The organism is Paraburkholderia agricolaris (assembly GCF_009455635.1).
In the GTDB taxonomy this organism is placed as follows: Bacteria; Pseudomonadota; Gammaproteobacteria; order Burkholderiales; family Burkholderiaceae; genus Paraburkholderia; species Paraburkholderia agricolaris.
Genome location: NZ_QPER01000001.1, coordinates 4,307,330 through 4,364,814 on the forward strand (window position 1 = coordinate 4,307,330; position 57,485 = coordinate 4,364,814).

The 57,485-nt window shown below is 60.8% G+C and carries 48 protein-coding genes, 2 tRNA genes and 3 rRNA genes (1 of these 53 cut by a window edge); 32 read left to right on the forward strand and 21 right to left on the reverse strand.

The genetic code is table 11. The features are described from left to right. Positions 1 to 3 precede the first annotated feature (3 nt). Both mraZ and coq7 read right to left on the reverse strand, forming a co-directional pair. Positions 4 to 432, reverse strand: coding sequence for a division/cell wall cluster transcriptional repressor MraZ (mraZ, locus tag GH665_RS18895; RefSeq protein ID WP_025647927.1), 429 nt, complete (start codon positions 430 to 432; stop codon positions 4 to 6). A gap of 528 nt (positions 433 to 960) precedes the next feature. After that, on the reverse strand, positions 961 to 1,593 hold the full coding sequence (gene coq7, locus GH665_RS18900) for a 2-polyprenyl-3-methyl-6-methoxy-1,4-benzoquinone monooxygenase (protein WP_153137461.1): 633 nt from the start codon (positions 1,591 to 1,593) through the stop codon (positions 961 to 963). A gap of 302 nt (positions 1,594 to 1,895) precedes the next feature. Between coq7 and GH665_RS18905 the strand changes: the two genes are divergently transcribed. Further along, entirely contained in the window at positions 1,896 to 3,098 is a 1,203-nt protein-coding gene (locus tag GH665_RS18905) for a porin (protein WP_153137463.1), read from the forward strand. A 242-nt stretch (positions 3,099 to 3,340) separates the two neighbouring features. Here GH665_RS18905 and GH665_RS18910 read toward each other — a convergent pair whose 3' ends face one another. After that, positions 3,341 to 5,014: a long-chain fatty acid--CoA ligase gene (locus GH665_RS18910; protein ID WP_153137464.1), complete on the reverse strand. Its 1,674-nt coding sequence runs from the start codon at positions 5,012 to 5,014 to the stop codon at positions 3,341 to 3,343. Between the two features lie 148 nt (positions 5,015 to 5,162). Further along, a complete protein-coding gene (locus tag GH665_RS18915) occupies positions 5,163 to 7,241 on the reverse strand; it encodes a molybdopterin-containing oxidoreductase family protein (RefSeq protein ID WP_153137467.1) in 2,079 nt (692 codons plus the stop codon). Between the two features lie 178 nt (positions 7,242 to 7,419). On the opposite strand from GH665_RS18915, the gene GH665_RS18920 reads away from it, so the two are divergent. After that, positions 7,420 to 8,616, forward strand: a complete 1,197-nt coding sequence (locus GH665_RS18920; protein WP_153137469.1) for a M20 aminoacylase family protein — start codon at positions 7,420 to 7,422, stop codon at positions 8,614 to 8,616. 262 nt (positions 8,617 to 8,878) lie between these two features. Here GH665_RS18920 and rrf read toward each other — a convergent pair. The 6 genes from rrf to GH665_RS18950 all read right to left on the reverse strand — a co-directional run bounded on the left by rrf (position 8,879) and on the right by GH665_RS18950 (position 15,588). Next, positions 8,879 to 8,991 (reverse strand): 5S ribosomal RNA (rrf, locus tag GH665_RS18925). Between the two features lie 217 nt (positions 8,992 to 9,208). Further along, positions 9,209 to 12,088, reverse strand: a 23S ribosomal RNA gene (locus GH665_RS18930). 400 nt (positions 12,089 to 12,488) lie between these two features. Next, a tRNA-Ala gene (locus GH665_RS18935) sits at positions 12,489 to 12,564 on the reverse strand. Positions 12,565 to 12,631: 67 nt separating this feature from the next. Next, a tRNA-Ile gene (locus GH665_RS18940) sits at positions 12,632 to 12,708 on the reverse strand. A gap of 76 nt (positions 12,709 to 12,784) precedes the next feature. Then, positions 12,785 to 14,315: ribosomal RNA gene (locus GH665_RS18945) — 16S ribosomal RNA — on the reverse strand. The 16S, 23S and 5S rRNA genes sit together here with 2 tRNA genes alongside, the layout of an rRNA operon. Before the next feature lie 496 nt (positions 14,316 to 14,811). Continuing rightward, positions 14,812 to 15,588 carry an enoyl-CoA hydratase gene (locus GH665_RS18950; protein WP_153137471.1) on the reverse strand — a complete coding sequence of 259 codons (777 nt, stop codon included), beginning with the start codon at positions 15,586 to 15,588 and terminating at the stop codon, positions 14,812 to 14,814. 133 nt (positions 15,589 to 15,721) lie between these two features. Here GH665_RS18950 and paaN point away from each other — a divergent pair, with 133 nt between their 5' ends. The 5 genes from paaN to paaK all read left to right on the forward strand — a co-directional run bounded on the left by paaN (position 15,722) and on the right by paaK (position 21,506). Then, positions 15,722 to 17,422 carry a phenylacetic acid degradation protein PaaN gene (gene paaN / locus GH665_RS18955; protein ID WP_153137473.1) on the forward strand — a complete coding sequence of 567 codons (1,701 nt, stop codon included), beginning with the start codon at positions 15,722 to 15,724 and terminating at the stop codon, positions 17,420 to 17,422. A gap of 126 nt (positions 17,423 to 17,548) precedes the next feature. Then, complete coding sequence (gene pcaF, locus GH665_RS18960; protein ID WP_153137475.1) at positions 17,549 to 18,751, forward strand: 3-oxoadipyl-CoA thiolase; 1,203 nt, start codon at positions 17,549 to 17,551, stop codon at positions 18,749 to 18,751. 45 nt (positions 18,752 to 18,796) lie between these two features. After that, positions 18,797 to 19,588, forward strand: a complete 792-nt coding sequence (gene paaG / locus GH665_RS18965; protein WP_153137477.1) for a 2-(1,2-epoxy-1,2-dihydrophenyl)acetyl-CoA isomerase PaaG — start codon at positions 18,797 to 18,799, stop codon at positions 19,586 to 19,588. Position 19,589: 1 nt separating this feature from the next. Further along, entirely contained in the window at positions 19,590 to 20,051 is a 462-nt protein-coding gene (gene paaI / locus GH665_RS18970) for a hydroxyphenylacetyl-CoA thioesterase PaaI (RefSeq protein ID WP_153137479.1), read from the forward strand. A 150-nt stretch (positions 20,052 to 20,201) separates the two neighbouring features. Then, on the forward strand, positions 20,202 to 21,506 hold the full coding sequence (gene paaK / locus GH665_RS18975) for a phenylacetate--CoA ligase PaaK (protein WP_153137481.1): 1,305 nt from the start codon (positions 20,202 to 20,204) through the stop codon (positions 21,504 to 21,506). A gap of 108 nt (positions 21,507 to 21,614) precedes the next feature. Here paaK and mltA read toward each other — a convergent pair whose 3' ends face one another. After that, entirely contained in the window at positions 21,615 to 22,739 is a 1,125-nt protein-coding gene (mltA, locus tag GH665_RS18980; protein WP_153137483.1) for a murein transglycosylase A, read from the reverse strand. 28 nt (positions 22,740 to 22,767) lie between these two features. Here mltA and GH665_RS38785 point away from each other — a divergent pair, with 28 nt between their 5' ends. Beyond that, a complete protein-coding gene (locus tag GH665_RS38785; RefSeq protein ID WP_028199700.1) occupies positions 22,768 to 22,929 on the forward strand; it encodes a hypothetical protein in 162 nt (53 codons plus the stop codon). A gap of 46 nt (positions 22,930 to 22,975) precedes the next feature. Here GH665_RS38785 and apaG read toward each other — a convergent pair whose 3' ends face one another. After that, entirely contained in the window at positions 22,976 to 23,350 is a 375-nt protein-coding gene (apaG, locus tag GH665_RS18985) for a Co2+/Mg2+ efflux protein ApaG (protein ID WP_028199699.1), read from the reverse strand. A gap of 277 nt (positions 23,351 to 23,627) precedes the next feature. On the opposite strand from apaG, the gene rpe reads away from it, so the two are divergent. The 8 genes from rpe (at position 23,628) to GH665_RS19025 (ending at position 30,932) form a co-directional block, all read left to right on the forward strand. After that, the gene (rpe, locus tag GH665_RS18990) at positions 23,628 to 24,311 is read left to right on the forward strand and encodes a ribulose-phosphate 3-epimerase (RefSeq protein ID WP_153137485.1); all 684 of its coding nucleotides are present in this window, start codon (positions 23,628 to 23,630) and stop codon (positions 24,309 to 24,311) included. 43 nt (positions 24,312 to 24,354) lie between these two features. After that, complete coding sequence (locus tag GH665_RS18995) at positions 24,355 to 25,071, forward strand: phosphoglycolate phosphatase (protein WP_153137487.1); 717 nt, start codon at positions 24,355 to 24,357, stop codon at positions 25,069 to 25,071. A gap of 371 nt (positions 25,072 to 25,442) precedes the next feature. Further along, complete coding sequence (trpE, locus tag GH665_RS19000; RefSeq protein ID WP_153137489.1) at positions 25,443 to 26,936, forward strand: anthranilate synthase component I; 1,494 nt, start codon at positions 25,443 to 25,445, stop codon at positions 26,934 to 26,936. Between the two features lie 13 nt (positions 26,937 to 26,949). After that, positions 26,950 to 27,537 (forward strand): aminodeoxychorismate/anthranilate synthase component II, encoded by a 588-nt coding sequence (locus tag GH665_RS19005; protein WP_153137490.1) that lies wholly within the window; start codon positions 26,950 to 26,952, stop codon positions 27,535 to 27,537. Positions 27,538 to 27,554: 17 nt separating this feature from the next. After that, entirely contained in the window at positions 27,555 to 28,586 is a 1,032-nt protein-coding gene (gene trpD / locus GH665_RS19010; protein ID WP_153137492.1) for an anthranilate phosphoribosyltransferase, read from the forward strand. A gap of 18 nt (positions 28,587 to 28,604) precedes the next feature. Beyond that, the gene (gene trpC / locus GH665_RS19015) at positions 28,605 to 29,390 is read left to right on the forward strand and encodes an indole-3-glycerol phosphate synthase TrpC (RefSeq protein ID WP_153137494.1); all 786 of its coding nucleotides are present in this window, start codon (positions 28,605 to 28,607) and stop codon (positions 29,388 to 29,390) included. A 39-nt stretch (positions 29,391 to 29,429) separates the two neighbouring features. Further along, on the forward strand, positions 29,430 to 30,056 hold the full coding sequence (locus tag GH665_RS19020) for a CYTH domain-containing protein (RefSeq protein WP_153137496.1): 627 nt from the start codon (positions 29,430 to 29,432) through the stop codon (positions 30,054 to 30,056). A 33-nt stretch (positions 30,057 to 30,089) separates the two neighbouring features. After that, on the forward strand, positions 30,090 to 30,932 hold the full coding sequence (locus tag GH665_RS19025) for a uracil-DNA glycosylase (protein ID WP_153137498.1): 843 nt from the start codon (positions 30,090 to 30,092) through the stop codon (positions 30,930 to 30,932). 107 nt (positions 30,933 to 31,039) lie between these two features. Here the strand turns inward: GH665_RS19025 and GH665_RS19030 are convergent, their stop codons facing one another. From GH665_RS19030 to GH665_RS19045, 4 genes are all read right to left on the reverse strand, one after another. After that, positions 31,040 to 31,636, reverse strand: coding sequence for an FMN-dependent NADH-azoreductase (locus tag GH665_RS19030; protein ID WP_153137500.1), 597 nt, complete (start codon positions 31,634 to 31,636; stop codon positions 31,040 to 31,042). Positions 31,637 to 31,790: 154 nt separating this feature from the next. Next, positions 31,791 to 33,581, reverse strand: a complete 1,791-nt coding sequence (locus GH665_RS19035; protein ID WP_153137503.1) for a M61 family metallopeptidase — start codon at positions 33,579 to 33,581, stop codon at positions 31,791 to 31,793. Positions 33,582 to 33,678: 97 nt separating this feature from the next. After that, the gene (locus tag GH665_RS19040) at positions 33,679 to 34,404 is read right to left on the reverse strand and encodes a DsbC family protein (protein WP_153137505.1); all 726 of its coding nucleotides are present in this window, start codon (positions 34,402 to 34,404) and stop codon (positions 33,679 to 33,681) included. A gap of 121 nt (positions 34,405 to 34,525) precedes the next feature. After that, entirely contained in the window at positions 34,526 to 35,698 is a 1,173-nt protein-coding gene (locus tag GH665_RS19045) for a UbiH/UbiF family hydroxylase (protein WP_153137507.1), read from the reverse strand. A 263-nt stretch (positions 35,699 to 35,961) separates the two neighbouring features. Here GH665_RS19045 and ychF point away from each other — a divergent pair, with 263 nt between their 5' ends. The 8 genes from ychF (at position 35,962) to GH665_RS19085 (ending at position 45,336) form a co-directional block, all read left to right on the forward strand. Then, positions 35,962 to 37,056, forward strand: a complete 1,095-nt coding sequence (ychF, locus tag GH665_RS19050) for a redox-regulated ATPase YchF (RefSeq protein WP_153137509.1) — start codon at positions 35,962 to 35,964, stop codon at positions 37,054 to 37,056. Between the two features lie 328 nt (positions 37,057 to 37,384). Beyond that, positions 37,385 to 38,710: a sn-glycerol-3-phosphate ABC transporter substrate-binding protein UgpB gene (gene ugpB / locus GH665_RS19055; RefSeq protein ID WP_153137512.1), complete on the forward strand. Its 1,326-nt coding sequence runs from the start codon at positions 37,385 to 37,387 to the stop codon at positions 38,708 to 38,710. A gap of 78 nt (positions 38,711 to 38,788) precedes the next feature. Beyond that, positions 38,789 to 39,673: a sn-glycerol-3-phosphate ABC transporter permease UgpA gene (ugpA, locus tag GH665_RS19060; RefSeq protein WP_153137514.1), complete on the forward strand. Its 885-nt coding sequence runs from the start codon at positions 38,789 to 38,791 to the stop codon at positions 39,671 to 39,673. Beyond that, positions 39,670 to 40,515 (forward strand): sn-glycerol-3-phosphate ABC transporter permease UgpE, encoded by an 846-nt coding sequence (gene ugpE / locus GH665_RS19065; RefSeq protein ID WP_153137516.1) that lies wholly within the window; start codon positions 39,670 to 39,672, stop codon positions 40,513 to 40,515. Before ugpA ends, ugpE begins: the two co-directional genes overlap by 4 nt. 72 nt (positions 40,516 to 40,587) lie before the next feature. Continuing rightward, on the forward strand, positions 40,588 to 41,676 hold the full coding sequence (locus GH665_RS19070; protein WP_153137518.1) for a sn-glycerol-3-phosphate import ATP-binding protein UgpC: 1,089 nt from the start codon (positions 40,588 to 40,590) through the stop codon (positions 41,674 to 41,676). A gap of 54 nt (positions 41,677 to 41,730) precedes the next feature. Continuing rightward, positions 41,731 to 42,030: a DUF3761 domain-containing protein gene (locus GH665_RS19075; protein WP_153137520.1), complete on the forward strand. Its 300-nt coding sequence runs from the start codon at positions 41,731 to 41,733 to the stop codon at positions 42,028 to 42,030. 243 nt (positions 42,031 to 42,273) lie between these two features. Continuing rightward, positions 42,274 to 43,938: an energy-dependent translational throttle protein EttA gene (ettA, locus tag GH665_RS19080; protein WP_093643520.1), complete on the forward strand. Its 1,665-nt coding sequence runs from the start codon at positions 42,274 to 42,276 to the stop codon at positions 43,936 to 43,938. Between the two features lie 276 nt (positions 43,939 to 44,214). Beyond that, positions 44,215 to 45,336 carry a DUF748 domain-containing protein gene (locus GH665_RS19085; RefSeq protein WP_153137521.1) on the forward strand — a complete coding sequence of 374 codons (1,122 nt, stop codon included), beginning with the start codon at positions 44,215 to 44,217 and terminating at the stop codon, positions 45,334 to 45,336. Positions 45,337 to 45,338: 2 nt separating this feature from the next. Here GH665_RS19085 and GH665_RS19090 read toward each other — a convergent pair whose 3' ends face one another. Genes GH665_RS19090 through GH665_RS19100 form a run of 3 tightly spaced genes read right to left on the reverse strand, consistent with a single transcriptional unit; the run spans position 45,339 to position 48,084 of the window. After that, complete coding sequence (locus GH665_RS19090) at positions 45,339 to 45,962, reverse strand: HAD family hydrolase (protein ID WP_153137523.1); 624 nt, start codon at positions 45,960 to 45,962, stop codon at positions 45,339 to 45,341. A 33-nt stretch (positions 45,963 to 45,995) separates the two neighbouring features. Then, a complete protein-coding gene (locus GH665_RS19095; protein WP_153137525.1) occupies positions 45,996 to 47,810 on the reverse strand; it encodes an aminopeptidase P family protein in 1,815 nt (604 codons plus the stop codon). A gap of 19 nt (positions 47,811 to 47,829) precedes the next feature. Next, positions 47,830 to 48,084, reverse strand: a complete 255-nt coding sequence (locus GH665_RS19100) for a hypothetical protein (RefSeq protein ID WP_028199677.1) — start codon at positions 48,082 to 48,084, stop codon at positions 47,830 to 47,832. Between the two features lie 205 nt (positions 48,085 to 48,289). Here GH665_RS19100 and GH665_RS19105 point away from each other — a divergent pair, with 205 nt between their 5' ends. From GH665_RS19105 to GH665_RS19135, 7 genes are all read left to right on the forward strand, one after another. Continuing rightward, positions 48,290 to 49,000 carry a response regulator transcription factor gene (locus tag GH665_RS19105; RefSeq protein ID WP_153137527.1) on the forward strand — a complete coding sequence of 237 codons (711 nt, stop codon included), beginning with the start codon at positions 48,290 to 48,292 and terminating at the stop codon, positions 48,998 to 49,000. 62 nt (positions 49,001 to 49,062) lie between these two features. Next, positions 49,063 to 50,349 (forward strand): glutamyl-tRNA reductase, encoded by a 1,287-nt coding sequence (gene hemA / locus GH665_RS19110; protein ID WP_153137529.1) that lies wholly within the window; start codon positions 49,063 to 49,065, stop codon positions 50,347 to 50,349. A gap of 122 nt (positions 50,350 to 50,471) precedes the next feature. Then, on the forward strand, positions 50,472 to 51,554 hold the full coding sequence (gene prfA, locus GH665_RS19115) for a peptide chain release factor 1 (RefSeq protein WP_153137531.1): 1,083 nt from the start codon (positions 50,472 to 50,474) through the stop codon (positions 51,552 to 51,554). Positions 51,555 to 51,559: 5 nt separating this feature from the next. After that, positions 51,560 to 52,402 carry a peptide chain release factor N(5)-glutamine methyltransferase gene (gene prmC, locus GH665_RS19120; protein WP_153137533.1) on the forward strand — a complete coding sequence of 281 codons (843 nt, stop codon included), beginning with the start codon at positions 51,560 to 51,562 and terminating at the stop codon, positions 52,400 to 52,402. 114 nt (positions 52,403 to 52,516) lie between these two features. Beyond that, on the forward strand, positions 52,517 to 52,828 hold the full coding sequence (grxD, locus tag GH665_RS19125; protein WP_012434475.1) for a Grx4 family monothiol glutaredoxin: 312 nt from the start codon (positions 52,517 to 52,519) through the stop codon (positions 52,826 to 52,828). Positions 52,829 to 52,877: 49 nt separating this feature from the next. Then, entirely contained in the window at positions 52,878 to 53,474 is a 597-nt protein-coding gene (locus GH665_RS19130; RefSeq protein WP_153137535.1) for a UbiX family flavin prenyltransferase, read from the forward strand. A gap of 113 nt (positions 53,475 to 53,587) precedes the next feature. Next, complete coding sequence (locus GH665_RS19135) at positions 53,588 to 54,373, forward strand: DODA-type extradiol aromatic ring-opening family dioxygenase (protein WP_153137537.1); 786 nt, start codon at positions 53,588 to 53,590, stop codon at positions 54,371 to 54,373. A 115-nt stretch (positions 54,374 to 54,488) separates the two neighbouring features. Here the strand turns inward: GH665_RS19135 and GH665_RS19140 are convergent, their stop codons facing one another. After that, positions 54,489 to 56,084 carry an APC family permease gene (locus tag GH665_RS19140; RefSeq protein ID WP_153137539.1) on the reverse strand — a complete coding sequence of 532 codons (1,596 nt, stop codon included), beginning with the start codon at positions 56,082 to 56,084 and terminating at the stop codon, positions 54,489 to 54,491. Positions 56,085 to 56,612: 528 nt separating this feature from the next. On the opposite strand from GH665_RS19140, the gene GH665_RS19145 reads away from it, so the two are divergent. Then, on the forward strand, positions 56,613 to 56,816 hold the full coding sequence (locus GH665_RS19145) for a cold-shock protein (protein ID WP_060858913.1): 204 nt from the start codon (positions 56,613 to 56,615) through the stop codon (positions 56,814 to 56,816). Positions 56,817 to 56,927: 111 nt separating this feature from the next. Here GH665_RS19145 and GH665_RS19150 read toward each other — a convergent pair whose 3' ends face one another. Further along, positions 56,928 to 57,485, reverse strand: the final stretch of a protein-coding gene (locus GH665_RS19150) for an Hsp70 family protein (RefSeq protein ID WP_153137541.1). 693 nt of this gene lie beyond the right edge of the window; 558 of the gene's 1,251 nt are visible here — the last part of the coding sequence; its start codon lies off the right edge, out of view; the stop codon is at positions 56,928 to 56,930.

Genomic DNA, 57,485 nt, shown 5'->3' on the forward strand with positions numbered 1-57,485 from the left:
CGATCAGAACGTGAAATTCTTTAACGCTTCGGGCATGCCCTCGGCGATCGCTGCCTGTTCCTTTGCTGCGTAAATTTGTGCGTCCCACAATTCAAAGTGACGACCCATGCCGAGCAGGTTCACTTCTTTTTCCAGCGAGCCGGCCGCGCGCAATTCCGGCGACACAAGCACGCGGCCCGCGCCGTCCATATCGACGTCCATGGCATTGCCGAGAAAAATGCGTTTCCACCAGGCTGCGTTCATGGGCAGCTTGTCGACCTTGTCGCGGAAGATCTCCCACTCCGGGCGCGGAAAGAGCAACAGGCAGCCGTCCGGGTGCTTGGTGATCGTCACCCGGCCCTCTGCCTGTGTTTGCAGCGCATCCCGATAGCGAGAGGGAATCGACATCCGCCCTTTCGCATCGAGCGTCAGCGCCGACGCCCCTTGGAACACTTCGCTCTCCCTTGTCGACCGGAGTTGGCGCTTTAGCGCTTACTCCGGTCCCATGCAGTTCGCTGCGGTCGACCGGAGTTGGCGCTTTAGCGCTTTACTCCGCCCCCATGCAACTTAGTTGCTCGCGGCGCTTTTCCGCCGGCTGCCCGATTCGTGAAAATCTACCCCAAACTGCCCGTGAGATCACACAAAAATACACTTTCTCACACTGCCTCCCACTTTAGAGGAACGCTAAACAGGGGTCAAGGGAGATACGCGCTTTTCGAGCGAATTTTGTTTGTTAGAACAAGGACTTAGCGCCACTCTTTCATGTCAGACATAAAACGGAAAACCGTTATAAATGAATGAGCTAGTGAAACTTGTGAAGGTGATACGTGAAAAGTGCGAGGGAAAGGCGCGGAATGTAAGAGATCGTGAAGCGGGATCGGGAGGTGTTTGCTGGCGTTCCGGGTAATTCGAGCGGACGGCGTGCGAGGCGCCGTCCCACTTTGAGACGATAGGTGAGCCGAGGGCTCGAACTTATCGAACTTATATGTAGTACGCGGTGCGTGTCATGACTTTCGACACCGCGCGCATCAGTGCACGAGCAGGGAACGGCAACTCGACACCGCCTGCGTCCATGGCGGACTTGCCATGCTCGGCTTCGTCCACACGCATCTGTTCGACGATCGCACGCGACTCGCGGTCGGCCGCGGGCAATTGATCCAGATGGCTATCCAGATGCTGTTCGACTTGGCGTTCGGTTTCGGCCATGAAACCGAGACTCACCCGATCACCCAGGCGACCTGCCGCGAGGCCGATTGCCAACGCGCCGGTGTACCAGAGCGGGTTCAGCAGGCTTGGACGCGAATCGAGTGCCTCGAGGCGTTTGGCGGTCCACGCCAGATGATCCTCTTCTTCTATGGCAGCGTGATTAAACACCGCCTGTAAGGACGGCGACCTGGTAGCGAGTTTCTGCGCCTGATAAAGCGCCTGGGCGCACACCTCGCCGACATGATTTACACGCATCAAGCCGGCCGAATGCGCGCGTTCCGCCGGGGAAAGCTCGACCAGCTCCGCCGTCGATTCTTGCGGAACTGGCAACGGACGACTCATCCGCGACACGCCAGTCATTGAGCGTAAACCCCGATCAAACTCGCTAATCAACTCGTCCAGAAACATTCAGCACTCCCTGATTCGACAACTGCCCCGCTGCGCTGACAGGTCCGCGCGACAAGGCTTTGCTGGGCAAACCCGGTTTCGCGAAGACCTTGAATTCAAACGATTCCGGGGGCCAATTTCTGATTTTAGACCATGTTGCGTAAACGAAACAGGAGCCGTCCTGGCCATCTCCTTTTTCTTTGTGCCATGTATGCCTTTTGTTACATTACGTGCAACTTCTCGCGAAGTTGGACAAGCAAGGCCTCAACGCTAGATAAATATTCGCCTTGTACAAAAGATTCGTAATCCTTGGAGATCATTCGATGAAAAAGTCGCTTCTCGCTCTCGCAGCACTGGGCGCATTCGCAGGCGTCGCACATGCTCAGAGCAGCGTGACCCTGTACGGCATCATTGACGAAGGCTTCAACGTCACCACCAATTCGGGTGGCAAGCACCTGTACAACCTGTCCAGCGGCGTTCTGCAAGGTTCGCGCTTCGGCCTGCGCGGCACGGAAGATCTGGGCGGCGGTCTGAAGGCAATCTTCGTGTTGGAAAACGGTTTTGACGTGAACAACGGCAAGCTGGGTCAAGGCGGCCTGATGTTCGGTCGTCAAGCTTACGTCGGCCTGTCGAGCCAATTCGGTACGGTCACGCTGGGTCGTCAATACGACTCCGTGGTTGACTACGTTGGTCCGCTGGAAGCAGGCGACCAGTGGGGCGGCTACATCGCTGCTCACCCGGGCGACATCGACAACTTCAACAACGCGTACCGCACCAACAACACGATCAAGTACACGAGCGCAAACTACAACGGTTTGACGTTCGGCGGCACGTATAGCCTCGGCGGTATCGCTGGTAACGTTACGGGCAATCAGATCTGGTCGTTCGGCGCTGGCTACAACAATGGTCCGTTGGTCTTGGGCGTTGGTTACTTGAACGCACGCACGCCGGCAGCATCGGGCGGCCTGTTCAACAACGGCGGCACGATTTCCCCGAACACGTTTGCTACGGCAACGGCACCTGCCAACTTCGCAGTGACGTCGCCGGTCTACGGCGCTTACTCGTCGGCTAACACGTACCAGGTGATCGGTGCGGGCGGTGCGTACACGTTCGGCGCAGCAACGATCGGCCTGACGTACTCGAACATCAAGTTCGGAAACCTGGGCACGACGTTCGCACAGCCGGCCGTCCGTGGTCAATCGGCTACGTTTAACAACGCGGAACTCAACTTCAAGTATCAGTTGACCCCGGCGTTGCTGGTTGGCGCAGCGTATGACTACACGCGCGGCGCGAGCATCCAGAATGCATCGACGGCTCAGTACCACCAAGGTGCAGTTGGCGTGGACTACTTCCTGTCCAAGCGTACCGACGTGTACGTGACGGGTGTGTATCAACATGCTCTGGGCCAAGTGCTGAATCAATCGGGCTCGGGTGTTGTCGACGCAACGGCTGGCATCAACGGCCTGTCGGGTTCGTCGAACCAGAACCAGTTCACGGCTCGCATCGGTATCCGTCACAAGTTCTAATAAGTCGTAATAAAGCAGTCTGCCTCAAAGGCGCCTTCGGGCGCCTTTTTTTATGGCCGCGCGTGCATCGCGGCATTTGCCGGCTGTGGGTTTTCTGCGAGGAGCGCGCGATGGCTCAGAAAGTGAAAGGCCCGGCAGACTTTCGTCTGCCGGGCCTTTCCGCCTTTCCTTTTCTTAGCCCCGACTTGTTGTCGAGGCGCAGATCTGTTTAGAGCGGCGTGAACTCCATCTACTTACCGCGCCTAAGCCCGGCCGTCGCGTAACTCGCGACGCAGGATCTTACCGACATTGCTCTTGGGCAATTCAGTCCTGAATTCGACGATCTTCGGCCGCTTGTAGCCGGTCAACTGCGTTTTGCAGTAAGCGAAAATGTCCGCATCTGTCAGGGCCTGGTCTTTCTTCACGATGAACAGCTTCACCGCTTCGCCCGAGTGCTGATCCGGCACGCCAACCGCGGCGACTTCGAATACGCCTGGCATTTTGGCGACAACATCTTCGATTTCATTCGGATAGACGTTGAAGCCGGAGACCAGAATCATGTCCTTCTTCCGGTCGACGATCTTGACGAAGCCATTTTCGTTCATCAAGCCGACATCGCCTGATTTGAAGAAGCCATCCGCCGTCATGACCTTGGCCGTTTCGTCCGGGCGGTTCCAGTAGCCCGCCATCACCTGCGGGCCACGGATGCAGATTTCGCCTGGCTGGCCAAGCGGTACCTCGTTGCCTTCGTCATCGCGAATCGAGATTTCCGTCGACGGCAACGGCAAACCGATCGTGCCGCTATATTCCGTGACGGTAACCGGATTGCAGGTGACGCACGGCGACGTCTCCGACAGACCATAGCCCTCAATGATCGGCGTATGCGTCAGCTCGAACCAGCGCTTGGCGACGGCTTCCTGGACCGCCATACCGCCGCCATTGGCCGCGATCAGCTTCGAAAAATCGAGCTTATGGAAGTCTGGGCTGTTGAGCATTGCGTTGTACAGCGTGTTGACGGCGGGAATCGTCGTGATCGGGTAGCCTTCCAGCGCCTTGATCATGCCCGGGATATCGCGTGGATTCGGGATCAGCACGCCGAGGCCGCCGGTGCGGATCGTCAGCAGTCCGCAGACGGTCAGCGCGAAGACGTGATAAAGCGGCAGCGCGACCACGGTGATGAACTGATCGATGTCCGTACGGTTAGCGCGAACCGGATCGAGCCAGATTTCCGACTGCAGCACGTTGGCAATCAGGTTCCGATGCAAGAGCGTCGCACCCTTGGCCACGCCGGTCGTGCCGCCCGTGTACTGGAGAAACGCGACGTCGTCCGGTCCTTGCTGGACCGGCTTGAAATCCTGACGGCCGCCCTCGGCGATCGCGGCGTTGAACTTGACATGACCGGGCAGGCTCCATGCCGGCACCATCTTCTTCACCCGACGCACGACGAAGTTCACCAGCGTGCCCTTCACGCCCATCAGATCGCCCATTGCAGCGACGACGACGTGCTTGATCGACGTATTGCGCACGATCGCCTGCAGCGTAACGGCGAAGTTTTCGAGCAGAATGATCGCTTCCGCGCCGCTGTCCTTGAGTTGATGCTCGAGCTCGCGTGGGGTGTAAAGCGGATTCACGTTCACCACCACGTAGCCCGCGCGCAAGATCGCCGCGATCGCGACAGGATATTGCAGCACGTTCGGCATCATGATCGCGACGCGCGCACCGCGGGCCAGGCCCTTCGACTGAAACCACGCGGCCAGCTTGAGCGAAAGCGCGTCGAGCTCGCCGTAGCTGATCTCCTTGCCCATGCACACGAACGCCGGTTTGGCGCGGTGCTCGCGGAACGCTTCTTCGAGCAGTTCGGCGACGGACGAATAGCGAGTCGGGTCAATCTCTGCGGGAACGCCGGGTGGATAAGATTTCAGCCAGATTTTGTCCATGCAGCGTCTCCTCCTTTATTTTCGAATGGTCGTGCTAAAAACGCATCGTAGCATGGGCATCCCTTTGCTATTCGCGAAAAGCGGCTGGGTTAGACTGCAGCCTCGAACCCGTTGCGGGTCGCTTCGGCCTGATTTTTGAGCATATTTTTCAGACACGTTCGACTTCGACGAGACAGTCGTAAAACGTTGCTGATCCGCCCAGATCGGTGAGCGCCTGGCTGGTGACCTGATTGGCGTTGCGGCCGTCGGGTGCGAGCTTCTTCCACCAGATCGACAGGCCGACCACGAGCCCTTCACGGGTCTTTCCGGTGACACGGGCGCGCGCCTGCATTGCGCCGCGATCGTTGAATATGCGCACTTGATCGCCGTCAGCGATGTTGCGTTGCTGCGCGTCGGCCGGGTGGATGTCGAGGTGCGGCTCGCCCTCCGTCGAACGCAGGCTTTCGATGTTCACGAAGGTGCTGTTCAGGAAATTGCGGGCAGGCGGCGAGATCATTGCCAGCGGATAACGGGCGGCAAGCGCGGGTGCACCGTCCGCGGATTCGTAAGGCGGCAGATAGTCGGGCAGCGGATCGAGCCCTTGCTGCGCGAGGCGTTCGCTGAAGAATTCGCATTTGCCCGACGGCGTGCGAAAACCGCCCTCGGCAAAGGGCGCGTCTGGCAGGTTCAGCGCCGCCCAGCCGGTTTCCTTTAGCGACTCCCAGCTGACGCCTTCGAGCGTTTTGTCTTTCCAGCGGAACGCCGACTCCGCAATAGCGTCGTCACTCTCGTAAAGCGCCGGCTCTTGCAGGCCCATGTGGCGCGCCAAGCCGCGAAAGATCTCCGTGTTCGGACGTGCATCGCCGACCGGCGCTATCGCGGGCAAGTTGACCATCACGTGCGTGTGCCCGTACGACTTGTGTACGTCGAGATGCTCGAGTTGTGTCGTCGCAGGGAGCAGGAGATCGGCATAGTCTGCGGTGTCGGTCTGAAAATGCTCAAGCACGATCGTGAACAGGTCCTCGCGACCAAAACCTGCGGCGACTTGCTCTGAGTCAGGCGCAACCGCGACCGGATTCGAGTTATAGACCACAATCGCTTCGACTTTCGGGCCGAATGTGGCGTCGCCCGGGTGCAGCAATGCGTCGCCGATTGCGTTCATGTTGATCACGCGCGATGCCTTGGCCGGCCAGCCCGGCATCAGGTCCGGACGCTGCAACGCATGCGAGTCCACCGGCGCCCATCCGCCCGAGGACAGCAGAACACCACCCGCCCGCTCCCGCCACGCACCGGTCAGCGACGGCAGACAGGCAATTGCACGCACGGCGTTGCCGCCGCCCCGCACCCGTTGCAGACCATAGTTCATCCTGATCGCGGCCTTTTTCGTGCCGCCGTAAAGGCGCGCAAGATCGACGATCACCTGCTCGTCGATCCCGCAAATTTGCGCGGCACGCGAGGGCGGATAGGTAAGCGCACGTGACTTGAGTTCGTCAAAGCCCAGCGTATGAGCAGCGATATAGGCGTGATCGAGCAGGTTTTCCGCGATCAACACGTTGATCATGCCAAGCGCTAAAGCACCGTCGGTTCCAGGTTTCAGCGCAACGTGTTGATGGCACTTTTCCGCCGTCAGTGAGCGGTACGGATCGATCGCGATCAGCCGTGCACCGTGGCGCTTGGCTTCCTGGGCGCGCGTCCAGAAGTGCAGGTTCGACGCGATGGGGTTCGATCCCCAGATCAGGATGACCTCGCTCTCGGCGAAAAACTCGGTGAGCATACCGAGGCTGGCACCGTAGGTGTATTTAAGCCCTGCCGCACCGGCTGCCGCACAAATCGTGCGGTCCAACTGGGATGCTCCGAGTTTGTGAAAGAACCGCTGCGCAATACTGTCGCCCTGAACCAGCCCCATCGTGCCGGCGTAGCTGTATGGCACGATGGCTTCTGGTGCTCGGGTCGCGATCTCTGACAAGCGGGTTGCGGCTAGTTCGAACGCCTCATCCCAACTGATCGGCTCAAAGCGGCCCTCGCCTTTGCGGCCGACTCGCTTCATCGGCGTCGTTAGCCGATGCGGATGATGCACCCGCTCGGCATAGCGGCTGACTTTGGTACACAGCGCGCCTTGAGTCGGAGGATGATCGGGATCGCCGACGACCTTTACCACCCGTCCGTCTTCGACGATCACCCGCATCGCACAGGTGTCAGGGCAATCGTGCGGGCACACCGCGCGGGCGAATTCAGTCGGAGCATTCATCAGTGATCCGTCCAGGAGAGCGGTAAGCGGTAAGGCGACCCCGGATTTTATTACGTCCACTGGCCGTTGGCCCGTGTAGTGCCGCCAAAAATGCCTTCGGCGTAGAATCAGGGATCAACGTGCCCGGGCGGTATAGCCCCGAGCGATTCCACGCAAAGCAAAGCACAAGCGCTCCATCATGAAACTTATCCCAGAAATCCAGGCCGCTCACGGCGAAATTCAGACCCTCCGACGAACCATTCATGCGCACCCCGAACTGCGCTACGAGGAAACTGCGACAGCGGAGCTGGTTGCCAGGGCACTTGAGTCCTGGGGCATCGAAACTCATCGCGGATTGGGTAAAACAGGCGTAGTCGGTATTCTGAAGCGTGGCAGCGGATCACGCTCGATCGGACTGCGCGCCGACATGGATGCGCTGCCGATTCAAGAACTCAATACCTTCGGTCATCGCTCGCAGAACGACGGCAAAATGCACGCATGCGGCCATGACGGACATACCGCGATGCTGCTTGGCGCGGCGCGGCATCTGGTCAAGCACGGCGATTTTGACGGCACGATCGTATTCATCTTTCAACCGGCAGAAGAAGGTGGCGCCGGCGCACAGGCAATGATCGATGACGGTCTGTTCACGAAATTTCCGGTCGATGCTGTTTTCGGGATACACAACTGGCCGGGCATGCCTGCAGGCCACTTCGGTGTGACCGAAGGCCCGATCATGGCATCCAGCAACGAGTTTCGCATTGAAATCAAGGGCGTGGGTTCGCATGCGGCACTGCCGCACAACGGTCACGACCCCGTTTTTACAGCGGTGCAGATCGCGAACGGATTGCAGAGCATCATCACGCGAAACAAGAAGCCGCTCGATACCGCGGTACTGTCGATCACCCAGATCCACACCGGCGACGCGCTCAATGTTGTCCCGAACGATGCGTGGATGGCGGGCACCGTGCGGACTTTTACCACCGAAACGCTCGATCTGATCGAAGCACGCATGCGCAAGATCGCAGAGAGCACGGCCGAGGCTTACGATTGCTCGGTCAATATCCAATTCCATCGCAACTATCCGCCGACCGTCAACAGTAGCGAAGAGACTCGCTTCGCTGCGGCGGTCATGAAGGAAATTGTCGGTTCGGAGAATGTTGACGACGCGGTCGAACCGACAATGGGTGCCGAGGATTTTTCGTTCATGCTGCTGGCGAAACCGGGCTGCTACGCGTTTCTCGGTAATGGAGACGGCGGCCATCGGGACTCAGGGCATGGTGCGGGACCTTGCATGCTGCATAACGCGAGCTATGACTTCAACGACGAGTTGTTGCCGATCGGCTCGACGTATTGGGTTCGGCTGGCACAACGATTCCTGGCACAGGAAAAGTAACGCTGTTGATGGAGTGGCCGACGGCTTATACCGTAGCCTCCCGTTGCGCCTTCGCGCGTGTCGATGTGTGCGCTACGGGTATGTAAGCCGTCGGATGCACCTATCGGAAACTGACGGGATTCCCTGAAGGCGTCCGGGATGAGCAGAAACGGACGCGCATTCCCTGGAGAGAGGGTGTTGAGGCCGTACTGCGGGGATTTCCGGGGTGCGTAAACGCAGAAACCCCACCTTGATGGGGTGGGGTTTCTGTTGCTGCTAGGGAGCCTGACGATTACCTACTTTCACACGGGAATCCGCACTATCATCGGCGTGGAGTCGTTTCACGGTCCTGTTCGGGATGGGAAGGGGTGGGACCGACTCGCTATGGTCATCAGGCATGACTTGTTGTCGTGTCGCCCTGGGGGGCGGCACAACCAATCTGGAAGAAGTAGTTTCTGGTGATGCTCACCAGAGGGAGATTCGGGGGTTGTGTTGTTTCTGGCACAACACTGATCTCAACCTGTGTGTGGTCTGCATAAGACCCTGCGCGTGGCGCAGGGTGGGGCATCCATAAGTGCTGAAGCACTCACGGCTGCCGACACACACCTGTTATAGGATCAAGCCTTACGGGCAATTAGTATCAGTTAGCTTAACGCATTACTGCGCTTCCACACCTGACCTATCAACGTCCTGGTCTTGAACGACCCTTCAAGGGGCTCGAAGCCCCGGGGATATCTCATCTTAAGGCGAGTTTCCCGCTTAGATGCTTTCAGCGGTTATCTCTTCCGAACATAGCTACCCGGCGATGCCACTGGCGTGACAACCGGTACACCAGAGGTTCGTCCACTCCGGTCCTCTCGTACTAGGAGCAGCCCCCTTCAAATATCCAGCGCCCACGGCAGATAGGGACCAAACTGTCTCACGACGTTTTAAACCCAGCTCACGTACCTCTTTAAATGGCGAACAGCCATACCCTTGGGACCGGCTACAGCCCCAGGATGAGATGAGCCGACATCGAGGTGCCAAACACCGCCGTCGATATGAACTCTTGGGCGGTATCAGCCTGTTATCCCCAGAGTACCTTTTATCCGTTGAGCGATGGCCCTTCCATACAGAACCACCGGATCACTATGACCTGCTTTCGCACCTGCTCGACTTGTCGGTCTCGCAGTTAAGCACGCTTATGCCATTGCACTATCAGCACGATTTCCGACCGTACCTAGCGTACCTTCGTACTCCTCCGTTACACTTTGGGAGGAGACCGCCCCAGTCAAACTGCCTACCATGCACTGTCCCCAGTCCGGATAACGGACCAAGGTTAGAACCTCAAACAAACCAGGGTGGTATTTCAAGGACGGCTCCACGCAGACTGGCGTCCACGCTTCATAGCCTCCCACCTATCCTACACAGATCGGTTCAAAGTCCAATGCAAAGCTACAGTAAAGGTTCATGGGGTCTTTCCGTCTAGCCGCGGGGAGATTGCATCATCACAAACACTTCAACTTCGCTGAGTCTCGGGAGGAGACAGTGTGGCCATCGTTACGCCATTCGTGCAGGTCGGAACTTACCCGACAAGGAATTTCGCTACCTTAGGACCGTTATAGTTACGGCCGCCGTTTACCGGGACTTCAATCAAGAGCTTGCACCCCATCATTTAATCTTCCGGCACCGGGCAGGCGTCACACCCTATACGTCCACTTTCGTGTTTGCAGAGTGCTGTGTTTTTATTAAACAGTCGCAGCCACCAGTTTATTGCAACCCCTTCACCCTCCTGGCGCAGGCCAGTCAGGCTACAGGGGCGTACCTTATCCCGAAGTTACGGTACCAATTTGCCGAGTTCCTTCTCCCGAGTTCTCTCAAGCGCCTTAGAATACTCATCTCGCCCACCTGTGTCGGTTTGCGGTACGGTCTTGTTAAACTGAAGCTTAGAGGCTTTTCTTGGAACCACTTCCGATTGCTTCTTCACCTAGGTGAATGGCCTCGCACCCTTGAATTCCGCGCCCGGATTTGCCTAAGCGCCTTCTCCAATGCAAGGACCGGGACTTCCAACACCCGGACAACCTTCCGCGATCCGTCCCCCCATCGCATTTAACAATGGTGCAGGAATATTAACCTGCTTCCCATCAGCTACGCATTTCTGCCTCGCCTTAGGGGCCGACTCACCCTACGCCGATGAACGTTGCGTAGGAAACCTTGGGCTTACGGCGAGGGGGCCTTTCACCCCCTTTATCGCTACTCATGTCAGCATTCGCACTTCCGATACCTCCAGCGCACTTTTCAATGCACCTTCGCAGGCTTACGGAACGCTCTCCTACCATGCACATAAATGTGCATCCGCAGCTTCGGTATATTGCTTAGCCCCGTTACATCTTCCGCGCAGGACGACTCGATCAGTGAGCTATTACGCTTTCTTTAAAGGATGGCTGCTTCTAAGCCAACCTCCTGACTGTTTTAGCCTTCCCACTTCGTTTCCCACTTAGCAATATTTGGGGACCTTAGCTGGCGGTCTGGGTTGTTTCCCTCTTGACACCGGACGTTAGCACCCGATGTCTGTCTCCCGTGATTGCACTCTTCGGTATTCGGAGTTTGCTATGGCGTAGTAATCCGCAATGGACCCCACAACCATGACAGTGCTCTACCCCCGAAGGTGATACACGAGGCACTACCTAAATAGTTTTCGGAGAGAACCAGCTATTTCCAGGTTTGTTTAGCCTTTCACCCCTATCCACAGCTCATCCCCTAACTTTTCAACGTTAGTGGGTTCGGACCTCCAGTACGTGTTACCGCACCTTCATCCTGGCCATGGATAGATCACCTGGTTTCGGGTCTACACCCAGCGACTGAATCGCCCTGTTCGGACTCGCTTTCGCTACGCCTGCCCTAATCGGTTAAGCTTGCCACTGAATGTAAGTCGCTGACCCATTATACAAAAGGTACGCCGTCACCCCTCGCGAGGCTCCGACTGTTTGTATGCATGCGGTTTCAGGATCTATTTCACTCCCCTCCCGGGGTTCTTTTCGCCTTTCCCTCACGGTACTGGTTCACTATCGGTCGATCACGAGTATTTAGCCTTGGAGGATGGTCCCCCCATCTTCAGACAGGATTTCACGTGTCCCGCCCTACTTTCCGTACACCTAGTTCTTCCTCGCTGTTTTCGTCTACAGGGCTATCACCTGCTATGGCAGCACTTTCCAGAGCCTTCGACTAACAATGAAGATAAAGAGTACAGGCTGGTCCCATTTCGCTCGCCACTACTCTGGGAATCTCGGTTGATTTCTTTTCCTGCGGTTACTTAGATGTTTCAGTTCACCGCGTTCGCTTCTCGTAACCTATGTATTCAGTTACGGATGACCCATACGGGCCGGGTTTCCCCATTCGGACATCTACGGATCAAAGCTCGTTTGCCAGCTCCCCGTAGCTTTTCGCAGGCTACCGCGTCCTTCATCGCCTGTGATCGCCAAGGCATCCACCACATGCACTTGTTCGCTTGACCCTATAACGGGTGTGTCTCTGTCGACCCAGAGTTAGCGCTTTAGCGCTTACTCTGGTCCCATCCCCGAAGGGGACAGGGACATTCACAGGGAATGTCCTGGACCTCAGTCACATCGTTACAGGTTGAGTATTCGTGTTGCGCCGTATTCCAAAAGCGATCTTTCGATCTCTCTTTTCATACATTGATACAATCACAACCCTGATTCACCTACTCGCATGCCCATCTCTAGACACGCTTTCGTGAATCTCTTTACTACTTCTTCCTGATTGTTAAAGAACGACAGCCGATATCGCAGTTGCTATAACCGCGTATCACTCTGACTGGCTCAATCGCCAATGCCTGTTTCACTACACCGCAAACCCCTTTCAAGGTTTGCCGCAGTAAAACCGGCATTGAAGATTGGTGGAGGATGACGGGATCGAACCGACGACCCCCTGCTTGCAAAGCAGGTGCTCTCCCAGCTGAGCTAATCCCCCAGTCATGCACAGACCATCATCACACTTCGGGGTTCATCGACTAGCGCAGCCATCGCAGACAAGACAATGGTGGGTCTGGATGGATTCGAACCATCGACCCCCGCCTTATCAAGACGGTGCTCTAACCGACTGAGCTACAGACCCCTCAGTCTGTCTGACTTACTGTCTAATTTCACAGCCGATAAGCGTGAGCGCTCAACGTTCGACACGTTAGCTCGAGAAAGGAGGTGATCCAGCCGCACCTTCCGATACGGCTACCTTGTTACGACTTCACCCCAGTCATGAATCCTACCGTGGTGACCGTCCTCCTTGCGGTTAGACTAGCCACTTCTGGTAAAACCCACTCCCATGGTGTGACGGGCGGTGTGTACAAGACCCGGGAACGTATTCACCGCGGCATGCTGATCCGCGATTACTAGCGATTCCAGCTTCACGCACTCGAGTTGCAGAGTGCGATCCGGACTACGATCGGTTTTCTGGGATTGGCTCCCCCTCGCGGGTTGGCGACCCTCTGTTCCGACCATTGTATGACGTGTGAAGCCCTACCCATAAGGGCCATGAGGACTTGACGTCATCCCCACCTTCCTCCGGTTTGTCACCGGCAGTCTCCCTAGAGTGCTCTTGCGTAGCAACTAGGGACAAGGGTTGCGCTCGTTGCGGGACTTAACCCAACATCTCACGACACGAGCTGACGACAGCCATGCAGCACCTGTGTTATGGCTCCCTTTCGGGCACTCCCACCTCTCAGCAGGATTCCATACATGTCAAGGGTAGGTAAGGTTTTTCGCGTTGCATCGAATTAATCCACATCATCCACCGCTTGTGCGGGTCCCCGTCAATTCCTTTGAGTTTTAATCTTGCGACCGTACTCCCCAGGCGGTCAACTTCACGCGTTAGCTACGTTACCAAGTCAATGAAGACCCGACAACTAGTTGACATCGTTTAGGGCGTGGACTACCAGGGTATCTAATCCTGTTTGCTCCCCACGCTTTCGTGCATGAGCGTCAGTATTGGCCCAGGGGGCTGCCTTCGCCATCGGTATTCCTCCACATCTCTACGCATTTCACTGCTACACGTGGAATTCTACCCCCCTCTGCCATACTCTAGCCCGCCAGTCACAAATGCAGTTCCCAGGTTAAGCCCGGGGATTTCACATCTGTCTTAGCGGACCGCCTGCGCACGCTTTACGCCCAGTAATTCCGATTAACGCTTGCACCCTACGTATTACCGCGGCTGCTGGCACGTAGTTAGCCGGTGCTTATTCTTCCGGTACCGTCATCCGCCCCGGGTATTAACCAGAGCGTTTTCTTTCCGGACAAAAGTGCTTTACAACCCGAAGGCCTTCTTCACACACGCGGCATTGCTGGATCAGGGTTGCCCCCATTGTCCAAAATTCCCCACTGCTGCCTCCCGTAGGAGTCTGGGCCGTGTCTCAGTCCCAGTGTGGCTGGTCGTCCTCTCAGACCAGCTACAGATCGTCGCCTTGGTAGGCCTTTACCCCACCAACTAGCTAATCTGCCATCGGCCGCCCCTGTAGCGAGAGGTCCTAAGATCCCCCCCTTTCCTCCGTAGAGCGTATGCGGTATTAATCCGGCTTTCGCCGGGCTATCCCCCACTACAGGACACGTTCCGATGTATTACTCACCCGTTCGCCACTCGCCACCAGGGTTGCCCCCGTGCTGCCGTTCGACTTGCATGTGTAAGGCATGCCGCCAGCGTTCAATCTGAGCCAGGATCAAACTCTTCAGTTCAAACCTGTTACTGTTTTTCGGTCTCTTTCGAAACCGGTCGCTCACTCAACGTACTGACGAATGATTAACCTGCCGGCGTGAATCCACCCCGACAGGAAAACCTTCCTTTAATACTCGTGTGAGACTTGATACTTTCGCTTCCGGCAGACCCCGAAGAGTCCACCGCGCGTCGCGCATCAAGCGCCCACACTTATCGGCTGTTAATTTTTAAAGATCAAATACGCATTCACCACCGAATCCGCACCGTGTCGCCCACCTGCGCAACCACCGGTACCGCTTCGTTCTGCGTCGCTGCATCAGCAGCAGAGAAACGAGATTATGAAGAACTTTCGCTACATCGTCAACAGGTTTTTATAACTTCCTGAACCCGTTCACGTCGCGCAAAGCCTTGCCACTACTGGCTCTCCCGCTTCCCGTGCCCCGGCGTCCGGAGCACGAAAGAGCGAGATTCTAGCGAGCCGGACCCCGCCTTGCAAGCGTTATTTTGACAAGCTTATTAACGATGCTTGAAAACCGGTTTGCGCTTCTCAACAAACGCGGCCATCCCCTCCTTCTGATCCTCCGTAGCGAACAGCGAATGGAAAAGGCGGCGCTCGAAATGCACGCCTTCGGCAAGCGTCGTTTCGTACGCACGGTTAACCGATTCTTTGACCATCATCACCGCGGGCAGAGGAAACTCAGCGATGGTCGCGGCCGCAGCCACTGCCTCGTCAAGCAGGGACGCTGCGGGAATCACCCGGGAGACCAGTCCAGCGCGCTCTGCCTCGGCAGCGTCCATGAAGCGGGCGGTCAGGCAGAGATCCATCGCTTTCGCCTTTGCGACGGCGCGCGGCAGTCGCTGCGTACCGCCAGCACCCGGCATGACGCCGAGCTTGATTTCCGGCTGGCCGAACTTCGCCGTGTCGGCGGCAAAAATAATGTCGCACATCATCGCCAGCTCACAGCCACCGCCAAGCGCAAAGCCCGCCACCGCTGCAATGATCGGCTTGCGGATCGAGCGCACCGCTTCCCAGTTGCGAGTGATGTAGTCGCCTTTGTAGACATCCATATAGGTGTAGGTCGCCATCATGCCGATGTCGGCACCGGCGGCAAACGCTTTCTCGCTGCCCGTCACCACGATCGCACCAATCGCGTCGTCGGCATCGAACTCGCGCAGCGCCGTACCCAGTTCGTCCATCAAGGCGTCGTTCAGCGCGTTCAACGCCTTCGGGCGATTCAATGTGACCAAACCGACCCGCCCTCGCGTCTCAACCAGAATGTTCTCGTAAGCCATGCCGCCTCCTAATGGTTAATGCTGCGCGAAAACGCTTCGCGCGGCCGTCTTAATAATGCTACCATTCACCAACCAACCGGTCGGTCAATTATTCGACAGGCTTTTCCCAACGTACAGCTAAGCCCCCTCTGCCATGACACATCCGCTATTCACCAAGCACGAAGACACGCTGCAAAAGGCACTCACCGCGATTGAGACGCGCGGCTACTGGAGTCCGTTCGTCGAGATGCCCAGTCCGAAAGTGTACGGGGAAACAGCGAGCGCAGACGGCGAAGCCGCATTCAAAGCGCTTCTGAACAAGACGTTCGAAATCGACCAGCCGTCGACCGGAGAAACCGTCGGCGCCGAAGTCTCGCCGTTCGGCTTCCCGCTCGGCGTGCGCTATCCGAAGGCCGATCCTGACGCGCTGATCTCCGCAGCGGCCGCCGCACAGCGCGACTGGCGCCTGGCCGGCCCGCAGGCGTGGATCGGCGTATGCCTCGAAATCCTCGCGCGCGTGAATCGCGCCAGCTTCGAAATCGGCTACAGCGTGATGCATACAACCGGCCAGGCATTCATGATGGCCTTCCAGGCCGGCGGCCCGCATGCGCAAGACCGCGCGCTCGAAGCGGTCGTGTACGCATGGGACCAATTGCGCCGCGTCCCCGCCGATGCCCACTGGGAAAAGCCGCAGGGTAAAAATCCGCCGCTCGCGATGCACAAACGCTACACCGTCGTGCCGCGCGGCACTGGCCTCGTGCTCGGCTGCTGCACCTTCCCGACATGGAACGGCTATCCGGGCCTCTTCGCCGATCTGGCAACAGGTAACACGGTCATCGTCAAACCGCATCCGGGCGCGATTCTGCCGCTCGCACTGACCGTACGAATCGCACGCGACGTACTGCGCGAAGCCGGTTTCGATCCGAACATCGTTACGCTGCTGGCGACCGAACCGAACGACGGCCCGCTCGTCCAGGATCTCGCACTGCGCCCGGAAATCAAATTGATCGACTTCACGGGCAGCACACAAAACGGCAACTGGCTTGAGCGCAATGCGCATCAGGCTCAGGTCTACACCGAAAAAGCCGGCGTCAATCAGATCGTGATCGACTCTGTAGACGACATCAAAGCCGCCGCTCGCAATATTGCCTTCTCGCTCGCGCTGTACTCGGGCCAGATGTGCACCGCGCCGCAAAACATCTATGTACCGCGCGCCGGCATCCGTACCGCCGAAGGCACGCTCGGTTTCGACGAAGTCGCTCAAGCTATCGCCGGCGCAGTACAAAAACTGGTTGCAGACCCCGCGCGCGCCGTCGAACTGCTCGGCGCGATTCAGAACGAAGGTGTAACTCAACGTATCGACGAAGCTTCCAAGCTCGGCCGCGTTCTGGTGGACAGCCAGTCGCTCGAACATCCAGCTTTTGCCGGCGCCCGCGTACGCACGCCCCTCGTACTTCAACTCGACGCCGCAACCGACCGCGCGCAGTTCACCAGGGAATGGTTCGGCCCGATCTCGTTCGTGATCGCGACGGATTCGACCGCGCAGTCGCTCGACCTCGCCGGCGCAATTGCCGCCGAGCACGGCGCGTTGACGCTGTCGGTCTACAGCACGGATGAAGCCGTGCTCGAAGAGGCACACGAAGCATCGATTCGCGGTGGCGTCGCACTCTCGATCAATTTGACGGGCGGCGTTTTCGTCAATCAATCCGCAGCGTTCTCCGATTTCCATGGCACGGGCGCCAACCCCGCAGCAAATGCCGCGCTGGCTGACGCAGCCTTTGTCGCGAACCGCTTCCGCGTCGTTCAAAGTCGCGTTCATGTTGAACCGAAAGCGGCACCGGCGGTAGCTGGCTGAATGGCATAAGACAAAAGCACGGCTTTCGTCCTATGCCGTTTGGCCGAATAGACCGGGCCGTGCGCCCCAATTAACATGAGACATCGGATCGGCACATCTCGCCGATCCGCTCCGGTAGGAACCCACATGAACGACGCCTTCATCTGCGACGCGATTCGCACCCCAATCGGCCGCTACGGCGGCGCCTTAAAGGATGTCCGTGCCGACGACCTCGGCGCGGTACCGATCAAGGCGCTGATCGAGCGCAATCCTGGCGTCGATTGGCAGGCCGTCGACGACGTAATCTATGGCTGCGCCAATCAGGCCGGCGAAGACAACCGTAACGTCGCACGCATGGCCGCGTTGCTGGCCGGCTTGCCCACGAATGCACCCGGCGCGACCATCAACCGCCTGTGCGGCTCGGGCATGGATGCGGTCGGCACCGCTGCTCGCGCCATCAAGGCCGGCGAAGCGCGATTGATGATCGCAGGCGGGGTCGAAAGCATGACGCGCGCGCCGTTCGTGATGGGCAAGGCCACCAGCGCATTCTCGCGGCAGGCCGACATTTACGACACGACGATCGGCTGGCGCTTCATCAATCCGCTAATGAAGCGCCAATACGGCGTCGATTCGATGCCGGAGACTGCCGAGAACGTTGCTGTCGAGTTCGGCATCAGCCGTGCCGATCAGGACGCGTTTGCGATGTCGAGCCAGCAAAAGGCCGCCCGCGCGCAGCGTGATGGCACCTTGGCTCAGGAAATCGTGGGCGTTGAAATCGCGCAGAAGAAAGGCGACCCCACGCGCGTGACGCTCGACGAGCATCCGCGCGAAACATCCCTCGAAAGCCTGGGCAAGCTCAAGGGCGTGGTTCGCCCCGATGGTAGCGTGACCGCCGGCAATGCCTCGGGCGTAAACGACGGCGCGTGCGCGCTGCTGCTCGCGAGCGAGGAAGCCGCCGATCAATACGGATTGCGTCGCCGCGCACGTGTAGTGGGCATGGCGACGGCGGGCGTGGAACCGCGCATCATGGGCATCGGCCCGGCGCCGGCCACACAAAAGCTGTTGAAGCAACTGAACATGACACTCGAGCAGTTCGACGTAATCGAGTTGAACGAGGCGTTCGCTTCACAAGGGCTTGCCGTCCTGCGCACACTCGGTCTGCGCGACGACGATCCGCGCGTCAATCCGAATGGCGGAGCGATTGCACTCGGCCACCCGCTCGGAGCATCCGGCGCGCGCCTGATCACCACTGCGCTTTACCAACTGGAACGGATCAACGGTCGCTTTGCGCTTTGCACGATGTGCATCGGCGTGGGTCAAGGCATCGCCCTGGTAATCGAGCGGGTCTGACATCACCGCTGCCCGCCGGTTAATGAGACTTTGAGGAGACACCCAATGTCATTTGAAGCGATTCGCCTCGACATCGACACATCGAGTCGCGTAGCGACCATCACACTGAACCGCCCCGACAAGCTCAACAGCTTTACGCGCGCGATGCACCAGGAATTGAGCGCCGCACTCGACCAGGTCGAGGCATCCGGCGCCCGTGCACTCGTATTGACCGGTGCGGGCCGCGGCTTCTGCGCGGGACAGGATCTCGCGGATCTCGACTTCACGCCAGGCGCGATGACCGACCTCGGCGAGCTGATCGACGAGCATTTCAATCCGCTGATTCGCCGCCTGCAAGCGCTGCCGTTGCCGGTAATTGCCGCGGTTAATGGCACGGCCGCCGGCGCCGGCGCCAATCTCGCGCTGGCTTGCGACCTCGTGCTTGCCGCTCGTTCGGCCAGTTTCATCCAGGCATTCGTGAAGATTGGTCTCGTCCCGGACTCGGGCGGCACCTGGTTCTTGCCGCAACGAGTCGGCATGGCACGCGCCTTGGGCCTCGCCATCACCGGCGACAAACTGGGCGCGGAGAAAGCCGAAAGCTGGGGGCTGATCTGGCAAACGGTCGACGACACCGAACTCGCCGCCACGGCAAGCAAACTCGCAGCACAACTGGCGCAGCAACCCACGCGTGCCATCGCCGCAATCAAACAGGCAATGCGCGCAGGCGTGACGCAAACCCTGGATCAACAGCTCGATCTCGAACGCGATCTGCAACGCGAACTCGGTGCTTCGCACGATTACGCGGAAGGTGTGCAAGCGTTCGTGGAAAAACGCGCGCCGCGCTTCGAGGGTCGCTGATATGTCCGCACAACCCAACCACCCGGCCCAAATGACCCCAGACGAACTTGCTCGCGCCACCGCGGCAGCAATGTACGAAAACGACGCTTGCAGCAAAGCGCTCGGATTCGAGATCGTAGAAGTCCGTCCGGGGTACGCACGCCTGCGCATGGCCGTGCGCGACGACTTCCTGAACGGCCATCAGATTTGCCACGGCGGCCTGATTTTCACGCTCGCTGACTCGACGTTCGCTTTCGCCTGCAATACGTACAACATCAACACAGTCGCGGCCGGATGCTCGATCGAATTCTTGCGGCCCGTGAAAGGGGGCGACGTGTTGACCGCCGAAGCGGTCGAACAAACGCTGAGCGGCCGCACCGGCATTTACGACATTCGAGTCACGAACCGCGCCGAGGAGACCGTAGCGATGTTTCGCGGCAAATCTGCGCAGATCAAAGGCAACCTGATTCCTACGGGCGATTGATTAGCAGAGCCGCACCAAATTCGCAGCAAAGTCGCAGCGCGCCCGCGACCCATTGGCAGCGCATCCATAAATAGCAACGAGTCCCCGGTTTTCGCGCGCAAGCGTACCGTAACCCCAGACCCAAGCATTGAGGCAGCAAGGAGACATTCGATGACCACCGCCCTTCCGCTCGATCCCATCGAGACAGCCAGCCGCGACGAACTCGCCGCGCTCCAACTCGAACGGCTCAAATGGTCGCTGAACCACGCTTACGAAAATTCGCCCGTATATCGGAAAAAATTCGACGAGGCCGGCGTCCATCCAAGCGAAGCGAAGACCCTCGCGGACCTCGCGCGTTTCCCCTTCACCACCAAGAAAGATCTGCGCGATAGCTACCCGTTTGGCATGTTCGCGGTGCCGCAGGAACAGATTTCGCGAATCCACGCGTCGTCGGGGACAACGGGGAAACCGACGGTCGTCGGCTACACGGCGCGCGATATCGATACGTGGGCAAATCTCGTCGCCCGTTCGATCCGCGCCGCGGGCGCGAAGCGCGGTGACAAGGTTCACGTGAGCTACGGCTACGGATTGTTCACCGGCGGTCTCGGCGCACACTACGGCGCCGAGCGCGCGGGGCTAACCGTGATCCCGTTCGGCGGTGGCCAGACCGAAAAGCAGGTGCAACTAATCCAGGACTTCCGGCCCGACATCATCATGGTGACGCCGAGCTATATGCTGTCGATCGCCGACGAACTCGAACGGCAAGGCATCGATCCGGCGAATTGCTCGCTGCGCCTCGGCATCTTCGGTGCGGAACCGTGGACCAACGACATGCGCCAGGCAATCGAAAAGCGCATGGGCATCGATGCCGTCGATATCTACGGTCTGTCTGAAGTGATGGGACCGGGCGTCGCGTCGGAATGCGTCGAAACCAAAGACGGCCCGACCATCTGGGAAGACCATTTCTACCCCGAAATCATCGACCCGGAAACCGGCGAAGTATTGCCGGACGGCGAGCTCGGCGAACTGGTATTCACTTCGTTGACCAAGGAAGCGCTGCCGATCGTCCGTTACCGGACGCGCGATCTGACGCGTCTCTTGCCCGGCAGTGCGCGCACCATGCGCCGCATGGAAAAAATCACGGGCCGTTCCGACGACATGATGATCGTGCGCGGCGTGAACGTATTCCCGACGCAGATCGAAGAATTGCTGCTCAAGCAGCGCGCCCTCGCACCTCACTATCAGATCGTGCTGACCAAGGAGGGCCCGCTCGACGTACTGACGTTGAACGTCGAACCGTGCCCGGAATCAGCCCCGGATACTGCCGCGCTGACCAACGCGAAGCAGGCGCTGGCCTACGACATCAAGGCGCTGATCGGCGTAAGCGCGATTGTGAACGTGCTGGGTGTAAACGGAATCGAGCGTTCGGTGGGTAAAGCCCGCAGGGTGGTGGACAAGCGGAAGTCGGGGCTTTAAGCCATACGCCGGCACGCCAGGGGTTGATGGTTGCTAACGGAACCGACCGACGTCAGTCCCGTTAGCAAATGTGCCGGCGGCGAACCCGCCGCCGCGCCCATCTAACCCTCACGAATTCGGCAACAGCAGCCACATCCGTCCGCCCTGCTTCATCTTGCCAGCCAGGTCGCCGGCATCGTCGCCGAGACCCCAGAAGTAGTCCGCGCGCACTCCGCCCTTGATCGCGGACCCAGTGTCCTGTGCAAAGACGAGGCGATTCATCGGTGAGTTCGTCAACGGACGCGTGGTCTGCAAGAACACCGGCGTACCCAGCGGAATCGAAGACGGATCCACCGCGATCGACCGCTCCGGCGTCAACGGCACGCCCAGCGCACCAATCGGGCCATCCGCTCCGCCGCTCGGTGTACTTTCGCCAGACGGCATTTCGCGGAAGAACACAAAGCGCGGGTTGGTATCGAGCAATGCATCAACCCGCGTAGGATTCGCGCGCGCCCATGCCTTGATACCCTGCATGGTCGCTTGCGCCGGCGTCAGTTCGCCGCGATCGAGCAACCACCGCCCGATCGACTTGTACGGCTGGTTGTTGGTGCCACCAAAGCCGACCCGCATCACGCTACCGTCTTCCATCACGACGCGCCCGGAGCCCTGCACCTGCAGGAAGAAAGCTTCGATCGGATCGTCGACCCACACGAGTTCATTGCCGTTAAGCACCCCCGAGCGCTCGAGTTGCGCGCGCGAAGGCAGCGGAGCACCCGCGCGATAGCCGGATGGCCAGCGGTACAGCGCCGTCTGATACACGCCGTGCCGCGTGCGCGAACCGCGCAGCAATGGTTCGTAGTAGCCGGTGACGAGGCCATCGAGCGTGCCGTCGTTGTTGGCTAACTGGAACGGCGTGAAATACGCCTCGAAAAACGCCCGTGCACTGGTCACGTCCAGATCGTCGATCTGCGAGGCCGCCGCGCATGCGCGGGCCCAGTTCGGTTGACGTGCGAGCCTCAGGCAGTTTTGCCGCAACGCAGCCGTTGCGCCGATCAGCGAATCGTCCTGCCACCCCGGCACCTGTTGCCAGGCTACTGCCGTAAGCCGCGTCGCGGCGATCTGCCCGGGTATGATCGCGGCACCCGTGGGCGGCGAAACCGAAGGCCGGACTGCACCGCCGCCACCGCAGGAAGCCAGCATCACCGCAACTGAAAGCGCGCCGAGCCATGCTCCGGCAGTGCGGACAAAACGCATACAATGTTCGTTCTTGATGGAAACCGCCATGTCTGATCTGTTCGACGAATACCCGATGCTCATCTTCGCGCTGGAATCGCTCCTCGCGCTCTTCCTGCTCGTCTTTATCGTTGTATGGACGTCGTCCGGCAAGAAAAAGGCCGCGCGCACCACCACCAATGACCAGCAAAAGCAGCAAAAATCCCAGTAAAGCCGCGCCGTAGAGCCTCTTAAAGACCGCGAGCCGCGCTGGCGGTTCAATGCAAAGTACGCGGCATCCGCAAAATGAATTCGGGCACGGGAGCGTCAAAGCGCTCGCCGTCCTCCGCCACGCAGAAATACTCGCCGCGCATGGTGCCGACGGGCGTGGCGATCACTGCCCAACTCGTATATTCGAAATGCTCGCCCGGTTTGAGCAGCGGCTGGTGCCCGACCACACCCAGGCCTTTCACTTCCTGCACGCTGTTATCGCTGTCGGTAATCACCCAGTGACGCGCAATCAACTGCGCGGGCACCTGGCCGCTGTTACGGATAGTCAGCGTGTATGCAAACGCATACTGGCGGCGCTCCGGGTCCGACTCTTCGGGCAGATACTGCACCTGCGCCGAGACGCTGAATTCGTACTGGCTCATCCTGATTCCGGTCTGGTGAAACGGGCAAAAAAATCGCGGGAAGCCCCGAACGCCAATGGTTTGCGGGCGCATTGGAGAAGCGGCGCTGATGGTTTGGCATTCTGCTTGATGCGCGGCACGCCCGCAACCGGACAAATCCCTCTGGCCAGGGACGGTTAGGACGTTTTGTCAGCTTTGCCGCGCCTGGCCCGTGCCGTCTCCTCAAACGGCCCCCGAACCGGTTCAGCAGCCCGCAAACCGGTAAAATGGCGTTTTCCCGCTTGCATCCGCCCCCGCCATGACGCAATTTCGCATCGCTCCCAGCATTCTGTCCGCCGATTTCGCCCGCCTGGGCGAAGAAGTCCGCAACGTTGTCGCCGCCGGCGCCGACTGGATTCACTTCGACGTGATGGACAACCATTACGTGCCGAACCTGACGATCGGCCCGCTCGTCTGCGAAGCAATCCGTCCGCACGTAGACGTGCCGATCGACGTGCACCTGATGGTGCGCCCGGTCGACCGGATCGTGCCGGACTTCGCCAAGGCCGGCGCGAATCTGATCAGCTTTCACCCGGAAGGCTCCGACCATATCGACCGCACGCTGTCGCTGATTCGCGACCACGGCTGCAAGGCCGGTCTCGTGTTCAACCCGGCCACGTCGCTGAGTCATCTGGACTATGTGATGGATAAGGTCGACCTGGTGCTGATCATGTCGGTGAATCCCGGCTTCGGCGGTCAATCGTTCATTCCTGAGGCGCTCGTTAAATTGCGCGAAGCGCGCAAGCGGATCGACGCCTACAAGGAAAAAACCGGCCGCGAGATTCATCTCGAAGTGGACGGCGGCGTAAAGGTCGACAACATCGCCGAAATCGCGGCAGCCGGCGCGGACACGTTCGTGGCGGGCTCCGCTATCTTCGGCGCGCCGGATCACAAGGCCGTGATCGACAAGATGCGCGCCGCACTCGCCAACATCGAGCACTGATCGAACCCAGAGCGACCACCAGGATCGCGCACACAGCAAGCACATGACGACCTCGTACCCTGCCCCGACCTTCACCGGCCCACGCCTTCAGGCCGCGATCATCGACCTGGACGGCACGATGATCGATACCGCCGACGATTTCACCGCCGGCCTGAACGGCATGCTTGCGCAACTCGACGCGGCGGAAACCTCGCGCGAGGAAGTGGTTGGCTACATCGGCAAGGGCTCGGAGAATCTGATTCGCCGCGTGCTGGCCGAGCGCTTCGAAACGGACCATGCACAGGACCGTTTCGACGAGGCGCTCGCGATCTACCAAGAGGAATACGCCAAGATCAATGGCGTACACACGCGGCTTTACCCCGAGGTCGAAGCCGGCCTCAGCGCCATGCGCGAGGCCGGCCTCAAACTCGCGTGCGTCACCAACAAGCCGCATCGTTTCGCGGTCGAATTGCTGGAACAATACGGGCTCAGCCAGTATTTCAGCGTCGTGCTCGGCGGCGACAGCCTGCCGGAAAAGAAGCCAGATCCCCTGCCGATGCTCACCGCCGCGGCCCAGCTAGGCGTCGCGCCGCAAGCCACGGTCGCGATCGGCGATTCGGAGAACGATGCGCTGGCAGGCCGCGCGGCAGGCATGGCAACGCTCACGCTGCCGTATGGCTACAACCACGGCCAAGCTATACAAGAAATAAAATCCGATGGTATAGTTGCCTCGCTGCTCGATGCCGCCAAGGCAATTGCAGCGCACCATTCCACGACCTGAAAAGTCCTTCATCCTCATGTTTCTGAATAAAAAACGGAGTCTGATTAGCATCGACCGGGGAGCCTGGCCCTGGCGTCGCTGGTCGCGCTAACCTCGCCTGAGGTACGCTGAAGCACGTCTTCGGCAACCGTTTTTTACTTCGCTGCGCTCACGCGTTTTTTCCATCACCTTGTTTCGCTGCATCGGTTGATTTGGCCCCCGTGTACCCGCAAAGTACATCTGTGGTGCTGAAACCCGCTGCATGCGTCGATGGGAAACTCGCGCCGGTCGGTATCATCGTATCGATACGCCCAACCGACGCCTGACCGGCTGCGCAACGCCCCGCTTTGTCCGACGCATAGTGCCGTCTGACGTACGTACAGGATCGGAACATGACCGAACTCGAATTCCAGTCCCTCGCCAACGAGGGTTTCAACCGCATTCCGCTGATCGCCGAAGCGCTCTCCGACCTCGAGACGCCGCTCTCGCTGTACCTGAAGCTCGCGCAGAGCGAACGCAATGGCGCGAACTCGTTCCTGCTGGAATCGGTGGTGGGCGGCGAACGGTTTGGCCGCTATTCGTTCATCGGCCTGCCGGCGCGCACGCTGCTGCGCACCCGCAACGGCGTATCGGAAGTGGTGCGGGACGGCAAAGTCGTCGAGACGCACGAGGGTGATCCGCTCGAGTTCATCCAGCAATTCCAGGGACGCTTCAAAGTAGCGCAGCGCCCCGGTCTGCCGCGTTTCGCGGGCGGGCTGGCAGGCTACTTCGGCTATGACGCGGTGCGCTACATCGAGAAAAAGCTCGCACACTCCGCGCCGCCCGACGATCTGAATCTGCCGGACATCCAGTTGCTGCTCACCGAAGAAGTCGCGGTGATCGACAACCTGGCCGGCAAGCTCTACCTGGTGGTGTACGCGGACCCGACGCAACCCGAGGCGTACACGAAAGCCAAACAGCGTCTGCGTGAATTGCGCCAGCGTTTGCGCACGACCGTGCAGCCGCCGGTCACGTCGGCCAGCGTGCGCACCGAGACCTACCGCGAGTTCGCCAAAGACGATTATCTGGCCGCCGTGCGCAAAGCGAAGGAATACATCGCCGCCGGCGAACTGATGCAGGTGCAGGTCGGCCAGCGTCTGACCAAGCCTTACCGCGACAATCCGCTGTCGCTATATCGCGCGCTGCGCTCGCTGAATCCGTCGCCGTACATGTATTTCTACAACTTCGGCGACTTCCACGTGGTCGGCGCGTCGCCGGAAATTCTGGTGCGCCAGGAAAAGCGCGGTGAAGATCGCATCGTGACGATCCGGCCGCTCGCCGGCACCCGTCCGCGCGGCAATACGCCGGAACGCGACGCCGAACTCGCCACCGAACTGCTGAGCGATCCGAAGGAAATTGCCGAGCACGTGATGCTGATCGACCTCGCGCGTAACGACGTGGGCCGCATCGCCCAGATCGGTTCGGTGGTCGTCACCGACAAGATGGTGATCGAGAAATACTCGCACGTGCAGCACATCGTGAGCTCCGTCGAAGGCAAGCTGAAACCCGGCACCACCAATTTCGACGTGCTGCGCGCCACCTTCCCGGCCGGCACGTTGTCCGGCGCGCCGAAGGTTCGCGCGATGGAATTGATCGACGAACTGGAACCGGTGAAACGCGGCCTGTACGGCGGTGCGGTCGGCTATCTGTCGTTCACCGGCGAAATGGACCTGGCCATCACGATCCGCACCGGCGTGATCGCAAACGGCAATCTGTATGTGCAGGCGGCAGCGGGTGTAGTCGCGGATTCGGTGCCGGAATCCGAATGGCAAGAGACCGAGAACAAGGCGCGCGCTGTGCTGCGCGCCGCCGAGCAGGTTCAAGACGGCCTCGATAGCGACTTCTGACCGGAGACACACCATGCTGCTTATGATCGACAACTACGACTCGTTCACCTACAACCTGGTGCAGTACTTCGGCGAACTCGGCGAAGACGTGCGCACCTATCGGAACGACGAAATCACGCTGGACGAAATTGCGAAGCTCAACCCGGAGCGCATTTGCCTGTCGCCCGGCCCGAGCAATCCGCAACACGCCGGCATCACGCTCGACGTGCTGCGCGAATTCGCCAGCAAGACGCCGATTCTCGGCGTCTGCCTCGGCCATCAGGCGATCGGCGAAGCCTTCGGCGGCCGCGTAGTGCGCGCGCAAACCATCATGCACGGCAAGGTGAGCACGATCGAAACCGACTGCAAAGGTGTGTTCGCCGACTTGCCGAAGCATTTCGTCGTGACGCGTTACCACTCGCTCGCGATCGAACGCGAATCGCTGCCGGATTGTCTTGAAGTGTCTGCATGGACCGAAGACGGCGAAATCATGGGCGTGCGTCACAAGGAACTGGCTGTTGAAGGCGTGCAGTTCCATCCGGAATCGATCCTGTCCGAACACGGCCACGCATTGCTCGAAAACTTCGTGAAGCAATCGAAGACCGCCCACCGCACCGCTTGATGAAGAGAGACGAAATCATGTCGATTACGCCCCAGGAAGCGCTGCAACGGACCATCGAGCACCGCGAGATTTTCCACGACGAAATGCTGCATTTAATGCGGCTCATCATGCGCGGCGAACTGTCGCCCGTGATGTCGGCGGCAATCATCACCGGCTTGCGCGTCAAAAAAGAGACCATCGGCGAAATCACCGCAGCCGCCACGGTAATGCGTGAATTTGCCCGGCACGTCGAGGTGCAGGACAACTCGAACTTCGTCGATATCGTCGGCACCGGCGGCGACGGCTCGCAAACCTTCAACATTTCCACCGCAACCATGTTCGTTTCGGCTGCGGCGGGCGCCAAGGTCGCGAAGCATGGTGGCCGCGGCGTATCGAGCAAATCGGGCAGCGCGGACGTGCTCGAAGCGCTCGGCGTGAACATCGATCTGCAACCGGACCAGGTGGCGGCATCGATTGCGGAAACCGGCATGGGTTTCATGTTCGCGCCGAACCATCATCCGGCAATGAAGAACATCGCGCCGGTGCGCCGCGAACTTGGCGTGCGGACCATCTTCAATATTCTCGGACCGCTGACCAATCCGGCCGGCGCGCCGAATCAGTTGATGGGCGTGTTCCATGCCGACCTTGTCGGGATTCAGGTGCGCGTGATGCAGCGCCTCGGTGCGAAGCACGTGCTGGTGGTCTACGGGATGGACGGCATGGATGAAGTCTCGCTCGGTGCGGCCACGCAAGTCGGCGAGTTGCGCGACGGCCAGGTCCACGAGTATGAAATCCATCCGGAAGACTTCGGCATGCAGATGGTGTCGAACCGCACCCTGAAAGTGGCCGACGCCGCCGAATCCAAACTGATGCTGCTCGAAGCGCTCGACAACAAGCCGGGCGTCGCGCGTGAAATCGTCACGCTGAACGCGGGCACGGCCCTCTATTCGGCGAACGTGGCAGCGTCGATTGCGGACGGTATCCAGTTGGCGCGCGAAGCGATCGCAAGCGGCAAAGCACGGGCCAAGGTCGAAGACCTGGTTCGTTTCACCCAGCAATTCAAGCAGTAACTACGTAGCGAGACACTCATGAGCGACATCCTCGACCGCATCATCGCGGTCAAACGCGAAGAAGTCCGCGCGGCTGAACAGAGCGCGCCGCTCGAAGAACTGCGCCTCGAAGCGTCGTCGCGCGACATCCGCGATTTCGTCGGCGCATTGCGCGCGAAACACGCCGCCGGTCTGGCCGCGGTCATTTCCGAAGTGAAGAAAGCGAGCCCGTCGAAAGGCGTGCTGCGCGAAAACTTTGTCCCAGCCGAGATCGCGCGTTCGTATGAAAAGCACGGTGCCGCCTGTTTGTCCGTGCTCACCGACGTGCAGTTCTTCCAGGGCAGCGTGGCTTACCTCGAAGAGGCGCGCGCCGCCTGCAACCTGCCCGTGCTGCGCAAAGACTTCATCGTCGATCCGTACCAGATCGTCGAAGCCCGCGCGATGGGTGCGGACGCGATTCTGCTGATCGCTGCCGCTTTGGAAACCTCGCAGATGCAGGACCTGGAAGCGCTCGCGCATTCGCTGGGCCTCGCAGTGCTGGTCGAAGTGCATGACCACAATGAACTGATGGAATCGCTTAAGTTGAAGACGCCGCTGATCGGCATCAACAACCGCAATCTGCGCACCTTCGAAACGTCGATCGAAACGACCATTGGCATGCTCGAATCGATTCCGGACGACCGCATCGTGGTCACGGAGTCGGGCATTCTGTCACGCGTCGATGTCGAACGTCTGCGGGCGATGGACGTGCATACGTTCCTCGTTGGCGAGGCGTTCATGCGCGCGGAAGAGCCGGGCGTGGAACTTGCGCGGATGTTTTTCTAAGCGCGGCTTCAACACGCAGGCTACGTAGCGGAGCAGGTCATGGGCATGGAACGTGAAATCAAGCTGGCGCTGCCGCCCGCGCAGGTGCAGGCGGCGACGCAGTGGTTCGTCGCGCGCACAGGTGCTACGGGCCGGCCGGTCAAGTTGGTGAATATTTACTTCGACACGCCGCAGTTGACGCTGGCAGGTTCGAAAAGCGCATTGCGTTTGCGCCAGACGCCGGACGGCTGGCTACAAACCTTCAAGACGGTGGGCAAGGCCAGCAATGGTTTGCACAGCCGCCACGAGTGGGAAATGCCGGTGGCCGGCGAAAAACTGGAGATCGACGCGTTGCTGCGCGAATGCGACGAACCATCCGCCGCCAATGCTTTGCGTCAGGCCGCGCCCGAACTCATCGAACTGTTTCGCACGAATTTCACCCGCACGCTGTGGAACATCGAACTGGACGGCTCGGAAGTCGAAGCGGCGATCGATCAAGGTGACGTATTCGCTGAGGTCGATAGCGAAACGCGTCGCGCACCGATCTCGGAAGTCGAACTCGAACTGAAATCCGGCGACGAAGCGGCGCTCCACGCCCTCGCGGCTGAACTCGAAAAGCAGATAGCCGGCCTCGCACCGGACAATATCAGCAAGGCGCAGCGCGGTTATCAGCTGCGGGCGGGTTGAGCAACGCCCCGTTTGCTGCGACACTTCCCCGCCATGACCTCCGCTTCCCGTACCCGCTCCAGTTCGTCGCAAGCCTCGTTGTTTGGTGACGCCCCTTCCACACCGGCCGGTGCGACCGCGCAGCCGCAGCAAACGCCGGCCGCCGCCGGCTCGCCGCCGCCAACGCTCGAAGCCCAATTCGCCGCCCTGCCCCCGGCATGGCACGCGCACCTGAAACCGTTCATCGAGAGTGACGCCTATGCGTCACTATGTCGTTTCGTCGACGGTGAGCGCGCGGCCGGCAAAACCGTCTACCCCGCCGATGTCTTTCGGGCTCTGCGCCTCACCAGTCCCGACGAAGTCAAAGTCGTGATTCTCGGCCAGGACCCGTATCACGGTGAAGATCGCGGCACGCCGCAAGCGCACGGACTCGCATTTTCCGTAGCGCCGAACGTGCGCACGCCGCCGTCGCTGCGCAATATCTTCAAGGAAATCGCCGCCAGCCTTGGCCACGAGCCGCCACGTCATGGCTGCCTCGACACCTGGGCCAAACAGGGCGTGCTGCTGTTGAACACGGTGCTGACCGTCGAGCGTGATTCCGCCGCGAGTCACGCGAAACGCGGCTGGGAGAAATGTACGGACACGCTGATCCACGAATTGGCCATGCGTCATGACGGCCTCGTATTCATGCTGTGGGGCGCGCATGCGCAAGCTAAACGCGCGTTGCTGGGCGGCAAGTCGCATTACGTGCTGGAGGCGCCGCACCCGTCGCCGCTGTCGGCGCATCGCGGCTTTCTCGGTTGCGGACACTTTGCGGCAGCGAACGACTATCTCGTGAAGCACAGCCGCGCTCCGATCGATTGGCGCTTGCCCGAAGAAGCGCAGATGCTGGCATAGGCCTCAAAACGCAGCGGCAAAAAACAGAAACGCCACGGAATTCACATTCCGTGGCGTTTTTCAATTCCACCGCGCCGCGATCACGCCGCGCGGACAAACCTCAAACCTTACGCAGCAGCGATCGCTTCGCGCGCGCCAGCCAGCGCTGCGCTCGCAGCGTCCGGGCCCATGTTCAGGCCTTCGGCGTAGATGAAGTTCACGTCGGTCATGCCGAGGAAGCCGAGGAATGCCTTCAGGTACGGTGTCTGGCTGTCGTTCGGGGTGCCGACATACTTGCCGCCACGTGCCGAAACCACGTGGACTTTCTTGCCCTTCACGAGGCCTTCCGGACCGTTCGCCGTGTACTGGAAGGTGATGCCGGCACGGGCGATGAAGTCGAAATACGTCTTCAGTTGCGACGAGATGCCGAAGTTGTACATCGGTGCGCCGATCACGACGATGTCGGCGGCTTGCAGTTCGGCGATCAGCGCTTCGCTGCGTGCAGCGATCGCGACTTGTTCCGGCGTGCGCTGGTCAGCCGGCGTGAAGAACGCGCCGAGCACGGCGTCGTCCAGATGCGGCAGCGGTTCAGCTTGCAGGTTACGGACGACGACTTGCGCGCCCGGATTCGATTGTTGCAGCTTTGCGGTCAACTCGTTCAGGAGCAGGGTTGAGTTCGCGCCTTGCGAGCGGGCTGCCGAGTTGATTTGCAGGATCGTGGTCATGGTTGACTCCAGTAGGGGCGCGCAATGTTGCGCGAGTGGAGTCATTGTGTTTTTTTACCGCCCCGGGAAAAAGCCGTGCGGCAGCGAAGGATTGTTGCACTGGTAGAACAATCCCCCGCTTTGAAACGGCGATTAACGCTGTGGCTGATTACGATCAGCTTGCTAGCCAGCGCTCCCGCGCCTTGCGAGCGGCAGCCCGCTTGTCACTCGCGGCGAGCTTGTAACGCGACACCTCAGGCCCGTCCAGCTTGACTTGCGTGGTACGCAACTCGTCGCGGCGGAAGGCGTGGACTTCGACTTTTGCGCCCGGCAGATAGCGCGACAGCAGCGAATCAAGATTCGAGCCGGTTACGCGCAGACCGTCGAGCGCGATCAGCACGTCGCCTGCGGACAGACCGGCTTTTTGCGCCGCGCTGCCTTCGTGAACCACCGCCAATGTGCAATCCGCGCCGCCGCGTACGCGTGCGCCGAGCGACGGCTTGCCGTTCTTTTCCAGATCCGGCGCAAGCGTGACGCCAAACGGTTCGAGCAGCTTATCGAGCGGCAAATCGCGCGTGCCGTACACGGCGTCGGCGAACAATTCACCCAGTTGCACGCCGGTCGCCTCGGCAAAAATCGCCTCGACCTCACTTTCCTCGACGCCAACGGGCTTGCCGCGATAGAAATCGCGCCCAAACCGCTGCCACAGCAGGCGCATCACATCGTCGAGCGATTTGCGGTTATTGGTCTGCGCGCGAATCGTCAGATCAAAAGCGAGCGCGACGAGCGAACCCTTCGTGTAATAGCTGACGATCGCATTCGCTGCGTTTTCGTCCTGCCGGTAGTATTTGACCCAGGTGTCGAATGAGCTTTCGGCCACCGACTGCTTCAGGCGGCCACTGCCGCGCAGCACGCCGCCAATCACCTTGCCGAGCAGGCCGAAATAGTCGTCTTGCGAGATCAGGCCGCTGCGTACGAGGATCAGGTCGTCGTAGTAAGAGGTAAAGCCTTCGAACAGCCACAGCAACGGTGTGTAGTTTTCGACGCTCAGGTCGTACGGCGCGAACACAGCCGGCTTGATGCGCTTCACATTCCAGGTGTGGAAGTACTCGTGGCTGCACAGGCCGAGATAGGTCCTGTAACCCTCAGTGGGCGCCTCGCGGCCTTGCACCGGCAGATCGCTGCGATTGCAGATCAATGCCGTCGAAGCACGATGCTCCAGTCCGCCATAACCGTCGGTAACCGCCTGCGTCATGAACACGTAGCGATCCACCGGCGCCTTCTTCGACTTCGGCTCGAACAACGCGATCTGCGCTTCGCAAATACGTTTCAGGTCGGCTGACAAACGCGCCATGTCGAGCCCAGCCACGCGCCCCGCGATCACGATATCGTGCGGTACGCCGTGCGCCTTGAATGTCTCCAGCGCGAACACGCCCAACGTGACCGGGTGATCGATCAGTTCGTCGTAGTTCTGCGCGCGATATTCGCCGAAGCCGTAGCGTTTCGTGCCGCGCGCTTCCGGCAACGCGGTCGCGACCCGCCAGTTGCGATACGCCGCGCCGTCCGGCTTCTGGATATCGACCACGCACTGCGCGTCCTCATGACCGAGCGGCGCGAGGAACACGCTCGTGCCATTGAAAAAGCCGGTCGTATCGTCAAGATGCGCGGCGCGCACCGACATATCCCATGCATACACCTCGTAGCGCAGCGTCAGCGCGCCTTTCACCGGTGCGGCCTGCCACGTGTGCTTGTCGGTTTTCTCGACGCGCACCTTCCGCCCCGCCTCATTGGTGCCGCGCAGCGTGACGATGTTGCGGGCAAATTCGCGCACCATGTAGCTGCCCGGAATCCACACCGGCAGCATGAAACGCTGGCCGGCCGGATCGGGATCGGCGACGGTCACGGTGACTTCGAACAGATGGGCGGCGGGTTGCTTGGGAACGATGGTGTAGCGGATCGGCTTCATCGGCGGCGATTAGGAGATTGTTCTGGCAGGAAGGTTCGGGGCTTGATGTGAAAGGAGGCGCACTGCGCGCCTCCTTTCTTCGACTTGTGATGCGTGCTCAGTGCACGGCGGACATTTCCTTGTCCAACCGGTCTGCCGAGACAGCGCCTGGCAGGCGGCGGCCGTCGGCGAGGAACACGGTCGGCGTGCCGTCGACGCCCATCGCGCGGCCGAGCGCCAGGTTCTTGTCGAGTGCGGCCGTGTCACAGGTGCCGGCAGCGGTAGGCGCCTGATGATCCTGCATCCACGACTCCCACGCCTTCGCGCGGTCGGTCGAGCACCAGATCGACTTCGACTTGGCGGTCGAATCCGGCGACAGCACCGGGTACAGGAAGGTGTAGACCGTGACGTTGTCGAGCGACTTGAGCGAGGTCTCGAGCTGCTTGCAGTACGGGCAGTTCGGATCCGAGAACACCGCGATCTTGCGCGCGCCGTTGCCCTTCACGACCTTCACCGCGTTGCCGAACGGCAGGCTCGCGAAATCGATGCGGTTGGTTTCCGCCAGACGCGCTTCAGTCAGATTCTTGCGCGTTTTCGCGTCGACCATATCGCCGAGCATGAGGTAGTCGCCGTTCGCATCGCTATAGATGATCTGCGTGCCGAGATTCACTTCATACAGGCCGGCAATCGGCGACTTCGTCACGCTCTTGATCGTCACGTCGGCCAGACGCGTTTGCAGCGTGGCCTTGAGCTTGTCGGTGGCTTGATCGGCCTGCGCGGAGCAGCCCATTGTGACGGCGGCGATCGCGAGCGCGGCGGCCGCGATGCGGAAGGATTTTTTCATGCTGAATTCCTGGAGTTCAATCGCGCGATGCGCGTTTTGGGGACGTATCCGGTCTGACCGGAATGGCGCCCATGCGTTCATGATACCCGTCCCGCCGGCCGGGCATGCCGGCCTGGGCGTTTTATCCGAGCGCGGCCGACACCAGCCAGCGCTTGATGAACGGCTGCGCGCCGACAAACGCCATGCCGGTATTGCGCAATACCTTGGCGAACGGGCCGGGCGCCGAGAAGAGCTTTTGCAGGCCGTCGGTGGCGATCATCAGCGCGCGAATATCTTCGCGGCGGGCTCGCTCGTAGCGGCGCAGCAGCACCATGTCGCCGAGATCGCGGAAGGCTTCCTTGCCGGCGACCGTCTCGGCGAGCGCCGCGACATCGCGCAAACCAAGGTTCATGCCCTGACCCGCCAACGGGTGAATCAGATGCGCGGCATCGCCGACCAGCGCGACGCGCGGCGCCACGAGTTTGTCGACGGTTTGTAGTGCAAGCGGGAAGCCCTGCGCCGGCGTCACGCATTCCAGAGCGCCGAACTGCCCCCCGGTCACGCGTTCGACTTCGGCCGCGAGTTGCGCCGGATCAAGCGCGAGCAGTTGTTCAGCGTGCTCGGTGCGCGCCGACCAGACCAGCGACACGTGGCCCTCTGGCATCGGCAGCAGCGCGATGATCTCGCCGTCCTTGAACCACTGGTAAGCGGTCTCGCCGTGCGGCTTTTCGGCCTTGAAATTCGCGACGACGCCGGTTTGCTTATAGTCACGCCGGTCCATCTTCGAGCCGATCTGCGCGCGCACCCATGAATGGGCACCGTCTGCGCCGACCACGAGATCGGCCTCGAGCACGTTGCCATTGGCAAGACCGACGCTCGCACTGTCGGCGGTGAAGTCGAGCGCCTGGGCGCGCGTGTCGATCCAGGTGAGATTCGGCTGGAAACGCAACGCGGCATCGAGCGCGCGTTCGATCACCGACGACTCGACGATCCACGCCAATTGCGGCACAGAGGCTTGGAACGCGGAGAAATGAAGTTCGGCATGCGCGTCCCCATAGACGCGCATGTCATAGACGGGGCCGAGCTTGGTCAGATCGAGCGCCTGCCAGACCCGCAGCCGCTCTAGCAGAGCCTGCGAACTCGACGACAGCGCGTACACCCGCGAGTCGAAGGTCGCGCCCGGCGGCAGCGCGGCGCAGGGTTGCGCGAGCAGCGCCACGCGCAGTCCGCCTTGCGTCAGCGCCAATGCCGCGGTCTTGCCGACGAGCCCGCCGCCGATCACGGCGGCATCAAAGGTCTGGTGGTGTGCGTTCATCCGCGCATTATAGCTGCGGGGGTTGCGAGGGACGGATCGAGCCCGCGGCTTTACCGCAGGCAGATCAAGAACCCGATCCGAACGGGTTACAATTGCGCTTTCCGTGACAAAACTCGCCCAGAATCGTCGAGGCTACGCCCCGATCTGGTGTCTTGTCCCGCTCCGCTGCGCTTTCCTCCGCCACGCCAAACGCGAAGGCTTTTCGAATCCTGCACACAGCGTCGAGCGCATCACGCAACTTACTGATTCACTGAAGGATTTCCATGAGCCTCAAATGCGGCATCGTCGGCCTGCCTAACGTCGGCAAGTCCACCCTGTTCAACGCGCTGACCAAGGCGGGCATTGCCGCCGAAAACTACCCGTTCTGCACGATCGAGCCGAACGTCGGCATCGTCGAAGTGCCGGACGCGCGTCTGAAGGCCCTCGCCGACATCGTCAAGCCGGAGCGCATCCTCCCGGCAGTCGTGGAATTCGTCGACATCGCCGGCCTCGTGGCCGGTGCAAGCAAGGGCGAAGGTCTGGGCAACCAGTTCCTCGCGAACATCCGCGAAACCGACGCGATCACGCACGTTGTGCGCTGCTTCGAAGACGAAAACGTGATCCACGTCGCGAACAAGGTCGATCCGCTGTCGGATATCGAAGTGATCAACACCGAACTGGCGCTGGCCGACCTCGCCACCGTCGAGAAGGCATTGACGCGCTATTCGAAGGCCGCCAAGTCGGGTAACGACAAGGAAGCCGCCAAGAACGCCGCAGTGCTGGAAAAGGTTCGCGCGCAACTCGACCAGGCCAAGCCGGTCCGCGCGCTCGACCTGTCGGATGAAGAAAAGGCCACGCTCAAGCCGTTCTGCCTGATCACCGCCAAGCCGACCATGTACGTCGCCAACGTGAAGGACGACGGTTTCGAGAACAACCCGCACCTCGACGCAGTCACGAAGTTCGCGGCCGCCGAAGGCGCACCGGTGGTTGCCGTGTGCGCGGCGATCGAAGCGGAAATCGCCGACCTCGAAGAAGCGGACATGGAAGTGTTCCTCGCCGACATGGGCATGGAAGAGCCGGGCCTGAACCGCGTGATTCGCGCGGGTTTCAAGCTGCTGGGCCTGCAAACCTACTTCACGGCCGGCGTGAAGGAAGTGCGCGCGTGGACGATCCATATCGGCGACACCGCACCGCAGGCAGCGGGCGCGATCCACACCGACTTCGAGCGCGGCTTCATTCGCGCGCAGACGATTGCCTTCAACGACTTCATCACCTACAAGGGTGAGCAAGGTGCGAAGGAAGCCGGCAAAATGCGCGCGGAAGGCAAGGAATACGTCGTGCACGACGGCGACGTGATGAACTTCCTGTTCAACGTTTGATATTTCCAATCGGCAGCGTGCGGCGCTGATTGCAGAGCGCCAGACGAACATCACGCACCGCAGTCTGTTACATCTCCTCGGAAAGCCCGCTCAAAAGCGGGCTTTTTGTTTTACTGCGCGACCGCTGTGTCAGTTGCGTCAGTTGCAGCGCACACAGGCGCCACGTCAAACGCCCACTATTTCAGTTTCGTGACAGCCAGTGTAAATTGCAGCAACCGGCCCCTGTCAAAAGCGGACCGTCGTCCGGCAATCGACGCCAGACTGTCATCGAACACAAATAGAATCGCGCGATTCGCATTCGCGCCCGTTCCGATCTGGAGACAAATCGATGAGTTGCAAGCCGCTATTCCGTTCGCTTTCCGTTGCCGCCGTCTTGAGCCTCGGCATCAGCCAGGCAGCCCACGCCTCGACTGAAATCCAGTTCTGGCACGGCATGGAGGCCGCCCTCGGCGAGCGTCTGAACGACATTGCCAACGCGTTCAATGCGTCGCAAAGCGACTACAAGATCGTGCCGGTGTTCAAGGGTACTTATGACCAGACCCTCGCCGCCGGCATCGCCGCTTATCGCAGCGGCAACGCGCCGGCCATCCTGCAGGTCTACGAAGTCGGCACGGCGACAATGATGCAGGCGAAAAAAGCCGTCATCCCGGTCTCGGAAGTGTTCAAGCAAGCCGGCGTGCCGCTCGACGAAAAGGCCTTCGTGCCGACCATTGCCAGCTACTACAGCGACGCTAAAACCGGCGAACTGATTTCGATGCCGTTCAATAGTTCGACGCCGGTCCTGTACTACAACAAGGACGCCTTCAAGAAAGCCGGGCTCGACCCGAATCAGCCGCCGAAAACCTGGGCCGAATTGCAGGTAGACGCGCAGAAGCTGAAGGCGGCCGGCATGTCATGCGGCTATTCGTCGGGCTGGCAGAGCTGGATTCAACTCGAAAACTACAGCGCCTGGCATGGCGTGCCGTTCGCATCGAAGAACAACGGTTTCGACGGCGCCGACGCGCAACTGGAATTCAACAAGCCGTTGCAGGTCGCGCACATCCAGTTCCTGCAGAACATGCAGAAGGAAGGCACCTTCACGTACGTCGGCCGCAAGGACGAACCGGTGTCGAAGTTCTATAGCGGTGACTGCGGGATCATCACGAACTCGTCGGGTTCGCTGGCCACGATCAAGAAGTACGCGAAGTTCAACTTCGGCACCGGCATGATGCCGTACGACGCCAGCGTGAAGGGTGCGCCGCAGAACGCGATCATCGGCGGAGCGAGCCTGTGGGTGCTGTCGGGTAAAGATCCGGCCGTCTACAAGGGCGTGGCGAAATTCCTCGCGTATCTGTCGTCGGCGCCGGTTGCCGCGAAGTGGCATCAGGACACGGGCTACCTGCCGGTCACGACCGCCGCGTACCAGTTGACGCAGCAACAAGGCTTCTACGAGAAGAATCCGGGCAGCGACACCGCGATCAAGCAGATGCTCAACAAGCCGCCCCTGCCGTACACGAAGGGCCTGCGTCTGGGCAACATGCCGCAGATCCGCACCGTGATCGACGAAGAACTCGAACAGGTGTGGGCGGGGAAGAAGACGCCGCAACAGGCGCTCGATTCGTCGGTGGCGCGTGGTGACGAGTTGCTGCGCCGCTTCGAGAAAGCCGGCAACTAAGACTTGCTGTACTAGCCGGCGGGGTTTCGGTGCACTCGCACCGAAACCCTCGCGGTAGTAGAACCCAGGAAACTCTCGATGGAAAAGCGCTCACGCTTCGGCACCAGCGTCCTGCCCTACCTGCTGGTTGCGCCGCAACTCCTGATTACGCTGCTGTTCTTTCTGTGGCCGGCAGGCGAAGCGCTGTGGCAATCCACCCAGAGCCAGGACGCGTTCGGCACCTCGACCGAATTTGTCGGCCTCGCCAATTTCAAGCAGTTATTCGCCGATCCGCTTTATCTGTCGTCGTTCTATACGACGCTGATTTTCTGTGCGCTCGTCACCGTGTGCGGATTGGTCATCTCGCTGCTGCTCGCCGTCTGCGCGGATCGCGTGACGCGCGGCGCCAGGATGTATCAGACGCTGCTGATCTGGCCGTATGCGGTCGCACCCGCGATCGCGGCCGTGTTGTGGTCGTTCCTGTTCAATCCGAGTATCGGCCTCGTCACCTATGCACTCGCGAAGTACGGCATCGTGTGGAATCACGCATTGAACGCGGGCCAGGCGATGTTTCTGGTGGTGCTGGCATCCGTGTGGAAACAGGTCAGCTATAACTTTCTGTTCTTCTATGCCGGCTTGCAGGCCATCCCGCGTTCGCTGATCGAAGCGGCCGCCATCGACGGCGCCGGTCCAGTGCGGCGTTTCTTCGGCATCGCGCTGCCACTGCTTTCGCCGACCAGCTTTTTTCTACTGGTGATCAACATCACCTACGCATTCTTCGACACTTTCCCGGTGATCGACGCCGCCACCGGCGGTGGCCCCGCGCAGTCCACCCGCACGCTGATCTACAAGATTTTCGCCGAAGGCTTCCAGGGTCTCGACATCGGCAGTTCGGGCGCGCAGTCGGTGATCCTGATGGTGATCGTCGTCGCGTTGACGGTCGTGCAATTCCGCTTTATTGAACGCAGGGTTCAATACTCATGATCGAGAACCGACGCGGTTTCGACCTCTTCTGCCATGCGGTGCTGATTCTCGGCGTCGTGCTGGTGGTATTTCCCGTGTACGTTGCGTTTTGCGCGGCGACGATGAGCGAGCATGAGGTGTTCAGCGTGCCGCTGTCGCTGGTGCCGAGCACGCATCTGTTCGAGAACGTCGCGACGGTCTGGTCGCATGGCAGCGGCAATGCGGCGGCGCCGTTCGGCCGCATGCTGTTCAACAGCCTCGTGATGGCGCTGGTGATTTCGATCGGCAAGATCGCGATCTCGATGATCTCCGCGTACGCGATCGTGTTCTTCCGCTTTCCATTTCGCAATCTGTCGTTCTGGCTGATCTTCATCACGCTGATGCTGCCGGTCGAAGTGCGTATTTTTCCGACCGTGCAGGTCGTGTCGTCGATGCATCTGAGCAATACGTACAGCGGCCTGACCTTGCCGCTGATCGCATCGGCCACCGCCACCTTCCTGTTCCGCCAGTTTTTCATGACGCTACCCGACGAACTGATGGAAGCGGCGCGCATCGACGGCGCCGGCGCGTTGCGTTTCTTCTGGGACGTCGTGCTGCCGCTGTCGAAAACAAACATGGCGGCGCTGTTCGTCATCACCTTCATTTACGGCTGGAATCAGTATTTGTGGCCGATCCTGATTACGAGTCAGCAATCGCTGACCACCGCAGTGGTCGGCATCAAAAGCATGATCGCTTCCGGCGACACCGCGACCGAATGGCACCTCGTAATGACCGCGACCCTGCTCGCCATGCTGCCGCCGCTCGCGGTCGTGCTGACGATGCAGCGCTGGTTCGTGCGCGGGTTGGTGGATTCAGAGAAGTAACTCGCACAACGAGGCGAGCTTCGGCGTTGGACAGGACAGATACGTGACAAGCAACGAAAAGGTTAAAACAGCATGGCTGCACTGACTCTGCAAGGCGTTAAAAAGACCTACGACAGCAAACAGTTCGTGTTGCACGGTATCGACGTGGACGTCGCGGACGGCGAGTTCGTCGTGATGGTCGGCCCGTCGGGCTGCGGCAAATCGACCTTGCTGCGGATGGTGGCCGGACTCGAAGGCATTTCCGAAGGCACCATCTCGATCGCCGGCAAAGTGGTCAATCAACTGGAGCCGAAGGATCGCAACATCGCGATGGTGTTCCAGAACTACGCGCTGTATCCGCACATGAGCGTGGCCGAAAACATGGGCTACGCGCTGAAGATCGCGGGTGTCGATCGTGCGCAGATTGCGAAGCGCGTGGGCGCTGCCGCGCAGATTCTGGAACTCGAGGCGTTACTCACGCGCAAACCGCGCGAGTTGTCGGGCGGCCAACGGCAACGCGTCGCCATGGGTCGGGCGATCGTGCGCGAACCGGCGGTGTTTCTGTTCGACGAACCGCTGTCGAATCTCGACGCACGGCTGCGTGTGCAGATGCGCCTCGAAATCCAGCGCCTGCATGCGCGGCTCGCCACCACGAGTCTCTACGTCACCCACGATCAGATCGAAGCAATGACGCTGGCACAACGCGTGATCGTGATGAACAAGGGGCATGCCGAGCAGATCGGCGCGCCGACCGAAGTCTACGAACGGCCGGCGACGGTGTTCGTCGCGAGTTTCATCGGCTCGCCCGGGATGAATCTGCTGGAAGGCCGCGTGTCGGACGACGGCTCGACATTTGAAGTCGCGGGCAACGGCCCGAAACTGCCGCTTCAAGGGGTTGCATCGATCGGGCAGGAAGTCGCCAAGGGCCGCGAATGGACGCTGGGCATTCGCCCCGAACACATGACGCCGGGACAAACCGACGCCGCGCAGGCCACGCTCGTCGCCGACTCCTGCGAACTGCTCGGCGCGGACAACCTCGCGCACGGCCGCTGGGGCAAGCACGACGTGACGGTGCGCTTGCCGCACACGCACCGGCCGGCCGCCGGCGAAGCGCTGCAAGTGGCGCTGCCCGCGCGGCATCTGCACTTCTTCGATCCGTCGACGGGACGGCGTGCGAACTGAGGCTCCTGCTTAGGCCATAATCGCCGCTCCCAAAATAACAACGCCTCAAAGACCATGAAAGGCATCACCGCCAGTTGTTTTCGCAAAACCGCGGCCGTCACCGCCGCGCTGCTGTTCAGCGTCACCTCGGCATTCGCCTACGTCGCGCCCGGTACCTCGCCCGACGAAGCGAACCTCAGCAATCACAACACCTACACCAATCGCGACGGCAACACGGTGCATGCCCCAGCCCGCTCGCTGTCCGGCAAGGCGCCCGAAGGCGCAACCGCACGTTGCCGCGACGGCAGCTACAGCTTCAGCCGGCATCGCAGCGGCACCTGTTCACGGCATGGCGGCGTAGCGGACTGGCTTTAAGCGTCGGACCGCCAAAGGCGCATGAACTGACGTCACCGCCGACGCCCTCTGCCGCCGCACCGTCGCCCCGAAGTACAATGCCACCTGAACTACCCGCCCGCGCGGCGTCGCGAAGTCAGACCCGAAGTTCGACGCCCCGCTGGCCGGCGCCGGGCACACTGCCCGGCTACAACACCGATTACCCATCCACCCACGACCGCCCGCCCTTACGCGGCCGGCGGCGTCAACGTCTATTGCAAGCAAATGGCCCAATACGTCTTCACCATGAACCGGGTCGGCAAAATCGTGCCGCCCAAGCGTCAAATCCTGAAAGACATCTCGCTGTCGTTTTTCCCCGGCGCGAAGATCGGCCTGCTCGGCCTGAACGGCTCGGGCAAGTCGACGCTGATCCGCATCATGGCCGGTGTGGACAAGGACATTGAAGGCGAAGCCACGCCGATGCCGAACCTGAACATCGGCTATCTGCCGCAGGAGCCGCAGCTCGATCCGAACAAAACCGTGCGTGAAGCGGTCGAGGAAGGTCTCGGCGACGTCTTCGGCGCGCAAAAGAAGCTCGACGAAATCTACGCGGCTTACGCGGAACCGGACGCCGACTTCGACGCGCTCGCCGCGGAGCAAGCCAAGTACGAAGCCATTCTCGCCACCACCGACGGCAGCGCGGAACAGCAGATCGAAATCGCCGCCGACGCACTGCGCCTGCCGGCATGGGACGCGAAGATCGAACACCTGTCGGGCGGCGAAAAGCGCCGCGTCGCGCTGTGCAAGCTGCTGCTCGAAAAGCCGGACATGCTGCTGCTCGACGAACCGACCAACCACCTGGACGCGGAATCGGTCGACTGGCTCGAACAGTTCCTGACGCGCTTCCCGGGCACGGTCGTCGCCGTCACCCACGATCGCTACTTCCTCGATAACGCCGCCGAGTGGATTCTCGAACTCGACCGCGGCCACGGCATTCCGTGGAAGGGCAACTACAGCAGTTGGCTCGATCAGAAGGAAGAGCGCCTGAAGCAGGAAGAGTCGTCGGAATCGGCGCGTCAGAAGGCGATCAAGAAGGAACTGGAGTGGGTGCGTCAGAACCCGAAGGGCCGTCAGGCGAAGTCGAAGGCGCGGATTGCCCGCTTCGAGGAACTGAACAGCCAGGACTACCAGAAGCGCAACGAGACCTCGGAAATCTTCATCCCGGTCGGCGACCGCCTGGGTAACGAAGTGATCGAGTTCAAGAACGTCAGCAAGTCGTATGGCGACCGTTTGCTGCTCGACGACGTCAGCTTCAAGATTCCCGCAGGCGCGATCGTCGGCATCATCGGGCCGAACGGCGCCGGTAAATCGACACTGTTCCGCATGCTGACCGGCCGTGAACAACCGGATTCGGGCGAGATCGTGCAAGGTCCGACGGTCAAGCTCGCATACGTGGACCAAAGCCGCGATGCTTTGGACGGCTCCAAGACCGTGTTCGAGGAAATCTCCGGCGGCGCAGACGTGCTGACGGTCGGCAAGTACGAAACGCCTTCGCGTGCGTACATCGGCCGCTTCAACTTCAAGGGCGGCGATCAGCAGAAGACCGTCGGCAACCTGTCGGGCGGTGAGCGCGGCCGGCTGCATCTGGCGAAGACGCTGATCGCGGGCGGCAACGTCCTGCTGCTGGACGAACCGTCGAACGACCTCGACGTCGAAACGCTGCGCGCGCTGGAAGACGCGTTGCTCGAGTTCGCCGGCTCGGTGATGGTGATCTCGCACGATCGCTGGTTCCTCGACCGGATCGCGACGCATATCCTGGCATTCGAAGGTGATTCGCAAATTACGTTCTTCGACGGCAACTACCAGGAATACGAAGCGGACAAGCGCGCACGTCTCGGTGAAGAAGCTGCACGTCCGAAGCGCCTGCGTTACAAGCCGATCGCGCGATAAATCGCGAGCCTGGCGGCCCGCTCGTGGGTGGATGAGCGGGCTGTTTTGCCTCACTGGCCGGTCATTTTGAACATCAAGGCACCCCGGCAGCGTCTTGCGTTTGCCGGATAAGCGGCGCACGGCACACGCATTGCTGATCACGCGGTGACACACGTCGTCCGACTGAATGCGGCAACTCCGCCGGATCAGACGCATCAAATAACCGTGCGCCGAACCGGCGCGCACACAGGCCGATCACAGCTATACCGCGCCCGGCGCGGCGACGAGGAGGCAAGCATGGCGATGTCGAAGGGCAAGCGCTGGGCTATCGCCATCGGTGGCGTGCTGCTAGTGCTGATCGTCGTCGCAGTCGCTGCGTTGCAGTTCGCGCAGCGCGAAGTCAAGGAACGCATCGTTGCGGCGCTCGGACCGTTAGGCAGCGCCGAAAGCATCCAGGTCGGCCTCACCTCAGTCCATCTCACCAACGTTCTGCTCAAGGCGCCACCCGGCTGGCCCGCTGGCGATCCGTTACGCGCCGACGAAATCACGCTCACGCCCGACATCCGCGATCTGCTCGCGCGGCGCATCCATATTCGCAGCGTGGTGGTACACGGCTTCGACATCGCCGTATTGCGCACCAAAGACGGCACGATCCGCCTGCTGCCGAATCTGCGGGAATCGGTGAACAAGTCCGACGAAGAAACCGGCGGCGGCGCACCCTCCACCCCACGCGAAAAGCTGATCGACCACATCGCCTTCGAGCAGGGCAACTTCCATTTCTACGATATGACCGTTGGGCCGCCGGCATTCAAGGTGACGGTCAGCAACGCCAATGCGACGGTCGATCATCTGCATCTGCCCGCGCTCAGCGAACCGACCACGGTCGATCTCACCGGTTCGATCAAAGGCCCGACGCATACCGGCACGGTCTCGTTTAGCGGCTGGATCAAGATCGCCAGCAAGGATTCGCAGACCACCAGCAAGCTAAGCGGCATCGATGTCGTGATGCTCGATCCGTATTTGCTGAAGAAGGCCGGCGGGAAGGCCCAGGTGAGCGGCGGCACGGTCGACCTGACTGTGGAGTCGACGGTGCGCAACTATCAGTTGCACGCGCCCGGCACGGTGACGATCCACCATCTGCAACTCGCCGACAGCGACAATCCGCTGGACACCTTCATGTCGATTCCGACCAAGGCGGCCATTGCGGCGCTCAAGACGCACAACGGCGATATCACGCTGCATTTCGAGCTCGATGGCGACCTGCGCGACCCGAAGTTTTCGGTGCAGGAGGGTCTGATGAAGCGCCTCGGCGCGGGGTTTGCGAAATCGCTAGGCGTGAGCGTCGAGGGCGTGGCTAAGGGCACCGGCGAAACGGTGAAAGGTTTGGGTAACGCGTTGAAGAATCTACTGGGGCAGTAGGCTTAAACCCGCAACCCCAACCCACGCAGTCGCGTCTCGGTTTGCACCGCGCTCGTATGATGCACACCGTGCCAACCCAAGGCCGTCGCGGCCTCGGCGTTTTTCAGATTGTCGTCGATGAAGACGAGTTCGCCTGGCTGAATGCCCGGCAGTTGCGCCTCGATCCGCTGGTGCATGAGCGCGAAAATCGCCGGATCGGGCTTCACCAGCTTTACCTTGCCCGACACGACGATGTCACGAAACCGCCGCAGCACGGGGTAATGCTCCCACGCATACGGAAACGTCTCCGCCGACCAGTTGGTCAGCCCGAAGAGCGGCACGTCAGCCGCCTCGAGCTTTTCCATGATCGCCACACCCTCTTCCAGCACGCCGGCCACCATCTCGTGCCAGCGCTCGTAGAACGCGCGGATCAGCGGCGCGTGATCGGGAAACCGGGCGACGAGTTCGTCGGTCGCCTCGACGATCGGCTGACCGCCGTCCTGACGGATCACCCAATCCATCGAACAGACGTGGGTCAGAAACCAGCGGCGTTCTGTGTCGTCAGGAATCAACTGACGGTAGAGATACTCGGGGCTCCAGTCGATCAGCACACCGCCGAAATCGAACACCACTGCCTTGATGGCCATGCACGCACTCTCCCTAGGGTCGTGGCGACAAACTCAGATGGGTTGGGTACGCAGTTCGAGCCACGTCTTCGCCTCGCCCGACACATGCGGCGACAGGCGCGCGCGCACCGTCTCGTGATACCCGTTGAGCCATGCACGCTCGTCTTCACGCAGCAGCGACAGGTCGAGGCAGCGCGTGTCGATCGGGCACAGCGTGAGCGTTTCGAACTCGAGGAAATCGCCGAACTCGGTTTTCTCCGCCGGCACGTTCAGCACCAGATTCTCGATCCGCACGCCCCACTTGCCCGGCCGGTAAATGCCCGGCTCGACCGAGGTGATCATGCCCTCTTCCATCGCCGTCCACGGTTCGGCCGGTGCATAGTGCGAAATCACCTGCGGACCTTCGTGCACGTTCAGGAAATAGCCCACGCCGTGACCGGTGCCATGACCGTAATCGGCGCCAGCCTCCCAGATCGGCGCGCGGGCGATCGCGTCGAGCATCGGCGAACGAATGCCGCGCGGGAACTTTGCGCGCGACAGCGCCATGGTGCCTTTCAGCACGATCGTGAAATCGCGCCGCTGTGCATCGCTGATGGTGCCGATCGGCACTACCCGCGTGATGTCGGTCGTGCCGCTCAGATACTGCGCGCCCGAATCGATCAGCAACAGACCATTGCCCTCGATCACCGAATGCGATTCTTCGGTTGCGCGGTAGTGCGGCATCGCGCCGTTCGCGTTGAAGCCCGCGATCGTCGCGAAGCTCAGCGACACGAAGCCCGGACGGCGCGCGCGGGCTGCCGTCAGACGCTGGTCGATCGTCAGTTCGGTGATCGTTTCACGGCCCAATGCACCTTCGAACCACGCGAAGAATTCGGCGAGCGCCGCACCGTCCTGCTCCATCGTCTCGCGCACATGGTCGGCTTCCGCCTCGGTCTTGCGCGACTTGAAGAAGGTGGACGGATTGACCGCCTCCACCACCTTCACCGTGGACGGCACCAACTGCAGCGAGCCATAGGTAATGCGGCGCGGGTCGATCAGCAGCGTGCTGCCGGCCGGCAGTGCGGCTAGCGCGTCGGCGGCCTTCGCATACGGCTCGACGTTGATGCCGTCACGCGCGAGCGCCTCGGCCAGCGCCTGAGGCACCTTGCCGTCGGCGACAAAAAGCGACGCGCTTTGCGGACCGATCAGTGCGTGCGCCACGAACACCGGGTTGTAGCTGACATCGGCGCCGCGCAGATTCAACAGCCACGCCAGGTCATCCAGCGTGGAAATGAAGTGCCACTGCGCGTCCTTTTCCGCCATCGCGCGGCGAATCTGCGCGAGCTTTTCCGAACGGGCGACGCTTGCGTGCGGCGCGGCATGCTCAAACACGGCGGCGGCGGGCAGCGACGGGCGCTGCGGCCAGATCGCGTCGAACAGATCCACGTCGGTGCGCAACTTCACGCCGCGTGCGCTGAGCGCCTGGCCCAAGGCACGCGCCGCCGCCACACCGAGCACGGCGCCGTCCACACCGACCGTACCGCCGGTCGCGACGTTCTGTGCGAGCCATTCGAAATGCGGCGCGGTCTGCTGGCCGCCGGTCATCTTCATCAACTGAACGCCGGTGCCGGCCAGTTGCGCGTTGGCTTGTTCCCAATAACGGCTATCGGTCCATACGCCGGCGAAATCGGCGGTCACAACCAAAGTGCCGGCCGAGCCGGTGAAACCCGACAGCCACTGCCGGCCTTGCCAGCGCCCAGGTAGATATTCGGAGAGATGCGGATCGGAAGACGGCACCAGATAAGCGGCTACACCTTCGCGCGCCATTGCATTGCGCAATGTCGCGAGCCGTTCGGGGATGGAGGAGGTTTCGGGAAGTCGGGCATTCATCGGAGTCACCTGCAAGTATTCATCGACGGGAAAGCAAGCCGACCGTCACGGCAACGGCGATCAACGCGACGCCGGTGCATACCGGCCATTCGAGCGTATCGCCATCATGAAAGAGACCAACCACATTGCCGGCCATGCGCGCGAGCGCCGCGCCCAGCACGCCGGCCAGTAACGCCGCCCACCAGGGAGCGCGGCTCGAACGGCGCAGCGGATGCAGCCACCAGCCCGCAAGACCGATCACCACACCCAGCACCAGGATTCCGGGCCACCCCATTAGCAGGGGACCTCACACAGATTCAGACTTGTCTCATAGGCGCGCGGGGTCAAGACAGCTAGCATTTTCTTCTCATTAACCATAGAGGTTCAGCACGGCGCTTTCCGCATAGCGGTTGAGTTTAGGGGGTCGGGGTGATGTTAGGCAAGCTGTAAGCCTTACGGAGAAGCCTGGCCCCTGGTCATTGCCACGCTGACAGCGCGCCATGCGAATCGCCCTTATCGAGCCGGATCTACGGCACGCCACCCTAGTCGGCCGGCTGATTTTTGCGGGCGGCCATATGTGTCAGCACTTCACCGCCAGCGCACCGTTCCTGGATCAGGCTGCCGACGAATTCTTCGATCTGCTCATCACGGAAAGCTGGGCCGGCGACCGTTCCGCCGAAGACGCGATCCCCCGCGCCCGCTCCATCCTGCCCGGCTTGCCAGTGATCGTACTGTTATCGGAACCCCGCGAGAGCCAGATCGTCGCCGCGCTGCACGCCGGCGCCGACGACTGCCTGGCCAAGCCGGTCCGCGGCCCTGAAATGCTGGCCCGGGTAGACGCGCTGCTGCGGCGCGCGGGCTTGCGGCGGCCACCCAATCGGCGGCGCGACACGATCGGAGGCTACGCGTTCGACGCCGCGCAGTTTGCCGTCACATTCCGCAATCGAACCGTTGCCCTGACGCCCAAAGAATTCCGCTTTGCGTTGCTGCTTTTTAACAACCTGTCGCGGCCGGTATCGCGCGCGCATATTCTTGAAACCGTCTGGACACGCCGCCGCGACGTAAGGTCGCGCACTGTCGATACCCACGCATCGCGCGTGCGGACCAAATTACAGTTGCGTCCGGAGCACGGTTATTGCCTGACACCGCTTTACGGCTACGGCTACCAACTCGACGCTATCCCGCCAGAAGCGGTTGTGGAGGCCGGATGACGCGCGCAGAATGAAAGAATCATGAAAACGCTATAATATTGGGCTAAACCATAGCGCCCCATATGCAGCTTCTAACGATCGGAATCAATCACCACACTGCGCCTGTCGCCTTGCGCGAACGCGTGGCGTTTCCGCTCGAACAGATCAAGCCTGCACTGGATACCTTCAAGAGCGTCTGGCTCGGCCGCACCGCCCGCACGGCGCCGGAAGCGGCAATTCTGTCCACCTGCAACCGCACCGAGCTGTACTGCGCGACCGACGACCAGGCCGCGCGTGAAGCCGCGATCCAGTGGTTCTCGAAATACCACAACCTGCCCATCGACGAACTCGCGCCGCATGTCTACGCGTTGCCGCAGTCGGAAGCCGTGCGCCACGCTTTCCGCGTCGCATCGGGGCTGGATTCGATGGTGCTGGGCGAGACGCAAATCGTCGGACAAATGAAGGATGCGGTGCGCACGGCGTCTGAAGCCGGCGCGCTCGGCACCTATCTGAACCAGTTGTTCCAGCGCACCTTCGCCGTGGCGAAGGAAGTGCGCAGCACGACCGAAATCGGCGCACAGTCGGTTTCCATGGCAGCAGCAGCCGTGCGGCTCGCGCAGCGGATTTTCGACAAGGTCTCGAACCAGCGCGTACTGTTCATCGGCGCGGGCGAAATGATCGAGTTGTGCGCCACGCACTTCGCCGCGCAGCAGCCGCGCGAGCTGGTGGTCGCCAATCGTACCGCCGAGCGCGGCACCCGCCTCGCCGAACGCTTCAACGGCCGGGCCATTCCGCTCTCGGAACTGCCGGCGCGCATGCACGAGTTCGACATCATCGTGTCGTGTACCGCTTCCACCCTGCCGATCATCGGTCTGGGCGCGGTCGAGCGGGCCGTGAAAGCGCGCCGCCACCGGCCGATTTTCATGGTCGATCTGGCCGTGCCGCGCGACATCGAACCCGAAGTCGGCCAGCTCGAAGACGTGTTCCTGTACACCGTCGACGACCTCGGCGCGATCGTGCGTGAAGGCAATGCGTCGCGGCAAGCCGCGGTTGCGCAGGCCGAGGCGATCATCGAGACGCGGGTGCAGAATTTCATGCAATGGCTCGACGCGCGCAGCATCGTGCCGGTGATCCGCCACATGCATACCCAGGCCGACGTGTTGCGTCGCGCCGAAGTCGAACGCGCGCAGAAAATGCTCGCCCGCGGCGAGGATCCTGCAGCGGTGCTCGAAGCGCTGTCGCAATCGCTCACCAACAAACTGATCCACGGCCCTACGCACGCACTCAATCGCGCGAGCAGCGAGAACCGTGACACGCTCATCGAATTGATGAGCGGTTTCTACAAACACTCCGGTTCTACGGAGCGTTAGCGGCGCAGCCACCGCCGCACCATCCGCGCCGCCCCGAGTGGCCCGCGATGTGCTTCTGACCAGGGCATCCGCCCACTCCCCTAGTCGTCGTCCTTGCCGGAGTCCGCTCCGATACCCGTCCGATGAAAACGAGCATGCAACGCAAGCTCGACCAGCTCACTACCCGGCTGGCCGAACTGAACGACCTGTTGAGCCGCGAGGACATTACCTCGAATCTCGACCAATACCGCAAGCTCACGCGTGAACACGCCGAGCTTGGGCCGATCGTCGAACATTACGCGTTGTGGCGCCAGGCCATGACCGACGCGGCCACCGCGCAGGAACTGCTGGCGGACGCGTCGATGCGCGACTTCGCGGAAGACGAAATTCGCACGTCACGCGAGCGGATGGAAAAAATCGGCGCGGAATTGCAGAAAATGCTACTGCCGAAAGACCCGAACGACGACCGCAACATCTTCCTCGAAATCCGGGCAGGCACCGGCGGCGACGAATCCGCGCTGTTCGCCGGCGACTTGCTGCGCATGTACTTGCGCTTCGCCGAGCGCAATCGCTGGCAAGTGGAAATGATGTCGGCGAGCGAATCGGACCTTGGCGGCTACAAGGAAGTGATCGTGCGAATCGCCGGCGAAGCGGCGTATTCCAAGCTCAAGTTCGAGTCGGGCGGCCATCGCGTACAACGCGTGCCGGCCACCGAAACGCAGGGCCGCATTCACACGTCGGCGTGTACGGTCGCGGTCATGCCCGAAGCGGACGAAATTGGCGAGGTCGAGATCAATCCGGCCGATCTGCGCATCGATACGTTCCGCGCGTCCGGCGCGGGCGGTCAGCACATCAACAAGACCGATTCGGCCGTGCGCGTCACGCACTTGCCGACGGGCATCGTCGTCGAATGTCAGGACGACCGGTCGCAGCATAAGAACAAGGATCGTGCGCTGAAGGTTCTGGCCGCACGCATCAAGGACAAGCAGTCGCACGAGCAGCAGGCGAAAGAAGCCGCGACACGCAAGAGCCTGATCGGCTCGGGCGACCGCTCGGAGCGGATTCGCACCTACAACTTCCCGCAAGGGCGTCTGACGGATCACCGGATCAATCTGACGCTGTATCGCCTCGACGCGATCATGGACGGCGATCTCGACGAACTGATCGCGGCTTTGGTCAGCGAGCATCAGGCCGAGTTGCTGGCATCGCTAGGCGACGCGGACTAAAGCGGATGGATCCGGTCACGCCCACTGCGCTGTTGCGCGCCTCGCCGCTGCCGCCGCTCGAAGCGCGGATTCTGCTCACGCACGTGCTCGGCTGGCGGCACACGCAATTAATCACGCGCAGCGAAGAAGCGCTCGACAGCCCGGTCGTTGAACGATATCGGGCGCTGGAAGCGCGGCGCGCGGCTGGCGAGCCGGTGGCGCAACTGGTCGGCGCGCGCGAATTCTTTGGGCTTGATTTCGACGTGACACCGGACGTCCTGATTCCGCGTCCCGAAACCGAGTTGCTGGTCGAAACGGCGTTGGCGGCGCTGGGAAACACCTCGCGGTCACGCGTACTCGATCTGGGCACCGGCACCGGCGCGATTGCCGTAGCCATTGCGTCGATGCGTCCCGACGCGCGGGTCTGGGCGCTGGACCGTTCCGCTGAAGCGCTGGCGGTGGCCACCCGCAACGCCGCGCGTCTGCTGGATGGCGGACGCCTTGGCGGCGCCGTGACCTTATTGCAAAGCGACTGGTACGGTTCGCTCGACACAACTTTGCACTTCGACGTGATCGTCAGTAATCCGCCGTATATCGCGAGCGGCGACCCACATCTGTCGCAAGGCGATCTACGTTTCGAGCCGCGCGCTGCGCTCACCGACGAAGCCGATGGACTCAGTGCGATCCGCAAGATCATCGCTGGCGCGCCCACACGGTTGGCCGCCAACGGCGTATTGTGGATCGAACACGGCTACGATCAGGCGCAAGCCGTACGCGGTCTGCTGAGCGCGCAAGGTTTTGCGCAAGTCCGCTCGGAGCAGGATCTTGCCGGCATCGAGCGGATCAGCGGCGGCCGATGGCCCAATTAAGTCCGCTTGTCCGCCTTGATTCCCAAGGCGGCCAAGCGTCTCCCGGCCGGTCTTACCGAAATCCGCTATCATTTCAGCCTATTCCCTACACATAACGGAACCGCAAGGTCAGTCATGGATACGCAACAACGCATCAAGCAAATCGTCGACGAAAATAACGTCGTGCTCTTCATGAAGGGCACCGCCCAGTTCCCGATGTGCGGCTTTTCCGGCCGCGCCATCCAGATTCTGAAGGCGTGTGGCGTCGGCGAAATCAAGACCGTCAACGTGCTTGAAGACGACGAAGTCCGCCAGGGCATCAAGCAGTTCTCGAACTGGCCGACCATTCCGCAGCTCTATGTGAAGGGCGAGTTCGTCGGCGGCTCGGACATCATGATGGAAATGTACGAATCGGGCGAACTGCAACAACTGTTCGCTGCGGCCTGAACGGCCGCTGCCCGAACGTTCGTTGTCCATCGATAAGGCGCCGCGAGCCATGGAAACACGTGCTGCGGCGCCACGCCGGCTGATCGTCGCGATCACCGGCGCGACCGGCGCCATCTACGGCATCCGGTTGCTCGAGACGTTGCGCAAGCTTGGCGGCGTCGAGAGCCATCTGCTGATTTCGGGCGCGGGCTGGCTCAATATCCAGCACGAACTCCAGTTGAGCAAAGAAGACGTGCATCCGCTCGCGGATGTCGTCCACTCGGTGCGTGACGTGGGCGCGAGCATTGCATCCGGCTCGTTCGCCACCGACGGCATGGTGGTCGCCCCCTGCTCGATGAAGACGCTGGCGAGCGTCGCACACGGCTTTTCCGACAATCTGATTACCCGCGCCGCCGACGTCACGCTCAAAGAGCGCCGCCGGCTCGTCCTTCTGGTGCGCGAAACGCCGTTCAATCTTGCGCATCTGCGCAACATGACGGCGGTCACCGAAATGGGCGGCGTGATCTTCCCACCCCTGCCCGCTTTTTATAATCAGCCTGCAACGATCGACGAAATGATCGATCACACGGTGGCGCGCGTGCTGGATCTGTTCGCGCTGGGACCCGCCATGTCCTTGGCCTGGCAGGGCCTGCGCGAGACAGATTAACAACACCCGCGACACAATCAATTCCATTTGCGCCCGTTTATAAAACATCGGTGCGAACCTATATTGATAGCAACCCCACTTCCGCGCCGCGCTCCCGCGGCGACGTTGCTGCCATGAATCGCTTACCGTCGCTTTTCCTTTCTCACGGCGCGCCCACGCTGCCGATCGATCCGTCCCTGCCGTCTGCCGAATTCGGTGAGCTCTCGGCGCAACTGCCGCGTCCTGAAGCCGTGCTGATGCTGTCGGCTCACTGGGGCACGGCGCAGCCGGTGGCGAGCACGTCCACGGCGCCGGAAACCATTCACGATTTCTACGGCTTCCCGCGTCAGTTGTACGAGATTCAATATCCGGCTCCAGGTGCGCCCGATGTCGCGCGCCGAGCCGCCGCGCTGCTAGGCGAACACGGCATTCTCACCGCCGCCCAGCCGCATGGACTCGACCACGGCGCGTGGGTGCCGATGCTGCTGATGTTCCCCGAAGCCGACCTGCCGGTCGCGCAGTTGTCGATCCAGCCTCACATGGACGCTGCCCATCACTTCCGTGTGGGCCGCGCGCTGCGCTCGCTGAAAGACGATGGTGTGATGGTGATCGGCTCGGGCCAGATCACGCACAACCTGCGCGCAGCGGATTTTTCCGCGCGCCCGGAAGACGCCGATCCACGCGTGGCCGAATTCACCGGCTGGTTCGAGGCCCGGCTCGCCGCGCATGACATCGACGCGTTGCTCGACTATCGTCGTCAGGCACCGCACGCGGTGCTGATGCATCCGACCGACGAACACCTGCTGCCGGTATTCGCAGCGCTAGGCGCGGCGGATGATGATTATTCGCTGGCAATCCAGTCGCTCGGTACCTATCAGCGCTCGCTCGCCATGACGAATTACGTGTTCGGCACCGCCTGATACACCGCAAACGCAACAAAGCGCCACAAACAAAAAGCCCGCCTGACAACTCAGGCGGGCTTTTTTCATACTGCGCCGGACCAGAGCGGCCCGGCGCAAAACTCAACACGGCAATTTAATGCGCGCCCATGCCTTCGAGCACTTCGTCGTGCGTCTGACGCTCTTCGAGGTAATCCGAGCGATAGCCGCTATGCACGCCCCAGTAGTAGAACACCAGCGAAAACGCGATCACCACCAGCATGTCCCAGCCATACGGCAGAACGCCACGGCCACCGAACTCCTTGCTGCCGATCAGCGACAGGATCGCCATCACCGGCAGGTAGGCCACCAGCCACCAGGCGGCCTTCAGATCACGCCCCCAGCCGCTGAAACCCGACTTCGCCTGGAAGTAGAAGTACACCGGCAGCGCGACGATCATCAGCAGAATGATTTCGCCGGTCAGCGGCCACTTCGCCCAGTACAGGATCAGCGACGCGCACACGAAAGCGAACGGCGCAATGATCTTCATGCCCGGAATGTGCAGTGGGCGCTCCAGGTCCGTCGCCGCGCGGCGCAACGCCATCAGGCTAATCGGGCCGGTCAGGTACGAGATCACGGTCGCGACCGAGATCACCGCCGCCAGCGAGCTCCAGCCGCGGAAGAAGAACAGGAAAATGAACGACACCAGCAGGTTGAACCACATCGCCTGACGCGGCACGCCGTAGAACGGGTGCACGTTACCGAACATCTTCGGCATCGTGTTGTTGCGTTCCATCGCGTAGATCATGCGGGTGGTGGTCGCCATGTAGGTCGTGCCAGTACCGCTTGGGCTGACGAACGCGTCGACGTACAGCAGGATCGCCAGCCAGTTCAGGTTCAGCGCAATCGCCAGTTCAGCGAACGGCGACGCGAAGTTGAAGTGGCTCCAGCCCTTCATCACTTCGCTCGGGCTCACCGCGCCGATATACGCGATCTGCAGCAGCACATAGATCACCAGCGCCAGCAGGATCGAACCGATCACCGCAAACGGCACGCTCTTGGCCGGATTGCGCGCTTCACCGGCAAGGTTGATCGGGCTCTGGAAACCGTTGAACGCGAAGACGATGCCGCTCGTCGCCACTGCGGTCAGCACAGACGACCAGCCATACGGCGCGAAGGTGCTCACTTCGCCGAAGTTTTCCTTGTGGAAGCCCGTCAGCATGAGACCCGCGATCGTCGCGCCCGGAATCAGGAACTTGAAGACCGTGATTGCCGAATTGGCGCGCGCGAACAGCTTGACGCCCCAGTAGTTCAGCAGGAAGTAAACGATCACCAATGCGGCGGATAGCAATAATCCATTGGTGGTTAATGACCCGTTCACGAATAGCGCGTGCGCCCATGGATACGGCCACGTGCTCATATATTGAATGGACGCTTCCGCCTCGATTGGGATCACCGAGACAATGGCGATCCAGTTGGCCCATGCGCTGATGAAACCGACCAGGGCGCCGTGCGAATAGCGGGCGTAACGCACCATGCCGCCCGACTCCGGGAACATCGCGCCGAGTTCGGCATAGGTCAAGGCAATCGCGAGAATCACCACCGCACCGATCACCCATGCACAAATGGCAGCCGGCCCGGCAATTTTTGCAGCCTTCCACGCGCCGAACAGCCAGCCCGATCCGATGATCGAACCCAGGCCGGTCAGCAGCAGCGCGACCGGGCCGATGTTCCGTTGTATAGAACTTTTCACATCTTCTCCTGTGTCGACCGGAGCTGGCGCTGTAGCACTTACTCCGGTCCCATACACCGTGTGTCGGCCGGAGTTAATGCTTTAGCACTTACTCCAGCCCTATGCAAGTTTGCCGCATGTCGGCACCGCGTGACATCGCTTGTGACGCTGGGAACGGGTGACGCGCATGCATACGCGCCGGTTCATTCTAATCAGGTGCAACCGACGCGCGGCGCGTAGTTTAACGGTTGCACCCCGCCGTTGCGGCGAAACCAAGGGTTCTCCCTGGCAAAATTTTCGGGCCAACAGCAAGCTTTGTAAGCAATTTCTACGCCAATCCATCAAAATCTTGTAAAGTTGGGACCAGAGTGTTGACCTTCGCCTGAAATCGCCGTATAACGTTCGGGCAGGATTTCAAGCGGCGAGTGAATTGGTCTTTCGTAGTTCGCCCATCAACGGTACTCCGGTTGGTCCCATTACCCCCTTCCTTGATTTTCATGCGCACCCATTGGGCTTCGGCCTTATTTACCATCTTTAGGAACAAGTAATATGGAAACCGGTACCGTCAAGTGGTTCAATGACGCAAAGGGCTTTGGCTTCATCACGCCGGACGGCGGCGGCGAAGATCTGTTCGCGCATTTCTCGGAAATCCGCACGGAAGGCTTCAAGACGCTGCAAGAAAACCAAAAGGTTACGTTTGAAGTGAAGACGGGCCCGAAGGGCAAGCAAGCTGCTAACATCAAGCCGGCGTAAGCAGGCACGCTTCCTTCTGGACGCAAAAAACCCCGCCTTGGCGGGGTTTTTTTATATTCGCCGTAACTGCATACGGTGATTATCTTCGCAGTATGCGATTGGTATGTCTGTTTATCCAAACACACGCCGCGCGTGAATACCGAGACCTGTCGCGACACTGGCGAGACGGTCGCCGAATACTGCTTTGGCATCTGGAAATGCCGCCGCCAATGCGCCCGATAGAAATGCCAAACCAGTCGAGCCCCCCGTGAAGTAAATCGCGTTGACGTCGCGCGGGGCGACCCCGGCCGCCTGCACCGTGTCGCGCGCCGCCTGCACGATGCGCTGCGTCTCGTCCTGCCCGGCCTTGATGAGTTGCGTCTCGTCGAATGCGAGGCGCAGGTCGTCTTCCACTGCGTCGAGGTCGATCACGGTCTCGCCGCCCGCCGCCACGCCGATCTTCGCCTCTTCCGCGTGAGCCGCCAGTGCATGGCCCAAACGGCGCTCCACGACACGCATCAGGCGGTCGTGATGTTTGGTCTGGAGGAACAGATGCCGCATGAGCGCGAGTTCGCTGACGCGCTTCGGGGCGTAGACCGTGTTGATCAGGTGCCAGGTGGCCAGATCGAAATAGATGCGGTTCGGAATCTCACGGCCTTCGGGGTCGAGCGTCTGATAGCCGAGTTCGCG

What these genes read in the sequence shown, in the direction of transcription:
- coq7 (WP_153137461.1), bottom strand. Translation starts at nt 1,593, where the DNA reads ATGTTTCTGGACGAGTTGATTAGCGAGTTTGATCGGGGTTTACGCTCA.
- GH665_RS18905 (WP_153137463.1), top strand. Translation starts at nt 1,896, where the DNA reads ATGAAAAAGTCGCTTCTCGCTCTCGCAGCACTGGGCGCATTCGCAGGC.
- GH665_RS18910 (WP_153137464.1), bottom strand. Translation starts at nt 5,014, where the DNA reads ATGGACAAAATCTGGCTGAAATCTTATCCACCCGGCGTTCCCGCAGAG.
- GH665_RS18915 (WP_153137467.1), bottom strand. Translation starts at nt 7,241, where the DNA reads ATGAATGCTCCGACTGAATTCGCCCGCGCGGTGTGCCCGCACGATTGC.
- GH665_RS18920 (WP_153137469.1), top strand. Translation starts at nt 7,420, where the DNA reads ATGAAACTTATCCCAGAAATCCAGGCCGCTCACGGCGAAATTCAGACC.
- GH665_RS18950 (WP_153137471.1), bottom strand. Translation starts at nt 15,588, where the DNA reads ATGGCTTACGAGAACATTCTGGTTGAGACGCGAGGGCGGGTCGGTTTG.
- paaN (WP_153137473.1), top strand. Translation starts at nt 15,722, where the DNA reads ATGACACATCCGCTATTCACCAAGCACGAAGACACGCTGCAAAAGGCA.
- pcaF (WP_153137475.1), top strand. Translation starts at nt 17,549, where the DNA reads ATGAACGACGCCTTCATCTGCGACGCGATTCGCACCCCAATCGGCCGC.
- paaG (WP_153137477.1), top strand. Translation starts at nt 18,797, where the DNA reads ATGTCATTTGAAGCGATTCGCCTCGACATCGACACATCGAGTCGCGTA.
- paaI (WP_153137479.1), top strand. Translation starts at nt 19,590, where the DNA reads ATGTCCGCACAACCCAACCACCCGGCCCAAATGACCCCAGACGAACTT.
- paaK (WP_153137481.1), top strand. Translation starts at nt 20,202, where the DNA reads ATGACCACCGCCCTTCCGCTCGATCCCATCGAGACAGCCAGCCGCGAC.
- mltA (WP_153137483.1), bottom strand. Translation starts at nt 22,739, where the DNA reads ATGCGTTTTGTCCGCACTGCCGGAGCATGGCTCGGCGCGCTTTCAGTT.
- GH665_RS38785 (WP_028199700.1), top strand. Translation starts at nt 22,768, where the DNA reads ATGTCTGATCTGTTCGACGAATACCCGATGCTCATCTTCGCGCTGGAA.
- apaG (WP_028199699.1), bottom strand. Translation starts at nt 23,350, where the DNA reads ATGAGCCAGTACGAATTCAGCGTCTCGGCGCAGGTGCAGTATCTGCCC.
- rpe (WP_153137485.1), top strand. Translation starts at nt 23,628, where the DNA reads ATGACGCAATTTCGCATCGCTCCCAGCATTCTGTCCGCCGATTTCGCC.
- GH665_RS18995 (WP_153137487.1), top strand. Translation starts at nt 24,355, where the DNA reads ATGACGACCTCGTACCCTGCCCCGACCTTCACCGGCCCACGCCTTCAG.
- trpE (WP_153137489.1), top strand. Translation starts at nt 25,443, where the DNA reads ATGACCGAACTCGAATTCCAGTCCCTCGCCAACGAGGGTTTCAACCGC.
- GH665_RS19005 (WP_153137490.1), top strand. Translation starts at nt 26,950, where the DNA reads ATGCTGCTTATGATCGACAACTACGACTCGTTCACCTACAACCTGGTG.
- trpD (WP_153137492.1), top strand. Translation starts at nt 27,555, where the DNA reads ATGTCGATTACGCCCCAGGAAGCGCTGCAACGGACCATCGAGCACCGC.
- trpC (WP_153137494.1), top strand. Translation starts at nt 28,605, where the DNA reads ATGAGCGACATCCTCGACCGCATCATCGCGGTCAAACGCGAAGAAGTC.
- GH665_RS19020 (WP_153137496.1), top strand. Translation starts at nt 29,430, where the DNA reads ATGGGCATGGAACGTGAAATCAAGCTGGCGCTGCCGCCCGCGCAGGTG.
- GH665_RS19025 (WP_153137498.1), top strand. Translation starts at nt 30,090, where the DNA reads ATGACCTCCGCTTCCCGTACCCGCTCCAGTTCGTCGCAAGCCTCGTTG.
- GH665_RS19030 (WP_153137500.1), bottom strand. Translation starts at nt 31,636, where the DNA reads ATGACCACGATCCTGCAAATCAACTCGGCAGCCCGCTCGCAAGGCGCG.
- GH665_RS19035 (WP_153137503.1), bottom strand. Translation starts at nt 33,581, where the DNA reads ATGAAGCCGATCCGCTACACCATCGTTCCCAAGCAACCCGCCGCCCAT.
- GH665_RS19040 (WP_153137505.1), bottom strand. Translation starts at nt 34,404, where the DNA reads ATGAAAAAATCCTTCCGCATCGCGGCCGCCGCGCTCGCGATCGCCGCC.
- GH665_RS19045 (WP_153137507.1), bottom strand. Translation starts at nt 35,698, where the DNA reads ATGAACGCACACCACCAGACCTTTGATGCCGCCGTGATCGGCGGCGGG.
- ychF (WP_153137509.1), top strand. Translation starts at nt 35,962, where the DNA reads ATGAGCCTCAAATGCGGCATCGTCGGCCTGCCTAACGTCGGCAAGTCC.
- ugpB (WP_153137512.1), top strand. Translation starts at nt 37,385, where the DNA reads ATGAGTTGCAAGCCGCTATTCCGTTCGCTTTCCGTTGCCGCCGTCTTG.
- ugpA (WP_153137514.1), top strand. Translation starts at nt 38,789, where the DNA reads ATGGAAAAGCGCTCACGCTTCGGCACCAGCGTCCTGCCCTACCTGCTG.
- ugpE (WP_153137516.1), top strand. Translation starts at nt 39,670, where the DNA reads ATGATCGAGAACCGACGCGGTTTCGACCTCTTCTGCCATGCGGTGCTG.
- GH665_RS19070 (WP_153137518.1), top strand. Translation starts at nt 40,588, where the DNA reads ATGGCTGCACTGACTCTGCAAGGCGTTAAAAAGACCTACGACAGCAAA.
- GH665_RS19075 (WP_153137520.1), top strand. Translation starts at nt 41,731, where the DNA reads ATGAAAGGCATCACCGCCAGTTGTTTTCGCAAAACCGCGGCCGTCACC.
- ettA (WP_093643520.1), top strand. Translation starts at nt 42,274, where the DNA reads ATGGCCCAATACGTCTTCACCATGAACCGGGTCGGCAAAATCGTGCCG.
- GH665_RS19085 (WP_153137521.1), top strand. Translation starts at nt 44,215, where the DNA reads ATGGCGATGTCGAAGGGCAAGCGCTGGGCTATCGCCATCGGTGGCGTG.
- GH665_RS19090 (WP_153137523.1), bottom strand. Translation starts at nt 45,962, where the DNA reads ATGGCCATCAAGGCAGTGGTGTTCGATTTCGGCGGTGTGCTGATCGAC.
- GH665_RS19095 (WP_153137525.1), bottom strand. Translation starts at nt 47,810, where the DNA reads ATGAATGCCCGACTTCCCGAAACCTCCTCCATCCCCGAACGGCTCGCG.
- GH665_RS19100 (WP_028199677.1), bottom strand. Translation starts at nt 48,084, where the DNA reads ATGGGGTGGCCCGGAATCCTGGTGCTGGGTGTGGTGATCGGTCTTGCG.
- GH665_RS19105 (WP_153137527.1), top strand. Translation starts at nt 48,290, where the DNA reads ATGCGAATCGCCCTTATCGAGCCGGATCTACGGCACGCCACCCTAGTC.
- hemA (WP_153137529.1), top strand. Translation starts at nt 49,063, where the DNA reads ATGCAGCTTCTAACGATCGGAATCAATCACCACACTGCGCCTGTCGCC.
- prfA (WP_153137531.1), top strand. Translation starts at nt 50,472, where the DNA reads ATGAAAACGAGCATGCAACGCAAGCTCGACCAGCTCACTACCCGGCTG.
- prmC (WP_153137533.1), top strand. Translation starts at nt 51,560, where the DNA reads ATGGATCCGGTCACGCCCACTGCGCTGTTGCGCGCCTCGCCGCTGCCG.
- grxD (WP_012434475.1), top strand. Translation starts at nt 52,517, where the DNA reads ATGGATACGCAACAACGCATCAAGCAAATCGTCGACGAAAATAACGTC.
- GH665_RS19130 (WP_153137535.1), top strand. Translation starts at nt 52,878, where the DNA reads ATGGAAACACGTGCTGCGGCGCCACGCCGGCTGATCGTCGCGATCACC.
- GH665_RS19135 (WP_153137537.1), top strand. Translation starts at nt 53,588, where the DNA reads ATGAATCGCTTACCGTCGCTTTTCCTTTCTCACGGCGCGCCCACGCTG.
- GH665_RS19145 (WP_060858913.1), top strand. Translation starts at nt 56,613, where the DNA reads ATGGAAACCGGTACCGTCAAGTGGTTCAATGACGCAAAGGGCTTTGGC.